The organism is Thiorhodovibrio litoralis (genome assembly GCF_033954455.1).
Lineage (GTDB): Bacteria > Pseudomonadota > Gammaproteobacteria > Chromatiales > Chromatiaceae > Thiorhodovibrio > Thiorhodovibrio litoralis.
Genome location: NZ_CP121473.1, coordinates 3,868,427 through 3,926,097 on the forward strand (window position 1 = coordinate 3,868,427; position 57,671 = coordinate 3,926,097).

Consider the following 57,671-nt stretch of genomic DNA (forward strand, 5'->3'; position numbering starts at 1 on the left):
CGGCAGCCGCGCGTCGGCAGCGGCTGATGCGCGCTTCGAGCTCATCGGCGAGCTGACTGAAAGCCCCGTTGCCGAGGCGGCGCGGCGCGGTATTGAGCTCCAGGTTGAACTGTGCCAGCTCGGGCACCACCAGCGGGTCGTCGATCGCGGCGAGCACTGGCTCGATCGCGTCCGCCGGCGCGGCGTGGCGGTCGATCAGATAGACCTCAAGCTCAATGCCAATTTCTTTGGGGCCATCCGCGAGTGCGCCCTCGGCAAAGAGTTGCGCAAGCAGTTCGGTCTCCCGCTCCAGCCGGCGCTGAAACTCCGCGAAGTCAGCGGGCGTGAATCGGCTGTCGCTGATCTGATGGCCCATGCGCGTTTCTCAATAGCTATACCGGGTGGCGAGCAGTTGCTCAAGCTGCCCGAGGCGTTCGGGCGTGCCAATATCCATCCACTGGCCGCGGTGACGATATCCACCGACGCGCCCGCTGTCCATCGCCTGCCGCAGCAAGGGCGCAAGCGGAAAAGCCCCCGGCTCGCAGTCGGCAAAAAGCGCGGGATGATAGAGCCCAACGCCGGCGAAGGTCAGCCGCCGCTCGCCCTGATTCGACACGCGCTGATGGGCGGTGAGGGCGAAGTCCCCTTGCGGATGCTGCGGAGGATTCTCGACCAGCGCGAGCGTGGCGAGATCCCCCTTGGCGAGGTGCAACGCGCCATAGTCGATATCGGAGAAGATATCGCCATTGGCGACCAGAAAGGGCGCATCACCAAGCAAGGAAAGCGCCTTGAAGATGCCGCCGCCGGTCTCCAACGCCCGGCCCTCCCCCTCCGGCGAGTAGTGAATGCGCACGCCAAAGCGCTCACCGTCACCCAGGGCTTGCTCGATCAGCGCGCCGAGATGCGCGTGATTGATCACCAACTCGCGGAAGCCGGCCGCCGCCAGGCGCTCGATCTGATAAGCGATCAGCGGCTTGCCCGCCACGGGTAGCAGCGGCTTGGGGGTGGTGTCGGTGAGTGGGCGCATGCGCTCGCCGCGCCCGGCGGCCAGAATCATCGCCTTCATGGCAGCACCGCCGGGCCGGCGCCCGCCCCAGCGCGCCGGCTCCCGGAATCTGCATCAAGCAGCGTCGAGATCGTCAGACTGCCGAGCACAAAGCACAGGAACATGAAAAAGCCGATGGCCAGCCGGGTGCCGTTGGTTGTCAGAACATCCAGACTGCTCGCCGCGCCCTGCCCGCCCGCGAGCGCCACAAGCTGGCTGTCGATCAAACCGTCAAAGCCGATAAATGCCATGAAGATCGCCACCACCAGCACATCGGCCATGGACCATTTACCCGATCGCAGCGCGAAGAAGCGCACCAGCGCCCAGCCGCGCCCGCCAGTGGACTGATCGGACTGGCGATAATAGATCAGACTAGCCAGAATTTTGAGCGTCGGGAACACCAGACTGAAGAGCGTGATCAGCACGGCGACCAGCAGCATATCCGGCTTGCCGGTGCGCGCGAGCAGTGCCAGCACGTCCATGATGCTTTTGCTTTGAAAGTAGAGCACCTGATCGGTGAAGCGCACGGGTTGATCAAGCAGCAGAAAGCTGAGCTCGGTGATGCGGGCTTCGATCTCCAGCATGGGCGTGAGCACGCCCGCGGCCAACAGCACGAGGACGGCCGCCGTCAAGATACCCAAGGACTCTGGCAATAGGCGTCCGCTGCGACGCCTAAAGGCAATGGTGAGCGCAAAGAGCGTCGCCACCAGCCCCAGGACCAGCCAGGCGCGCTGCCGGCTTTGGCCTTCCAGCGCGGCGCTGCGCGCGTTGAGCCGATCCACACAGGTCACGCCGGTGTCGCAACCATAACGCATAAGGATGGCGTTGAAGGCGCTGTAATCCACTTCCGCCAGACTGGTGGCCGCCGCCTGATTGAGCAGACGCTGCGAGTAGACTTTCAACTCGGCCTTGGTTTGGGGTTGCTCAAGCTCGTTGAGCAGCTGATCGGCGTAATATGGCACGCGCGCGCGCAAGCTATCGAAGTCGATCAGCCACTCCTGAACCTGTTGCTGCAGCCCGCCCTGTACCCGCTCGAGCCAGTTATCGCCGGATTGATTACGCCGGCGCATATAGCCCTCAACCTCCACCAGCAGGCGATCGAGGATGCGTTCGACGGAGTGCTTCAGGCGTGGGCGGCTTTCCTCGGTGATCTCGAAGGTGTCGATCTTGCGGGCGAGGATGTCGCCCACCTGCTCCACCCAAAGCTCGGCATTGAACAGACCGTATTTGACATCGCGCAGCTCGGCCAGCGCGGATTTGTCGTCTTGCAGCGCGCGCAGATCAAGAATTAGCAAGCCCGCCAGCCACAGCGACAGTCCGAGCAGCAGCATCGACACAACCGCGACGGCCACACGAGGGACGGCGGGCACTGGCGCTCCCGGCGCGGTCACGACGCCCTGCCCAATGTTCGCAACTGGCGTCGCAAATGGCGTCGCAAATGGCGTCGCTCAGCCGCGCATGGAATCGAAGAACTCACCATTGGTCTTGGTGTTCTTGAGCTTGTCGACCAGGAATTCCATGGCTGCCAGTTCATCCATCGGATGCAGGATCTTGCGCAGAATCCACATCTTCTGCAGCTCGGCCTGGGCCATCAGCAGCTCCTCGCGACGGGTGCCGGAGCGATTGATGTGAATTGCCGGGAAGATGCGCTTCTCAGCGATGCGCCGGTCGAGGTGGATTTCCATGTTACCGGTGCCCTTGAACTCCTCGTAGATCACATCGTCCATGCGCGAACCGGTGTCGACCAAGGCGGTGGCGAGGATGGTCAGGCTGCCGCCCTCCTCCACATTACGCGCAGCACCAAAAAAGCGCTTGGGCCGCTGCAGCGCATTGGCATCCACACCACCGGTCAGCACCTTGCCCGAGGATGGCACCACGGTGTTGTAGGCGCGCGCTAAGCGGGTAATGGAGTCGAGCAGAATGACCACATCGCGGTTGTGCTCAACCAGGCGTTTGGCCTTCTCGATGACCATTTCGGCGACCTGCACATGGCGAGTCGCCGGCTCATCGAAGGTGGAGGAAATCACCTCGCCGCGCACCGAGCGGGCCATTTCGGTGACTTCCTCTGGCCGCTCGTCAATCAGCAGCACGATCAGGTCGCAGTCGGGATGATTGTGCCCGATCGACTGGGCGATGTTCTGCAGCATCATGGTCTTACCCGCTTTCGGCGGGGAGACGATCAGGCCACGTTGGCCACGACCGATGGGTGCGACCAGATCGATGATGCGCGCGGTGATGTCCTCGGTGCTGCCATTGCCGATCTCCAACCCGAGCCGCTTCTGCGGGAAGAGCGGCGTGAAGTTCTCGAACAGGATTTTGTTCTTGGCGACCTCGGGTCGGTCGAAATTAATCTCACTGACCTTGAGCAGCGCGAAATAGCGCTCGCCATCCTTGGGCGGGCGAATCTTGCCTGAGATGGTATCCCCGGTGCGCAGCGCAAAACGACGAATCTGGCTTGGCGAGACGTAAATATCATCCGGTCCGGCGAGATAGGACGCATCGTCGGAGCGCAGAAAGCCGAAACCGTCCTGGAGAATCTCCAGCACGCCGTCGCCAGAGATATCCTCTCCGCGCTTGGCCTGCACCTTGAGGATGGAAAAAATCAGGTCTTGCTTGCGCGAGCGCCCAACCCCTTCGATCTCCATGGACTGTGCCAGTTCGACCAAGCCCGGGATGGGCATTTTCTTCAGTTCGGTGAGATTCATTGCAGTGCTCGAAAACCGCATGAAGGAATCCGACACCCGGACGCCCACGACGGGCCGGCGGATGCGGTGCGGGAATTAGGCGGAGGAAAGGGCGGGCGCCCGCAGGGACGGCCGCATCGTGGTGTGGCGCGCTGCCGGGAGAGCCTGGCGCGCGCGATTGATTGTCGCGATCATCGCCCCTGGCCTGCCGGGAGGCAGCGGCTCAGAGGTTGCTGTCGATAAAGGCGGTGAGCTGGGACTTGGAGACGGCCCCGACCTTGATGGCCTCAGCCTCACCGTTTTTGAACAAAATCAGCGTCGGGATGCCGCGCACGTTAAACCGCTCGGTCACGGCGCGATTCTCGTCGATATCAAGCTTGGCGACCTTGATACGCTCGCCGTACTCATCGGCGATCTCTTCCAGGATGGGGGCGATCATCTTGCAGGGGGCGCACCAGTTGGCCCAATAGTCGACAAGGACCGGGGTCGTGGACTGCAGAACATCTTGCTCAAAGCTGTCATCCGTTACATGGAGGATTTTCTCGCTCACAGTGTACAGTCTCCGTTTGTGTGGTAAATCAGCATGGTTGTGGGTGGGATTCTCTCAAGCCGCGAGCCCTTTCCGGCTATTTCGTGGATCGGCGCCGATGGGTGGATCGGCGCCGATGGTTGACGGGAAGCCGTCTTTTGGCTGCAAAGCCTGCGCAGGGGAACTGGAGTCGAAGTGCCTAGAGTCGAACTGCTCAATGCGTATGCCAACAGAGGATGCTTGGGGAATCTCTCGGGGAGAAGCCCTCGGGGGAAATCCCTCGGGGGAATTGGAGGCCGGGAGATCGGGTCTGGAACCTGAAACCGTAAGCCAGAACCTGAACCAGAGCCTGAGTGGGGACCCGTCAACCGAGGGCGCGGGTTCGCGTTGCTTCGTACCCTCGGGTTAAGATGCTATTTCAGCCAAAGATTTCAACTTTTGCAAGTCCTGTCGCCAAAAAGCGGCAAATAATCGGAGCAACAACAGTTTTTCATGTCTGAAACCCATCTGACCGAGACCCGATTCGACAGCTTCGCGCTCGACTCGCGCATTCTCGCCGGGCTGCAGGATGCCGGATTCCAGCATTGCACGCCGATTCAGGCCCAGGCACTCCCCATCGCGCTGACTGGCCGCGATGTCGCCGGGCAGGCGCAAACCGGAACCGGCAAGACCGCCGCCTATCTTGTCGCCGCGCTGCATCATTTGCTGCGCGATGCCCCGGATTCGGGCCAGCGCCCCGAACCGGGCCCGCGGGTTCTGATTCTGGCCCCCACGCGCGAGCTCGCGGTGCAGATTCACAAGGATGCCGAGGTGCTGGCCAAGCATACCGGTTTTCGCCTAGGCCTTGCCTACGGCGGCACCGGCTATCAGCAGCAGCGCGACGAAATCGCCGCCGGGGTGGACATCCTGATCGGCACACCCGGGCGGCTGATCGACTACTTAAAGCAGCGGGTGTTCGATCTCAAATCCATCTCGGTGGTGATCCTCGATGAGGCCGACCGCATGTTCGATCTCGGCTTTATCAAGGACATCCGCTTCCTGCTGCGGCGCATGCCACCGCCGGAAGAGCGTCTCGGCATGCTGTTCTCCGCCACCCTGTCCTACCGGGTCACCGAGCTCGCCTACGAGCACATGAACGACCCGCTGATGGTCGAGATCACCCCGGACAAGGTGACCGCCGATCGCGTCACTCAGTGCTGCTACATGGTCGGCAATGATGAAAAAATCCCGCTGCTGATCGGCTTGCTGCGCCGAATCGACGACGGGCGTGTGATGGTCTTCATCAACACCAAACGCCAGGCCGAACTGGTGTGGGGCTATCTGGAAGGCAATGGCATCGAGTCCGCAGTGCTCTCCGGTGATGTGCCGCAAAAACAGCGCCTGCGCCTGCTGCGCCATTTCCAGGAGGGCAAACTGCCGGTATTGGTGGCCACCGACGTGGCCGCGCGCGGGCTGCACATTCCGGATGTCAGCCACGTGGTCAACTACGATCTACCGGAAGACGCGGAAGATTACGTCCACCGCATCGGGCGCACCGCGCGCGCCGGCGCGGCAGGCGATGCGATCAGCTTTGCCTGCGAGACCTACGCCTTTTGCCTGCCAGAGATCGAGGACTACATCGGCGCGAAAATTCCTGTTGAAGCAGTGAATGCTGAGTTGCTTGCCGAGATCGATCCCTCAAGCCGGGTGCGCCCGCCGCGGCGCGAGACGCGCGACAGGGATGGCAAGGACGGACGTCGGCATGGGGGGCATGGTCATAAGCACAAGCACGACTCAACGCATAAGCACGAGTCAAAGCACAGGCACGAGTCCAAGCATAAGGACGAGTCTGAGCACAAGCATCCGCACAAGGCGGAAGGAAAAGCCGAGACAGACGCGGGGGAGAAGCCGAAAAAGCGCAGACGGCGGCGTTCCAAGCCTAAGTCGGACCGACCACCGCAGGGCGACGGTTCAACATCTCCAACTGCTGCGTCCTGAACTAGACCCCGGTTTGGAACTGACGATTTGGGCTTGTTTTGCGTTTTGGGCTTGTTTGGGGCCGGCTCATGAAACTGCCAGCATCAGCCGAGCAAACTGAGCTCCGCAACCAGCGGCGCGAAACCATGCTCCGCTGGGAATTCCGTGATCTCGGCGGGTGGCGCGGTGGAGTCCGGCTGCAGAATGGCCAGTAGCCAATGGAAGCCATAGGCCCCCGCCGCGCGCAGTACGTCGAGATTGTCATCGACGAACAGCGTGCGCAGCGGGTCGAAGGGCTCAATGGCCTGCACCGCATCCCAGAATCCTTCGGCTTCTTTGGGCTGCTTAAGATCATGGGCGCAGATGACACGGTCGAAATGCCCGGCCAGGCGGGTACGCTCCATTTTCAGCTCCAGCGAGCGCGGATGGGCGTTGGTGACCAGCACCCGACCTTTGCCGCGCGTCGCCAGGAGTTCCAGAAACTCCGGCACATGCGGGTGCACGGCGATCAGGTGATCCACCTCGGCCTTCAGCAGTGCGATGTCCAAGCCAAGCAGCTCGGTCCAATGATCCACGCAATACCAAGCCAGAGTGCCGCGTTTGGCCCGGTATTGCCCGAACAGGAACTCCCGCGCCTTGTCCAAAGCGATACCTTGGGCCTCGGCATAGCGCTTGGGCACGTGCTCAAGCCAGAAATGATTATCGAAGTGTAAATCGAGCAGGGTGCCGTCCATGTCCAGAAACACGGTATCGATGGCGTCCCAGTCCCGCGCTTGCGCATGATGCGCTTCCCGGTCAGGCTCTGCAGTCTGCGTTATCATCAGAAATTTCCAGAATCTTCACTCGTTCAATGCGATGTCAGGAATGCACCATCAGCCTTCATCAATCGCCACGGCCATGCCATTGATTTCTCTCCCGGGAACCGAGTCACGCGGCAAAGGCACCAGCGCGCGTGTAACGACCACCCTTGCCGTCCTGATCAGCCTGCTGGCCATGCTGTTTGGTGCCGCGATGCTGTCCAATACGGCAATGGCTGGTGCGGAGCTGACTGACAAGGCCGCGGCTGACAAGCTAACCTCTGACGCGGCAGCGGCTGAAAAGGCGCCAACTGACACCGCACCAGGTGACACCGCACCAGGTGACACCGCACCAGGTGACACTGCACCAGATGACACCGCAACAGCCGACGCGCAACAGGCCGACCAGACTGATCCGGAGGCCTCCTTCGATGACAGCCCGCGCGCCACGCAACTGACCTATCCAGACTGGTTCAATGATCCTTTCCTTGATCTGCCGGCCGATCTGAAGGCCGCGCGCGAAGCGGGCAAGGGCGGGCTGATTTTGTACTTCGGCCAGAAGCGCTGCGCCTACTGTCACCGACTGATGGATGTGAATTTCGGGCTTGAGGACATCGTCGCCTACACCCGGCGCCATTTCGACGTGGTGCCCATCGATGTTTGGGGCATCGCCGAGGTGACCGACCTCAACGGCAAGACGCTCACCGAGCGCGAGCTTGCGCAGCGCAGCGAGGCGGACTTTACCCCGACACTGGTTTTTTATGACGAAGACGGCGAACTGGCGCTGCGCCTGCGCGGCTATTATCCGCCCTATCAGTTCCGCGCGGCACTCGAATATGTTGCCGATGATCATTTCCAGCAGGAGTCCTTCCGCGACTATCTCGCCCGCGGCGATAACCGCATGGTCTTCGACGAGCAGGATCTCAACGATCAGGCCTTCTTCTCCGCCCCGCCCTATCAGCTCGACCGCAGCCGCATCGCCGCCGAGCGGCCGCTGGTGGTCTTTTTTGAGCAGGGCAATTGCCACGCCTGCGACGTACTCCATGGCGACGTGCTGCAGCAAGCCTCGCTGGCCGAGCGCTTCGAGGAGCTTGATGCCGTGCAGCTTAACATGTGGTCCGATGAGCCCGTGGTCACACCCCAGGGCGAGGCCACCACCGCCAGGGAATGGGCGGAACAGCTCGGCATTTTCTACGCCCCGTCGCTACTGTTTTTCGACACCCAGGGGCGCGAAATCCTGCGCCTGGACTCAGTCACCGGCTTTTATCGCCTGAACAACGTGCTCGACTTCATCCTGAGTGGCGCCTACCGCGACGAGCCAAGCTTTCAGCGCTGGCGCAGTGACCGCGGAACCTAGCTGCTCCTTAAGCTGAATGCACGCTGAGTGATATCATCAGTCGCAGAATTTCTTGACATAATCCTCGTACTCGGCGCGCTTGTGGCGCAGTCGCTGGCCCTCGCTAGCTGTGTAGCCGGCGCGAAGCTTGCGATTGACCTGCTCGATCTGATGTTGTTTTTTCAGGCACTTTTCTTCCCAGCGCCGATCGGCCGCAGCGTCTTTACGCGCATCGCTGCTCGACTCGGCGCTTGAGCTTCGAGGCTTGCGTTCAGGCTCATCCTTGAAGACATCTGCCGGGTCCGGCGGCGTCCAGCCGCTGGGCCGGTCGTCAATCTCCAGCAGTAGACTATCGTCACGGCCATGACAGGGAAACTGGCGAAACTCAATGCTCCCATCTGTTGCCGTGCAACGATAGACGCTTGGTTCCGTCCCCTTGGCCGCTGGCGTGGTCAGGACAAAAACCAGCCCGGTGGCAACAACCGCCAGTGAACACAATAATGACCAAGACTGTCGTAAAGGCCGATGATGGTGCATTCTGGTGTCCTCCTGCTTTGCGAGGGCTCAGAAATTTTAGCGCCCAGACAGGTGATCAAGACAGGTGATCGAGAGAGGGCGCGGATAGAGGGCGCGCTTGGTTGACAGCTATTCTGACACCATCTGGCCCCGGCTGTACATGGCAGCACTGATCAAACAAGACACAGAACGCCGACAACTTTAGATTTGCTCGCATTCCATCGAATTTCCTTCCCAGATTCACAGAGGTTTCAGCATGCAGAGTCTTTACATTGCCGGCGCTGGCTCGGGCAGCGGCAAGTCCGTGGTCGTGCTTGGCTTCATGGAAATGCTGACGGCCATCAAGCAGCGCGTCGGCTTTTTCCGCCCCATCGTCAATCGCGATATCGACGAGGACAATCTGACCACCCTGATCCGCCATCGCTATGACCTGCCCTTCGGCAATGACATGCTCTACGGCTGCTCCGCGCAGCTGGCCAGCGAGCTGGTCGCCAGCGGTCACTACGATGAGCTGCTCAAGCTGATCCTGAACCGCTTCAAGCTGTTGGAGGAGAAATGCGACCTGGTGCTGTGCGCCGGCACGGATTTCGACGGTCTGGTACCGTCACTCGAGTTCGACTTCAACGCCGATCTGGCCAATAACTTCGGCTGCACCATCGTCGCCGTAGTCAAGGGGTTCAGCCGCGGGCAGGAAGAAACGCTCAATTCTGTGCAGCTCGCGCACGAGTCGCTGATCAATCGCGGCGGCGATCTGCTGGCGACCGTGGTTAATGGCGTCCATCCCGATATGGTCGATAGCGTGCGTCGGCGCGCGCAGGCCGCCGTGCCCGATGCCGAAACCGTCTATGTGCTGCCCTACACCAGTGCGCTGGCACAGCCGACCATCGGCGAGATCGCCAAGATGCTTGGCGCCGAGTGGCTCGCTGGAGAAGCCGACGGCCACACCCAGGTGGTGACCAACTACAAGGTCGCGGCGATGGAAGTGCCGGATTTTCTCGGCTATGTCGAGGACGGTTGCCTGATCATCACCCCAGGCGACCGCAGCGACATCATCCTTGCCAGCCTGGCCGCCGACACCTCGACCACCTACCCGCGCGTCGCCGGGCTGTTGCTCAGCGGCGGACTCAAACCCGCCCCGAACGTGCAGCGGCTGATCGATGGCCTGCGCCGCAGCAAGGTGGCCATGCTCAGCGTGCCGATCGACACCTTCAGCACAGCGCTGGGCGTCCACCGGGTGGAATCCAGTATTCTGCCCGGGGATGACCGCAAGATTGCCGCCGCGCTCGGTCTGTTCGAGGACCACGTCGATGTCGCCGACCTGCGCCAGCGCATCTTCAAGCATCATTCGGTGCGGGTGACGCCGCTGATGTTCGAATACGAGCTGATCCATCGCGCCAAGTCCGAGCGCAAGCGCATCGTATTGCCTGAAGGCACCGACGAACGCATCCTGCGCGCGGCTGAGATTCTCACTCTGCGCGGCGTCGCAGATCTGACGCTGCTTGGTGATCCGGAAAAAATTCGCCGACGCATCGGCGAGCTCGGCCTGCATCTCGACGACATCGCCATCATCGACCCGGTCAGCTCGCCGAAGCGCGACGAGTACGCCGCCGTCTACTTTGACCTGCGCAAGCACAAGGGCATCTCCGAGCAGATGGCCCGCGACGCGCTCGAAGACGTGAGTTATTTCGGCACCCTGATGGTGCATGTCGGCGACGCAGATGGCATGGTCTCCGGCGCCGCGCACACCACCCAGCACACCATTCGACCCTCGTTTGAAACCATCAAGACCAAGCCCGATACCAAGCTGGTTTCGAGCGTGTTTTTCATGTGCCTGGCCGATCGGGTGCTGGTCTATGGCGACTGCGCCGTGAACCCCAATCCTGATGCCGAGCAACTCGCTGACATTGCCATCACCTCTGCCGGCACGGCTGCGGCCTTCGGTGTCGAACCACGCGTGGCCATGCTGAGCTATTCCACCGGGGCCTCCGGCAAGGGCGCGGATGTCGAGCGGGTGCGCGAGGCAGTGGCCATCGCTCGCAAGCGCCAGCCGGATTTGAAGCTCGACGGCCCGATTCAGTACGATGCGGCCGTCGATGCCGTGGTGGCGCGCTCGAAGATGCCGGAAAGCGAAGTCGCCGGTCGCGCCACGGTGTTCATCTTCCCGGACCTGAACACCGGCAACAACACCTACAAGGCGGTGCAGCGCAGCGCCGGCGCGGTGGCCATCGGCCCGGTGCTGCAAGGCCTGAACAAACCCATCAATGACCTGAGCCGCGGCTGTACCGTGACCGACATCGTCAACACGGTCGCCATCACGGCCATTCAGGCGCAGCAGGCATCGGCCCTGGCGTTGCAGGCCGCATCCGATAACAGCGTCCCGGCCGCTCCGCCCGAATCCACCACCTCATCCGCCTCACAGGAGGCTTCCGCATGAAAGTTCTGGTTCTGAACGCCGGCAGCTCGTCACTCAAATTCCAGCTGTTCGAGATCGACGGCTGGCCGGTGGTTGCTTCTGGCAACATCAGCCGCATCGGCGAGGATGACGCCCTGCTCAACTTTCGCTGGCAGGACGAAAGTGGCCAGACGCAAACCTTAGACGAACATCACCCGATTGACTCGCATCACACCGCGCTTGAGCGCATCGTCGCGCACCTGCGCGACACGGGCGCCTTGGCCGATCTGGCTGAGCTCAAGGCGATCGGGCACCGAGTTGTTCATGGCGGTGAGGCCTTCCATCTGCCGACCTTGATCGATGACGATGTTATCGTCGCGATTCGCCAGATGATCCCGCTCGCACCCTTGCACAATCCCGCCCATCTCGATGGCATCCTGGTGGCGCGCGAACTCTTCCCCGGGGTGCCGGAGGTCGCGGTCTTCGATACCGCCTTCCATCAGACCATGCCGCGCACAGCCTATCGCTACGCCATTCCGGATTATCTCTACCGCGAGCATCAGGTGCGCCGCTATGGCTTTCATGGCACGTCGCATGCCTATGTCGGCAAACGCGCAGCCACCATGCTCGGGCGCTCGTTCGAGCGCAGCAATCTGATCACCCTGCATCTCGGCAACGGAGCCAGCGCCACCGCCATTCGCAACGGCAGCAGCGTAGACACATCCATGGGCATGACGCCACTGGAAGGCCTGGTGATGGGCAGTCGCTGCGGCGATATCGATCCGGCCGTGGTCTTCTACCTCGCCAAACATCTCGGGCTCGACAATCAGCAGATCGACGACATGCTCAATCGTCAGAGCGGCCTGCTTGGGATTTGCGGCCTGAACGACATGCGCGAGATTCATCGCATGATCGAGAACGGCGACAACAAAGCCGAACTGGCGCTCGGCATGAGCTGCCACCGGCTAAAAAAATACATCGGCGCCTACACCGCCGTCTTGGGTGAGGTGCATGCCGTCGTGTTCACCGGCGGCATCGGCGAGAACGATGCCGAAACCCGCGCGCGCGCCTGCGGCGGCCTCGAGCGCATGGGAATTGTGCTAGATGAGGCCGCGAACCGCAGCAGCGCGCGCGGCGAGCGCATGATCAGCACCGCCGACAGCCCGGTCAAGGTCCTGGTGATCCCAACCAACGAGGAGCTCGAAATCGCCCAGCAAACGGTCGAAGCCGTGGGTTGAGCGCGGCGCGGACGCGAATTGCGTTTCAAGAGAGAGGCATCGCTGAGTATCGTGGGCACATAGCGTACTGCGCCATCTTACATCGAGATTGGAAGTGTCCGAGAATGCTGACCAAAACCGACCAACCGGAGGCTCTGCCATGCCCGATGCTTTGTCGCCGCTGCCGATTAGCGTTCAGACCTTTCGCAAGCTCCGCGAGGGCGGCTGTGCCTATGTCGATAAAACCGCGCACGCAGCCGCCCTCGTGCAAGGTAGCAGCGCCTATTTTCTCTCCCGCCCGCGCCGCTTTGGTAAGAGTCTGTTCGTCGATACCTTAAAAGAGCTGTTCGAGGGCAACGAGCCGCTGTTTCGCGGGCTGCATATCCACCCGCGCTGGGACTGGCAGCAACGCAATCCAGTGATTGTGTTGGACTTTGCGGCAGGGGTCATCGAGAGCCGCGAGGGTCTGGATCGCCGCATCCGGCGACTGATAGAGGACAATGCCGAGCGCCTGGGTATCGACTGCGATTGGCAGAATAATGATATTCCCGGTTGTTTCGGCGATCTGATTCGCCAGGCCCACGAACAATTCGGTCAGCCTGCGGTGGTGCTGGTCGATGAGTACGACAAGCCAATCCTGGACAACATCGACCACCCCGAGCGCGCGGCCGAGCTGCGCGACGGGCTGAAAAATGTCTATTCGGTGCTCAAGGCGCAGGATGCCCATCTGCGCTTTGTCTTCATGACCGGGGTGAGTAAATTCAGCAAAGTGAGTCTGTTCTCGGGGGTGAATCAACTGCGGGACATTACCCTGAGCCCCGATTTTGCGACACTCTGCGGATATACCCAGAACGATCTGGAGACCACCTTTGCGGCCCATCTGGCCGGGGTCGACTGGGAGGCGCTGCGCGCCTGGTACAACGGCTATGGCTTTCTTGGCGAGCCAGTCTACAATCCCTACGATATCCTGCTGTTCATCAGCGAAGGTCACAGCTTCCGTAATTACTGGTTCGAAACCGGCAATCCGAGCTTTCTGATCAAGCTATTCCAGCGCAAACGCTATTTTCTGCCAAATCTTGAGCAGATCGAAGTCAGCGAGGAGATTCTCGACTCCTTCGATGTCGAGCGCATCAATCCCATCACGCTGCTGTTCCAAAGCGGCTATCTGACGGTCGCCAGTGCCGAGCAGAAATGGGGCGAGCTGGTCTTTCGACTGCGAGTGCCAAACCAGGAAGTTCGCACCGCTCTAAACAATCAGTTTATCGACGGCTATGCCGGCATCAGCGACGAACGTCTAACCTACAAAGCCGGACTGGCCGAAGCGCTAACCAGGGCTGATCTGCCAATGCTGAACGCGGCCATTAAACGGCTGTTCGCCGCCATCCCCTGGCGCAACTTCACCGGCAATGACCTGCCTGATTCGGAAGGCTACTATGCCAGCGTGCTCTATGCCTTTTTCGCCAGCCTGAACGCAGAGATCATCCCCGAAGACCTGACCAATCACGGCCAGGTCGATCTGACGGTGCGGCTTGCAGACTACACCTATGTGATGGAGATCAAGCTTGATCGGGGCGCTGCGCGGCCAGAGCCAGAGCCAAAGGTAGAACCAGAGGCAGGCGCAGAGAAGGATGGCGCGGAGACCAACCCGGCACTAGCGCAGATCCGCGCGCGCCGCTATAGCGAGAAGTATCGCGACACGCCAGGTCAGGGCCTATTCGAAGTCGGCTTGGTCTTCGGGAGCGCCGCGCGCAATCTGATCCAGGCCGATTGGCGGCAGGTGGACTGAAACAAGGGCGCTCGGGTGCTATCAGGCAGGATTCACCCGCGATCAAACTGCCGCCGAATGACCGCGAGCAGCGCCTCCACATCGCCCGTTTTGGACTGATAATCGCAAGCGCCGGCCGCCTGCATGGCGGCGGCACGGTCGGCCTCGGCGTGCATCGACAGGCCAATCACCCGCACCTCTGGCCAGCGTTGGCTGATGCGATGTGTCGCCTCGATGCCACCCATGCCCGGCATGGAAGAATCCATGATGACCAGATCCGGCTGCAAGCGTGCAACATCAATCAGCGCTTCCTCGCCGCTGGCAGCCTCGCCAACGACCTCGATATCCGGCTGATCGTTCAACAAGGCGGCAAGCCCATTGCGCACCATAGGATGATCGTCCACCAATAGCACCCGCAAACTTGGCACAGCCACACCCACCACCTGCCGCGCCGCCGGCTGGGCCAGCAAGCCGCCCGCTCGCGGATGCGAAGACGGCGCGACCGAGGTCGCAGAAGAGCCTGGCACGGCCAGGCACACCTCGGTGCCTCGCCCCTGACGGCTGACAATGCTCAAACGCCCGCCAAGCAGGGCGAGGCGCTCGCGAATCCCAATCAGCCCATAGCCTGACATCCCCTGTCCGGCGTTGAGCGCGCGATCGACATCAAAGCCATCGCCGCAATTGCTGATGGTCACCCGCAGCCAATCCCCCTCCTGTTGCACCCGCACCTCGGCGTGGCTGGCATGGGCGTGCTTGACCGCATTGAACAAACACTCGCGCACTCCGTCGAACAAAATATCTCTGACTTCCGGCTGGCGCGGACTCATATCCGTTTCGACATGGATGTCAACCTCCTGCTGGTAACGCTCCAGCATCACCCGTGCCAGCCAATGCAGGGCCGGAGTCAGACCTGCTTCGCGCAGAATCGGTGGTGACAGGTCCGCGACCAGGTCACGCATCACCTGCTGCGCCTCGCGCAACAGACCCATGACCCGATCAAGCGCCTCGCCCGCCCCGGTCTCGCCGCCGGATGTCCCGCTTGAGCGCCGCAACCGGCGTTGCCCCTGCTCAACACCCAAGCGCGCGCCGACCAGAAGCTGCTGCAGGTTGTCGTGCAAAATACCAGCAATGCGAGTGCGTTCACGCTGTTCCGCGCGCGTCAACTCCGCAGTCAGCTTTTCAAGCACCGCGTTGCGTTCTTTTAGCTCCTTGACCGGGTAAGCTTCATCCTCGTCCTGCTCGCTGTTGGGCATCGAGACATGCATCTGCTCGATGCGCCAGGCATCCGCCGGCATACCAGTGTCAGTCAGCGCTTCCATGGGCGCGGCCACCGTCATGGTCAGACGCAGGTGATGCATCACCAGGAGCTTTCCCTGGACGTCGGTCTCGATATCCAGTTCGGCCAGAATCAGCCCCAGATTGGGCGCGAGCGCACGCATCTGGCGATGCCGAAAGACATAATCCACCGGCTGCGGCGCGTCGGCGAGATCCCGCCGATAACTTGCGACCGCCGCCTCGAGATTCTCAGCCAACTCCAGCAGACCCGTGCCGACGACGGAAAAACTCGGACTCAGCCACGCGACCGTGGCGGCGAAATCCCGCTGCGTAAAGTAGGCCTCCAAGTATGAATCGAGAAAGCGCGACAGCGACTCCTCGGTACTCACCGGGCTGGACTGATTCATAGGGGCGTTTGAAATCGCTTTACTCACCGGAACATGACGAGCGCCAGCGAGCTATTTTTCCGGCACAATCACTGATGTCAATATTAACGCTTAACGATGCTGGCAAAGACTGGAGAGCGACGTCAGCAGGATCGCCACGATTAGCACGGGTGACGCACTGCTTGAGCACAGCCGCCAGCATGACACACCAAGAGGAGATTGCTCCATGATTCAGTCCCCAGGCATTTACTCCCAACCAAGGCTCATGGTCCCGACCATTCCGGGCAATACATCCATCAGATTCAGGGTAAGCACTTGCTCTATAGCCGCCCTGTGCGCAGCGGCCGCCCTTTTTCTCTCAGCCTGCTCCACTCCTATGGAAGATGTTCGCGTGACTCTATGCAAAGACCTTGTTCGCATCAAGCGCGGCGATGAGGTCGTTTGGAAGGAAGTAAGAACCGAAACCCCCGGCTACAACGACGCCGTGGTGCGACTCAACTTTTCCGCATCTGGCGATGACGGTAGTGCCGCCTGCTATTATGCCTACAATGCCGTCGACGATACTGCCCTGGCCCTGAGCGATCCACTATCGTCTTACGCCACATCGCCGTCGAAGATGCAGCTCGATGGACGCTCGATGGCTTTAATTTTTTAGCGAGAACCGGAGGAAGCGACTTGGATACGCGAGAACTGCTGCCCCATCAGCGCTAGAAACGCCGCTTACCAAGCAGAATCGTAAGAATCCGCAGCTCGGGAGGACCATGGAAGCAGAAATCCAAGAGTTTCGCGATCACATCAGCCGCTATCCGCCCTTCGACGGACTGAGCGACGAGCTCCTCGACGAGGTGGCCGGTGCAGTGGAGATCGCCTATTTCAAAGCCGGCACAACCATCGCCGAACGGGACGGCCCGGTGCAGGCGCTGTCCTACATCCGCAGCGGCGCGGTCGAGGTGTACCGCCACAACGGCCAGCTCTCCAACCGCCTTGGCGAGGGCGACATCTTCGGGCAGCTCGATCTGCTGCGCAACCGCCAGGTCCGCTACCCGGTGCAGGCCATTGAGGACACCCTGATCTATCGGATCCCGAAGCCCGTTTTCGACCACCTGTGCGCCGAAGACGAGGAGTTCGCGGATTTCGTCGAGCTGTCCGGTTCCTCGCGGCTCAAGAGCACGGTGGAGCAGAGCCAGCGCGACAACGACATGATCGCCACACCGGTGCGTCGGCTCATCTCCCGCCTGCCGGTGATGATCGAAGAATCCGCCACCGTGCAGGAAGCGGCGCGCCTGATGACCGAGCACGATGTCTCTTCGGTGCTGCTGATCAGGCCCGGCGACGAGGAGGATTCGGATCGTGTGTTTGCCGATGCCGACGGGCGGCTGTGGCTGCTCACGGGGATGATTACCGACAAAGACCTGCGCCAGCGCATCGTCGCCGAGGGAGTCTCGGCGCAGACGCCGCTTTCCAGCATCAGCCACGGCTGGCTCATCGCCATCCAGTCCAGCGAGTCGGTCAACGAGGCGATGTTGACCATGCTGCGCAACAATATTCAGCGACTGCCGATCCTGCACCGCCGCCGCCCCGTGGGTGTCGTGTACCTTTCGGACATCGTCCGCTACGAGACCAACAACAGCGTCTATCTGGTCAACAATATCTTCAACCGCACCTCGGTCAAGGCCCTGGCGCGCCTCACGCCCGAGGTGCGGGCCTCTTTCTTGCGAATGGTGGACGAGGGCGCCAACTCGCGCATGATTGGTGCGGCCATGACGAGCGTCGGCCGCAGCCTGATGCGCCGCCTGGTGGAGCTGGCCGAGGCCGAGCTGGGGCCGCCTCCCGTGCCCTACTGCTTCATGGTGCACGGCTCCCTGGCGCGCAATGACCAGTCCATCACCACGGATCAGGACAACGCCATGGTGCTCCACGACGACTTCGAGCCCAAGCGCCACGGTGATTATTTCAAGGAGTTGGCGCGATTCGTCAGCGACGGACTGAATGCCTGTGGCTACCCTTACTGCAAAGGGGGCATCATGGCCACCAACGACAACTGGCGGCAGCCGCTGGCGCGCTGGAAAGCCTACTTCCGTGACTGGATCGCCAAGCCTGATCCGCAGCGGCTGCTGCACAGCTCCATCTTCTTTGATCTGGAAGCGGTTCACGGTGAGGAGCGGTTCGTGGAGGAATTACAAGACCTGATCGCCACCCAGGCCAAGGCCAGCCCCCGGTTCCTCGCCGCCCTGGCGCGCAATGCCCTCGGGCGCACGCCACCGCTGGGCTTTTTCCGCACCTTCGTGCTGGAGCAGGACGGACGGCATAACAACGCCATCAATCTCAAACGCCGCGGCATCGCGCCCCTGAACGATGTCATCCGGGTCCATGCCCTGGGTGTGGGCTCCCGCGCCCAGAACGGCTTCGAGCGGCTCGATGAGATCAGCCGGGCCGGGGCCCTGCCCGCCGGACAGACCGACAAATTGAGCTACACCCTGGAGTTCCTCTCTATCGTGCGCATGCGTCATCAGGCCCAGGAGATCAAGAACGACCATGAGCCGGACAACGCCATCCAGCCGGAGCATGTCGCGGATAGCGAGCGCCACAATCTCAAGGAAGCGTTTCAGATCCTGAGCAACGCCCAAAGCTTCCTGCGCTTCCGCTACCCCAGCCCGGGCCGCTGATCGCCGTGTTGTTAAGGAGAAAAACGCGCCAGGCCGCCCCGAGTTGGGCGGACTATTTCACCCGCCAGGCGCAGGCCTGCAAGACCCCGGCGCTCAAGCACTTGTATGCGGCGGGGCTGCCAACGGAGGATAGCCCGATCGGAGAGGTTCCGCTGGTGGCCTTGGATTTCGAGACCACGGGCCTGAATCCCCGCGAGCACGCCATTGTCAGCATTGGCCTGGTGCCCTTCGACCTGCGGGCCATTCGCCCGGCGGCGGGTCGTTACTGGGTGGTCAAGCCGCCCCGGCCACTGCGGGCGGAGTCCATCGCCATCCATCGCATCACCCACTCGGAGGTCGAGCACGCGCCCCCCATCACCGCGATCCTCGACGAGCTGCTGGACGCGCTCGCCGGCCGCCTGGTGGTGGTTCACTACCGCAACATCGAGCGACCCTTCCTCGAGGCTGCGGTCCTGGTCAATCGCGGTGAGCGCTGCCTGTTTCCCGTCATCGACACCATGGAGCTTGAGGCGCGCTGGGAGCGCCAGGGCCGCCTGTCGGGGCTCAAGCGCCTGTTCGGCCGCCAGCCGCCCTCCATCCGGCTAGCCGCCAGCCGCGCCCGCTACGGCCTGCCCCATTATTCGTCGCATCACGCCAAGGTGGATGCCATCGCCACGGCCGAGCTGTTCCAGGCCCAGATGGCCCGGCACTTTCGGCCGAACACACCGGTTTCAGATCTCTGGATCTAGGCGCTGAATGGTCAAGGAGTGACTATAGCCACCGTCAAGCGGCCGCCGGTTTCACCGGTTTGGCGGGCTTGGCGATGCGGGGCTCGCTCAGCAGTCCTCTGACGATCGCGTAACAACCCGCCAGCAGCAGGAAGGTAAAGGGCAGACCAGCGGACACCGCCACCGCCTGCAGGGCGGCCAGCCCCCCGCCCAAGAGCAGCGCGATGGCGACAGCCCCCTCGGTGATGCCCCAAAACACCCGCTGAGGTTTGGGCGCATCGATCTTGCCGCCGGCGGCGATGGTGTCAATCACCAGGGAGCCAGAGTCTGATGAGGTGATGAAGAATACGAGCACCAGCACAATCCCGATGAACGAGGTGATATCCGTCAGCGGCAGCTCGCTCAGCATCATGAACAACTGCAACGGCAGCTCTGCCGAGACCGCGCCATCAAAGCCGTTGCGCACCTGATCAATGGCCGTGGTGCCGAAGGCGGTAAACCAGAAGATCGATACCGTGGTGGGAATGAGCAGCACGGAGATCAGGAACTCCCGCACCGAGCGCCCCCGGCTCACCCGGGCGATGAACATGCCCACGAAGGGCGACCAGCTGATCCACCAGCCCCAGTAGAAGGTGGTCCAGCCCTGGCTGTAGTTGACATCCTTGCGCGCGAAGGGGTTGGACAGGAAGGGCAGCTCACCCAGGTAGCTAACAATATTCTGGAAAAAGCTTTTAAAAATCATCAGGCTAGGCCCCACTACCACGACAAACATCAGCAGCAGGAACGCAAGGACCATGTTGACCTCGGACAGGCGCTTCACGCCCTTGTCCACACCGGCCACGATGGACCCCAGGGCCACCGCCGTAATGCCGGTGATCAGCAGCACCAGGGTCACATCCCCGTCACCGAACCCGAACAGATAGTGCAGCCCCGAGGCCGCCTGCTCAGCACCGAACCCAAGCGACGTGGCCAGCCCGAACAGGGTGGCGAACACCGCGAGAATATCGACGATATGCCCCGGCCAGCCCCAGACGCGCTCCCCCAGAATCGGGTAGAAGATGGACCGCACCGTCATCGGCAGGCCCTTGTTGTAGGAGAAAATGGCCAAGGCCAAGGCGACGATGGCGTACATCGCCCAGGGGTGCAGGCTCCAGTGCAGCAGGGTCGCGGCCATGCCCAGACGCACGGCGGCGGCCTCATCGCCGCCAGCTCCCCCGAGCGGCGCCCAGTCCGTGCGCACGCCGTCCTCGCCAACGGCGATGCCGTCCAGGGACGTGCCATAGTGAGTCAAGGGCTCGGCCACGCCATAGAACATCAGGCCGATGCCCATCCCCGCCGCGAACAGCATCGCGAACCAGGAGATCCGCGAGAAGTCCGGCGTCGCCTCGGCACCACCAATGCGGATACGCCCCAGAGGCGAGAAAATCAGGCCGAGACAGAGCAACACAAAGACGTTGGCAGACAGCAGGTAGAACCAGGTCGCATTCGCGTTGATCCAGTTCTTGGCCCCGTTAAAGATGGCGGTCGCCTGCTCGGGCAAGGCCAGGGTCAGCACCACGAAGCCAAGGATCATCAGCGCCGACACGGCAAACACTGAGCTGTGGATGTCGATACTCACCCCAAGGGGACTGGCCTGGTAGTTGTCCTGACCGATCTGGTAATCGGTATCGATCAGATTAGCCGCACCTTCCGGGGCCGGTACGCCAACCGACTCCAGCGCTGACTCCGGGGCTGTTGCGGGTTCGTTTTCCACGAGATTCTCCCTTGACTGCTTACTTCTATTTGGGTTTCTAATGCGGGTCTTGTTCGCTGGGATTAAGGCGCGGTCATTCGGCCGAAAAATCCTTCCGCACGAGGAACACGGACGCCTTGGTATGCTGCGCGATCTTGGCCCCATTGGCCGGCATGATGGCGTCGAGATGGGTGGGTAGATGCGTCGCCATGACCACCAGGTCCGCGCCGACGTCTTGGATGGCTTGGACCAGGATATCGTCCAGGTCAGCCGCCGGATCATGACTGTTGTAGACGCGCGCCACGGGCTCGTGACCACTGTCGGGGGCATGCTCGTGGGCGAATGCCCTGAGCTTGGTCTCATATTCCTTTGGCGTGCGTGCCACCGCGTTGGGTTGGGAAGTGGTCACGCCAACGTAGCACAGGGCCGCCCCGTAGTGGCGCGAGAGATCCGCCGCCACGGTCAGAGCCTTCTCCAGCGCACCCAAGTGCGCCAAGTCTACCGGCACCATAATCGTCTTGAACATAACACTGTGCCTCCTAGGATTAGGCGGGGATAAGGCGGGAATTAGGCGATGGGATGGGATGGGCAGCGCCGCCGCGCGGCGAGAGAATTGACGCCCTTGAGCAGATCTTCCGTCGCTTAGTCGTGGAAGAATTTCAATCACCGCGATAGCTTAACATGAGCATGGCGTGCAGTGGCTAGCTGAGAGGAAACCGGGACACCCCAGATTTACCCCCTAAAGCCACGCTGCGTCGACTCTGTTAATCGAGAGCGAAAACGGCTCCGGCTGGCGCGGTTCGCCAGGCAACATTTGTCGGTTCGATTCAACTACCGCGAATTAAATCGACCCTTTAATTTCAGAGCAAGCATGCTCGAGAAATCCAAGTCGTGACTGAGGACGACAAAACCCTTGGCGACTGCCCACTCCATGATTTCGCGGTCAGGCGCCGAGGGATCTCCAACCTGCGTCCAATGCACGGCATCGAATCCCGCTTCCCTAACGGTCACGCCGACCCTACCCGGTTCATTGAGAACGAAAACGGCTTCGGCTGAAGCAGTTCGTCAAGCAATATGTGTCGTTTCGATTCAATTGCCCCGATTAAATCGAACCTAATGGAACCTTTAATTTGTTAGGCAATTTTCTTCGTTAACAAATCGTGATCTAACTCAAGCGTGTAAGATAGAATAGTGTTAATGTTAATTTTTTGCGATGCTTTTAATATTTCAATACCAGCCAGCTTCCCCTCAGCAGTTGTATCAATATTGACTCCCTCTGCAATCTCAATAACTCCATCTGGCTCATCCTCGCCTAGTTTCAAGTATAGTGCATCAACTGATTCATCGTAGTGAACGTTCATCTGTTTTGCCTTTCTTCAGTGGATAATTTGTAACTACAGTAAGTGTGAAGCCTTCGACAGCCACAACTACTTTTATTGGATATCTAAACCCAGGTACATTTTTGATAATTTCATGCTCACCTTCAGATAAATCAATATCCGAAAGAATCTCACGAATAATGTCTTCAGAGATTCTGTAGAGCTTTGCTCTTCTCTTCGCATGTCGTGAGAATTTGATGATCATTTACTTTTTTATTAGTAATTATTTTACCTAACGCCAGCCTCAGCCGCCGCGAGCGTAGCGAGTGGACGGACTGGAGGTATTCGCTAGGTAACTTTTATCTATTTGCAAACCAAACGACATACTCTCTAACCGGCCAGAAATTTTCATTTTTTCGTGAGGTAACCTCCACATCACAAAGAGGAACGTAGCCAGTTTTTCTACTTTCTTTTACTTTTATAAGTATTCCGTAATCATCATATTCATCTTCTAGGCTTATTGCTTTTAAAATATTGCCAACACTAAAAAGTTCATTTTTATTATTTGAAAACGGATTTGAATCAAAGTCTTCTTTCCTTTCTACTTCAAAAGGGAAAGAAAGTCTTTCTAACAACCAATTCCGCCAGTCTCTACTTTGCCATTCTATAAATTTTTGATCCCATAGTTCATCGTTATCTTCGTCCCATGAAGAATCATAAAAGCCATTCTTGATCATTATCTGCTGCTGTATTGTAGTTTTTTAACCTAAAGCCAGCCTCAGCCGCCGCGAGCGCAGCGAGAGGTCGGACCGGAGGCCATCGTTAGGCGGTTGATTCTGCGTTGATTCCCTGTCTGGAAAACAATTCCACCCACGCCCCTTTATTTTAATTCGTCGACGTGCTAGCGACTTCACCGAAAGGGATGGAGCCTCAAGACTTCCAGGAGGCGCTGGCGCCCACGTAACAGCGCAGCGAGGGCAGCCGAAAAATTGAAAAAGCGGTAAAGCGCTATACGTCTCGCTTTCCGCCGGAGACTACGGTCCACCCCGGTTTGGCAGTGTCAACTCTGCTGAATATTTAGCCAATGATTCGCTCCCGGAATATTTCAAACTGATCGTTAATCTTCTCACCGATACCAATGAATGTACCCCATTCCTCCCTGAACCGCCGGTTAGGATTCCCTCGAAAGGACAGCCAGTTGAAGCTAGTGGCAATCATAAAGTCCTCATCTTTGATAAGTACTTTCGCGTGCGTATCACCAAGTCTCTTGATGTGAAGATTGGAAGTCCTTTGTGCCTCGTCCCGAAGATTACGCTCAGCGCAATTTTCGATAGGCGGTTCATCCTCTCGTTCATCCAGACCGTATCCGATAAAAATCTCTACCCCAGCACGTAAACGCTTCCTCATTTTGCGTAAGAACCGTTCATCGACAACAGCGCGGGTGATCCATGGGGAAATAATCAAGATTCTGTTTTGCGCATTTTCAAGAGCATCATTCAGATAGTCTGGGTGTTCATACACACTGACCATGCGAACAGAAAATTCGTCCAGCTTCCTCTGAAGCTTCTCTTTTTCATCGATTAGTCGCTTAATGGCTTTAGCAGCGGTATCCTCTGTTTTTATATTCAGAACCGCTGAGTCTTCGCCGGCTTTCTCTTTAATCTTCCCTCTTATATTCGCGAGCTCTTTACGGATCAGGCCAGTCTTAGACGCAGTCTTCGACGCTTCTTGCAGTATCCGACTTGCCTCAACATCGCCTAGTAGTACTACCTCAGCAACCTCCGTTTTCTCACGCACGGCTCCATCAATACCTAAGCGCTTTGGCCCATTAGTTCTCGCAAAGGCAAATTCATGCTCCTCAGAAAGTCTTCTGTTGATCGCAAAACCAACTTGCACGTCGTTGCCCTGCATGGCTTTGAACACAAGCATAACCGCTTTCTGATAATAGACCCAACGAGAAGTAACCTCTTTGACACGAATCACTGACGTGGAACTGCGGCCCCCACCTGCGGCCTTGAAGTAACTTTCGACCGCATCCCTTTCAAGCTCAGATGCTAGCGGTTTGCGGTTCGGTGAAGGGTTTATTGTACGTATTCCTTCCGACTTAATTTCCCGTGGTGCGGAGAGTTCATAGGGCTGGAATACCCGAGGAGTTCTTATGATCGCGTCGTAGAAAATCGGCAAGTTTGCCTCGGTCGGCTTTGTGAGCACCGCCTTTCTTTTAAGCTCATCCCCTTTCTGAGTTAATTTAAGACGCCCGTTTTCATGTATGATGGCATCCATCCGAACAAGATCACTAGCTGCGCCCATAACAATCTTTTGATCAAGTCCCAGTAGTTCCGCGATGCTATCAATTGAATTAACCCCCTTACTCACGAGTCTAAGCACGAATTCATCGGTCGCCGCGATTGGGTTATCTTCGAGAATCTGAACAAGCAACAGGAGTTTCCAGACTGGCAGACCCACGATTTCATAATCAACCAAGTCAAACCCTTGTCGATTGTCGAAGCGTACTATTAGGTCATCGATTGAGATCATACAGGCTCCCCGACTATTTCGCAGTCTGGCGAGTCTTCTATGTATGAAAGTATTTCTTGAAAAGGATTCTCTGAGACAATGGATCGACAGAACTCGCTATCGCCTACAATACACAGCAGGTCTTTTCCTCGTGATAATGCTACATTAATCCTCTCGGTTTCTTTTAGAAAGCCGATTCGCTTTTCTTTGTTCGATCGCGTAATCGAATAAATAGCGATATCTGCTTCACGACCCTGATATGTGTCAACGGTGTTTACCTCAATCCGGAGCTTAGTTAAATTCGGTGCTAGACCCGCAAATGCGTGCCGCATTGCGTCGACCTGCCCTGAATACCCTGACATTACAGCAACATCAAAGACCTTTTCCTGAGTATCTGCGGCGAACTGAAGCCTATTTAACAAGTCTTTAATTATTTCAACTTCGGCAAGGTTACGATAGGTACCGCCGGAATGATGTTCAAACGAATGTCCCGTATTAGACGTAGAGAACCAAGTCACAGGTTTCGGGACCGCAAGCCCTCTAACAAATCATACCATTACCCATATCTCCCCGCCCCAGCGTCGTCCGGGGCTGGACACAGCTCCCGAGTTCTGCTGAGATGCCCTTTCATCTTCAGCAAGGGGACGGGAGACCATGGACCAAGCGATTCCAAGCCGTTTATGTGGGCGCCCTTTCAACGAGACCGACTTAGCGCGCATTCGCCAGGAGATCGCGCTGGCGCAGCCGCCGCTGCGCGCGGAGATCGCTCGGCGGGTGTGCCGCGCGCTGGAGTGGACCGATATCCAAGGCCGCCCCAAGCTCATGAGTGCCCGGGTGGGACTGCTGCGGTTGCATCGTGCCGGGCTCATTGTGCTGCCGCCACCGACCTGCGGCAATGGCAATGGGCGGCGCTTCGTCCCGCGCCCCGAGTCCCGGCCCGAACCGATCCCAGTGTCCGTCCCGCTGCGCGCGCTCAGCGGCTTGCGCCTGGCGCGCGTTGATGATCGAAGGGCCTCGCAATTATGGAACGGCCTGATCGAGCGCTACCACTACCTCGGCTACAGTCCCCTGCCTGGTGCGCAGCTGCGCTACCTGATCCAGTGGGATGGCGGTCTGCTCGGCGCCATCGGCTTTGGCGCGGCGGCCTGGAAAGTCGCTGCCCGCGACCGCTGGATTGGCTGGACGCCCGCGCAGCGCCAAGCACACCTGGGACGGGTGCTCAACAACGCCCGCTTCCTCATCCTGCCCTGGGTGCAGGTCAAACACCTCGCCTCCAAGGTGCTGTCCTTGGCCGCGCGGCAAGTCAGTGTCGACTTTCCCGCCCGCTATGGCGAGCGTCTGGTGCTGCTGGAGACCTTTGTCGAGACCCCACGCTTTGCCGGGACCTGTTACCGTGCCGCCAACTGGCACGACTTGGGCGAAACCACCGGGCGCGGCAAGTGCGACCGCACCCATCGGGCCGCGCTGCCGCGCAAGGCGATCTATGTCTACCCGCTGGCGGCGGACTTCCGCGCCGCCCTGGGGGTGGTGGCATGATCGCGCTGGCCTCTGAACTGCAGGACATCTCTCTGGGCGACAAGCGCCTGAATCATCGCGCCCAACAGGTGCTTGAAACCCTCGGCGCCAAGCCGACACAAAGTATTCCCGGGGCTTGCAACGGTTGGTATGAGACCCGGGCCGCCTATCGCTTTTTCGATCATCCCACGGTCACCGCCGAGCAGATCCTCGCACCCCATTTTGCTTGTACCGAAGAACGTCTGCGCGAGCATCCGCGGGTGCTGTGTATCCAAGATACCAGCGAGCTGGACTATACAACCAAAAAAGGCATTGTCGGTCTTGGGCCACTGAACTTTGAGAGCCGCTATGGGATGTACATCCATCCCACCTTGGCGGTCACGCCCGAGCGCCTCGCGCTGGGGCTGCTGGATTTGCACACTTTTGTGCGCGAGCCCGGTAGCCTGGGCCAGGACAAAGACTCGCGCCGCCCACTGGAGGAGAAAGAAAGCGTGCGCTGGGTCGATGGCTACGCGCGCGTCAATGCGCTGGCCGAGGAACTGAGCGACACGCGCTTGACCTATGTTGCCGATCGCGAGGGCGACATCTACGACCTGTTTGTTGAAGCGCCCATCCCCGAGAACAGCGCCGATTGGCTGGTACGGGTGCAGCATCGCGACCGCTGCTTGGCCGATGGCAGAAAGCTCAATGAGGCCCTGGACGCCGCCCCGGTGCTCACCGAGATCACCTTCGAGCGTCCCGCCACCAAGGGGGCCAAAGCACGCCAGGTCACGCAGGAGATCAAGGTGGTGCGCGTGACCCTGAAGGCACCCTGGCGCCCGGATCGCACCTTGCCCGATGTCACGGTCACGGCTTTGCTGGCCACCGAGGTCAATCCGCCCGCCGGCGAGGAGCCACTCAACTGGCTGTTGCTGACCAATCTGGCGGTGCAGAGCGCCCAAGAGGCCATCGAGACGCTCTCCTGGTATCTTTGCAGGTGGCAAGTGGAAATTTTTTTCCGGATCTTAAAAAGTGGCTGCCGCATCGAGGAGCTGCAGCTCGAGACGCGCGAGCGCCTGGAGCCGGCGCTCGCTTTGTACATGATCATCGCGTGGCGGGTGCTGTACCTGACCATGCTCGGGCGCGAGTGCCCGGAGTTGCCTTGCGATGCGGTCTTTGCCGAGGAGGAATGGAAGGCGGTCTATCTGGTCACCCAGAAACAAGCGCCACCCGAGCAGCCGCCCTCGCTCGATACCATGGTGCGCATGGTCGCCTCCCTGGGCGGCTTTCTCAACCGCAAATCCGATGGGTTCCCGGGACCGAAGACGCTCTGGATTGGGTTGCAGCGCATCCCCGATTTTGTCATGGCGCTGGAGGCTTACCGCAGCGTCAGGGATAGTTATGGGTAATGGTATGCTAACAAATACCTCTGCTGAAAAAGGCTTGTTACTTCTTAGTTGCCCGTTATAAAAACAGTGGCTAACTAAATCACCGATCGGCTTTGCCATTCGATACTGCTCCACGAGTATACGTTTCGAGTGATCTGGCAACTTTTTAACAAGATGATCAAGAAGCGTTGCTCGGTAATCGTCACGAGTGAAAGAGTACCTTTCACAGATAGACTTGTGCTCCATGAAGTCGCCTAGGTAGGGTGGAAGCTGCTTTGTGTCCCCAACGATTATCCATTTCTTCGCCCGGACCATCGGGACAAGCATTTCGGTGGGTAAGGCCTTAGACGCCTCATCTACAATGCATACGTCGAACTCGATGTTATTCAGCTGAGCCGCCGCAACACCTACGCAAGTTCCAGCAACTACTTGTGCAGACGAAAGATAGGCACTCTGAAATTCTTTACGGCAAATAAGACGCAGATTCCAGTCCTCGATAAGTTCGAGTATCGCTCTGCAACTTTTCGCTGAGTCGTTAGACCCGATGTAATACTCCTCATACTCATCTAATTCGTGCAGGTCGAGTGAGTAAATGCTGTTGCCAAACCCATCGACCTGTGAGAGTTTCTTATAGGCTTCACCCTTTTCCTTTTCATTCACTTTTTGAACTGCTCGCAAAATGCTAAGTTGACGTGTTGCTTCGCCCAAATGGTCACGCAGTGCAGGAACTGACCCTTTCACTGTTGGATCACGTTTCAAAGAATCTATTTCTGAATTAAGATGCTCTTCCTCCTTTTGCAAGCTATCAATCTCTATACGATATCTTTCTGATTCCTCGATCAATCTACGAAGCTTAGCAAAATCAGAAGCAATACGAACCTTATGGAGCTCTACACCATTCTCTTTAGCCCATTTTTCTAGCCCAGTCGCAGATTTAACCTTTACCGAGTCAATCCATTTCGCAACACCAAATTCGAGCAAAAGCTTGCGCGATGTTTGCGCGACCCGTTTGTCGTCTTTATGCCCGATACGGACCATTTGTATATCGAGATTTCTTTCTACGAATATCGCTTGCAATCTTTCTAATGCGTTATCAAGTGCATTATGGGTTTGTGAAGTTAAGAGAACTTTCTGCCCGAGCAAAAAGTGTTGAAGAATTACTTCAGTAATGAATTTGGTTTTTCCAGTGCCTGGCGGCCCTTCCACTACAAGTACGTCATCTGCCCCTACAGCAACCTTCACAGCATCCCTTTTGCTATCATCTAAGTCCGACTGGAAGAATTTAACCTCAGCTAATTTTGGGGCGCTTTGCTTTTCGGGTTCTAAAAGCAACGCTTTCAAATCGGCACGCGCTGACTTAAGCTGCTGAAGCACGTCTAAGGCGTTCTCTTGCTTTCTGATGGCTGCTCGAGATCTATTTGTATCAAAAGTTAGCCGACCTTTTGACGGCACAGCCTCTTGATCAAAAGGGTCTTCACAGAAAAGAATTATGCCATTTTCGTCTATCCACTCAATTTCCCCTGACGCCGATACCTTGTCCTGGTCCTTTATTAGACGAGGCTGCCCAATGCAGTCGTTTTCGATATACTGGTTTTTCTCTGGTTTGAGTATTATGCGCTGCCCATCAAAATCAACGCTGGAAAAATAGATCGGATCTTCCTTTAAGCGCTCAATGTCTTTGCGAATATCCAACGCATCGCGCCATTTGGTCAAGAGCAGATTGCGTTGGTTCTCTATATATTCTCTTTCAATTCGATTAAGCTCTCCGTTTAGGTTCAGGAGCATTGCGTCAATGTTTTCATTTGACTCTTCAGTATTGACATTTGTATGAAGATCAAATCTGTAATTGAGTGCGATTGCTTTTTTTTGTATGATTTCAATCGCAACTGGATTGATCTTCTGGCACTGAAGCAAGGCAAGATAGCTCGGATCCGCTTGATCGCGTCTTGCCAGATAGGAAAAATCGGAACTCACCAAGTTATAAGTGTCTGGTGAAATGCTTTTTTTACCATTTTGCAACCTCGTCATGTGCTGCTTAAAAAGGACACCAGAGTTGAGATCATCAAGAATAAGACGTTGGATCGAGTAGGCATCTCGCTGGAGCGTATATGTACTGACTGACTCAACGACCTTATTTGTAATAATCGTCCCAATAATTCTGCCGGAGTCAAGTGCAGCAGCGACTGAAACCGCTGTCTCGGCCAGCTGCTCGGCTAACTCTAATATATTGGCTGGACGGCGCTCTGGATCAATATCAATAGCTTTATCCAGAACCGTACGTATTGGATCAGGGCAAATCAGGTCGTTTTCCAGGAAATGCCTTGCATGAGCATGATCTTCGATATTTTTACCAAGCAGGACTTCCAAGGAAGTAATAACAAAAGAAAATACATCCCTAACATCAGGGTAATCGAAAGAGTTCTCTGGTGGTGCGTATGGCGCAGTCTTAAAGGTCGCCAGCGTTACACCGCTGCCAAATGAACGTTTAAATTTGGAAATACCGAAATCTGCAATCTTTACTTTTCCGTCGGACGTAACGAGAATGTTATTTGGCGTCACATCGCGGTGCAGAATGCCGCGACTGTATGCAAAACTCAGAGCATTAAGGATTGGCTTACCAAAGCACTCATAGTACTCAGTCCAACTCTCAACTGGGTGTTCCCGAGTGAACCTTTGTAAATCGTAAGGAACCCACTCGACAGCGATATACAGCCTGTCATTTTCTGGATCGCAGCCATGGTCAAGAAGCTTAACGATATTCTCGTCGGTATTAAGATCAAACAGTGATTTAATCTCACGATAATATGATTCTTTTGCAAATGGGTCTTGGTCGCTTGCAAAATCTTTCTTGAACAGCTTAACGGCGGCACTTTGTTTCTGTTGAATATCGTATGTTTCATACACATCAGCAGTACCACCCGAAGCAACTGCTTGATCATCGATGAATAAAAATCGTTCGTTGAGTATTTTTTGCATGCCAGAGGCCTTTAAAAAGGATGAAAATGGCAAGAATGGGTCAGCAAGAATAGGTTACAAATCGGGTTATTTTCTAAACACAAGAATCTTAAATACAACAAAAGTATACCCTTGAAGCACGGTTACTCCTTATCAGCGCCTAACCTTTAAGTTCATTAGCCAGCTTCAGCAAGGTTGACTGTCGCTCCATAGAACGGTGCAAAACGCCCTCTTCGCTCTTTATATACCTATCTGATGGAAGTTTTGGGTCGCGTGACGGGCGCGGGGGTCTCGGCGGCAGGACGCCGCCGTGAAGCCTCCAAGGATGGATTTACGGCGTCCCCCGCGACCGTCACCCGACCCAAAACAGCCCCAAGACTCGAAGCGCCCACCCTCCCCACCAACACGCTGTCCATGCTTACGAAGCTTAGTACAGGCACAGTGGTTTCGTCCACATGAAAGTCGACTCGGGATACGGTTTGCGGATACTGGATATCGCATCAAACCCAACGACCCTTCCTGTGGTTCAGTACCGTCGGCGGTGCGGCGCTGGAAATCGAGATGTTCGGCGCCGACGGACCGCTTGGCCCGGAAATGATCCGGACAGTCCTCCCGTTCGTCGCGATCATGCGGCATAATGACCGGCCGTCGCGGTCTTGATGAGGAGATGACGCCCTTGAGCACCCACGCCACCGTGTCCTTCGACGATGAGCCACTGATTCTGGTGGACTCGGACGACACCGTCACCGGCTACCAGAACAAAGCCCAGGCGCATGAGGGCGAAGGCGTCCTGCATCGCGCCTTCTCGATTTTTCTGTTCAACCCACAGGGCGAGGTGCTGCTGCAACAGCGCAGCGGCGAGAAACCGCTATGGCCCCTGTTCTGGTCCAACAGCTGCTGCAGCCATCCGCGCCGTGGCGAGAGTTATCAGGAGGCCACCCATCGCCGCCTGAGAGAAGAGCTCGCCGTGGATACCGAGCTTGATTTCATTTATCGCTTCGAGTACCACGCACCATTCCAAGACATCGGCTCGGAACGCGAGCTTTGTTCGGTCTATATTGGCCGCCTGGATGACACCCAGGCCATCGACGTCAACCCAAGCGAGATCGCCGACTGGCGCTGGCTGAGCCTGACCGACACCGACGCCCTGGTCGCCACCCACGGGCAGGCCGAGCCACCGGAGCGGATCACCCCCTGGTTTGTAATGGAATGGCAGCGCCTGCGCAGTGATTTCCCCGAGCGCATCGAACAGCTTGCGCTTTAACGACCAATTTTTGACTCCCAATCCACCAAGACACAAAGATGCCTCTACCCGTGCAAGTGAGTTCCTCAGAAAAAACCCCCACCATCCCGCGCCTGTTCACCTGGCCCCTGGGCTTCGTCCCCGCGAAGCTGCAAACCGGCGCACTGACGCAAATCCTCAACCGTGTTTTCGCTCCAGAGTTGAGCGACGGCGAGCTGGATTTTCTCGACGAGAAAGTCATGCGCATTCGCGTTGAGGATGTCGGCCTCGAATACCGCCTGACCCTGACCAACGGCAAGCTGCGGGCCGCCCAACCCGGACAAGCCGAAGACCTGAGCATCGAAGGCAACGCCTATGAGTTCCTGCTGCTCGCCACCCGCCAGGAGGACCCGGACACCCTGTTCTTCAACCGCCGCCTGCGCCTCGGCGGCAGCACCGAGCTGGGCCTTTATGTGAAGAACTTTCTCGACGGGCTGGAACTCGAGCCCCGCCTGGGGCCGCTGCTGCCGGTGATGAAAGGCGCCACCGGTGTACTGGGGCGATTTGGCCGCTGAGGCTCAGGCGTTCGCGACCTGATCCATGCCGGCGGCGCCGTGCCAGTAGCCGTCGCAGGCGCCGGAGGGTGTGAGTGCGTTGACCTTCTTGCTTGCCTCGGCCGGGCTGCACTCACCGCGCAGGGCCTGATCGAACAGACGGACAATCTCGCCGGTGCCCTCGGCCTGCGGGTTGATGCGCAGGATATCGACCTCTAGCTCCCGCAGGCGATCCAGCTCCGGCAGCAGATTGTTGGTGGCCGCCGACTGGGTCTGCACGCCGTTGAGCGCCAGAAAACCCTGCTCGTCTTGGGTGGAGACGACCAGGCCGTCGGGGTAGTCGATGCAGCAATACTGGCAGTCGTCCTTGGGCAGATTGCGCGCCCGCGCCGTAAAGCAGCGCGCCGAGTAGGCCAGCGGCAGGCGGCCGTAGGCATAGACTTCTGTCTCGATTCCGTCCGGGCGCAGGCGCTGCATCTCGGCCAGGGTGTCGGCGGTCAGCTCCACCGGCAGCACCCAGCGTTTGAGGCCGCCGCGCGCGAGCACCTGGAGGCTGCGGTCGTTGTAGACATTGACGCTATGGCCCACCACAAAGGGCCGTCCCTGCAGCAACTGCACCGCGCCCATGTCATTGGCCTCGACCAGAAAGCGGCCGTTGTCGCAGATGGCGCGCAGCCGCATCATCTCAGACTCGGCCTCGAGCAGACTGAGCGTGGAAAGCACCACCTCCTTGCCTGCCTCCGCCAGGCGCTCGCCGATGGCCAGCCAGTCCTCCAGGCGCAGTTCATTGCGCTTACCGCAGATGGTCTCGCCAAGGTAGACGATATCCACCGGCAGGGTCGCGGCCTGGGCGTAGAAGGCGTCGACCTTGTCTTTCGGCCAGTAGTAGCTGATGGGTCCGAGCGACAGGCGCGGTCCGGGCCTGTCACTCGGGCGATGATCGGTTTGGCTCATGGGTAAAGGGTTTGTTGATTGCTGAATTCGTCAGTGCGCTCGCGGGCTGGATTCATTGCCACGGGCGGTGATAGGCGCCGAGCGTGGTCTGCGCCCCTTCGGAAACCTTGCCAAGCTCGGCGGTCCATTCCGGTCGCGGGGTGAAGTTGTCCGGATCGCGCGCGAAAGCATCGAGCGCCTGGCGCCAAACTTTGGTCACCTGCCCGACGTAGACCGGACTGCGCTGGCGCCCCTCGATCTTCACCGCCTTGACGCCGGCGGCCTGCAGCTCAGGCAACAGCTCCATGGCGTTCAGGCTGATGGGTTCTTCAATCGCGTGATAAGTCTGATCGCCCACCCGGAAGGTGCCCTTGCACAGGGTGGGATAACCGACATTCTCACCTTTGGGATGGCGCTGAATCAGCACGCCGCCAAGGCGGGTGTCGAGTCCGTCCGGGGTTTCGATCCACTCCACATGGCTGGCCGGGGAGCAGGCGCCATAGGTGTTGGGCGAGCGACCGGTAGCATAGGACGACAGAATGCAACGCCCCTCCACCATCACGCACAGACTGCCGAAGGCAAAGACCTCAACCTCGACTGGACTGTTGTCGACCACATGGCGAATCTGGCTCATCGACAACACCCGCGGCAGCACCGCACGGCGCACGCCGAAGTTTTCGTGATAAAAGCGCAGCGCCTCGTAGTTGGTGGCCGAGCCCTGCACCGACAGATGCAGCGGCAGGTCCGGATGCTTGGAGCTGGCGTAGTCGAGTACGCCAAGGTCGGCCGCGATCAGCGCATCGACGCCAAGATCGGCGGCGCGATCCACGGCCTCTTGCCAGCGCGTGAAGCCATCCGGGCGCGGATAGGTGTTGAGCGCGATGAACACCCGCACACCGCGCCGGCGCGCATACTCCACACCCTCGGCCATCTTGTTGGGGGTGAAATTCAGCCCGGCAAAATGCCGCGCATTGGTGTCATCGCGAAAACCAAAGTAGACCGCATTCGCGCCATGATCGACGGCGGTCTTAAGCGACGGCAAATTGCCGGCAGGACAAACCAGTTCCATCAGCGATTCCCGAGATTGCAAGATTGAGGGAATTTATCCCGAATTTAAGTGGCCCGATTTGACCCAGGGCCAGACTGATAGTCAGCATCAGGCGGCATCGCAAGTATCCGCCAGTGGCTCGCCGACGCATGCACCCTGTTGGGTGCCTCGCCCGCGCAGAGCATTCTCGATGCCGTTCAGCACCGCCCATTTTCTGGAGCACCATGCCGGGGCCAGCAGAATATCGCGCGAGGCCGTGCCCGTCACCCGGTGAAAAACCACCTCCGGCGGGGTACGCTCGATCAGATCCGCCGCGATCTCGATATAGGCATCCATCGATAGCGGATGATAATCGCCTCGCTGCCACTGTGCGGCCAAAGGCGTATTTCGCACCACATGCAACGGATGCAGCTTGAGCCCTTCAGTCCCACGCGCCACTACGCGCTCCAGCGACGCCAGCGCATGCTCGCGCCCCTCTCCCGGCATGCCGACAATCAAGTGCGTGCAGACCGGCAGACCGCGCTGGTGTGTCTGCTCGATCGCCCGGCAATAATCGCCAAAGCCATGCCCGCGATTGACCCGCGCCAGGGTCGCATCGAAAGACGACTGCAGACCAAGCTCCACCCAGACCTCATGCCCCTGGTCGCGCAGCGCGGCGAGCAGATCGAGCACGGGAGGCGGCAGCGCATCAGGCCGGGTGCCGACCGACAACCCGATGACATCCGGCTCGGCCAGCGCCTCACGATAAAGCGCGCCAAGCCGCTCAACATCCGCGTAAGTATTGGTGTAAGCCTGAAAATAGGCCAAAAACCTGACCGCTCCCGTGCGCCGTCGCACCACTGCGCGACCGGCGGCAATCTGCTCCGCCACGCCTGGATCGCGCTGCGAATGCGGGCTGAAGGACGCATTATTGCAGAAACTGCAACCGCCACGCCCCTTGGTGCCATCCCGATTGGGACAGGTGAAGCCCGCATGAATCGCAAGCTTGTGCACGCGCGCCCCATATCGGCGGAGCAAATCGCTGCCGAAGGTGTGCACAACATCAGATAGCGCCATGCGTCCGCCCAAGGCTCATGGTCCAGCTCCCGCGGAGGATGAAACCGCTAACAATCCCACAGGCGCCCGCCGGCAGCAATGACCCGCGTCAAAGCCCCGGATCATCGCAAACCTTGGCACCGCTGGAGCGCACCGTAGCGCGAAAACCGGTAACCTTTGTGCGCGCCGGTGGTAGTATCCTGAACACCACCCGGCAGCCACTGTAACCAGACAACAATCCGGTGCAGCCAACAGGTGCAACTATTAGGCGCAACCATTAGGCGCAACCATTAGGTGCAACGGGCGGGTGAAACCAGCGCACGCGCGCCAGTGCTCCACGATCTGAATTGTCACGAGGGCGTCATGAGCTCGAATACCTCGTATTCCCTATTGCTGATCGAAGACAACGAAGCCGATTACCTTCAGATCGAGAATCTGCTGTCAAAGATTCCAGGCCATGCCTATCGTCTGCAGCGGGCCCGCACGGCCGAGGAGGCCGAACAGGCAGCGTTAACGTCCGACGCGCATGCTCCGGACCTGTGCCTGATCGGCTCTGATCGCGACGGCACGGACGGTATTGCGTTCATTTCCGCCCATAGCGCGGACCTGGACTTCCCGCCACTGATCTTGCTAACGGATCAGCCGGACCCGCGAGCCGATCAAGACGCGCTGGATGCGGGTGCGATGGACTATTTGCACAAGTCGGAGTTAACGCCCGGCTTACTCGAGCGATCTATCCGTCATTCGGTCGCGCGCCATGCTGCCAAGCGCGAACTGGTCACCCTAGCGACGACAGACCCACTCACCGGCATTTGCAATCGGCGAACACTGTACGATCGCGGTAATCAGGAATTTGATCGTGCCACGCGCTATGGGCATTCGCTCAGCCTGGTCCTCATCGACATCGACCATTTCAAGTATGTGAACGACACCTTTGGCCATGTAGCCGGTGATAAAGTGCTTGACTCACTGGTCTCCACCATTCTTGCCGCCATTCGCGAGACCGACATCTTTGGGCGTTTCGGGGGCGAAGAGTTTCTGTTGATTCTGCCGCATACAGACATCACTGGCGCCACGCAGCTTGCCAACCGCATTCATCAAGGGATGAAAAACCAGCCGGTGATGCACGATAGCGCCATCATTGAGGTTTCGGTCAGTTGCGGTGTCTGCACATCATCGGAGAAAACAGAGTTCTTCGACGAATTGGTGGTTTGCGCGGATAAAGCCCTGTATCAGGCGAAAACAGACGACCAGGAGACGGACGCAGCGCAATTGCCGGTTTGAAATGGCGCCGGAGCATGTCTACAATGGCGGCCACCACTCGGTAAGTGGCGCCGAGCAGACTGCTAGACTCCCAGACGCTCGCGCAGATCGCGCACCGCAAATCCCCGCCATGGCTGATCGAGCTCCCGCGTAAGGCCGATGACCTGAAAGCGCTCGCCCATGGCCGCGGGCAAAACAAGCTGCCTGGCACCGGCGCTGAGCTGCATCTGCTGATGCGGATCGGCGCTGGCGGCGAGTGCTTCCATCATCAGGCGGTCAAGACCGCAGCCAATCAGAAAGTTCGCCTGGGTGCTGTAGCCGGCGAGCCCGAACCCGGCGGCTCGAGCGGCCGCGGCCACGGCGGAGAAATCCACATGGGCACTGATATCCTGCAGGCCGAGGCGCTCGAAAGGGTCAAGGCTGGTGCGATGGCGGTGATGGCTGATCAGGGTGCCGCCGCCGCGCTGCGGGTGGTAGTACTCCCGGCGCGGATAGCCGTAATCGATCAGCAAGGCCAACCCCCGCTCCATGGCGCCGGCCAGCGCGCGCATCCAGGGGCCGAGGCGCAGATTGACCTCGGAGCAATAGCCGGGCTCCAGCGCCAGCCCGCGCGCCTGCAGCCGCAGCACCGCGTCCTGCAGGCCGATGGAGCGCGGCGGCGCGGTTGTCTCGACCAGTTGCCCGTCGCTTTCATCGACGGTCACAAAGACCTCGGCCGGCACGCCCTGGCTGTCGATACAGAACCGATGCACCGGCATGGCGTCAAGCACTTCATTGGCAATGACCACGCCCTGAAATTGTCTCGGCAAGGCGCTTAACCAGCGCACCCGTTCGGCTTGTCGCGGGACCCGTGCGGATATCAGCTCGCCCTGGCGGGCTTGCAGATCCGGGCTCGGCTCGAGGATCAGATACTCTCCGGGCAGCGCATTCTGCCGCGCCAGCGCGGCCAGCAGATCGGCCGCCAGCACCCCGCTGCCGGCGCCGAACTCCAGCACATCGCCGCCACCGAGCGCAGACAGAACCTCACACGCCTGCGCCGCCAGACAGCCCGCGAACAGCGGCGAGATTTCTGGGGCGGTAACAAAATCCCCCTCTGCACCAAGCTTGGGCAGACCGGCAACATAGTAGCCAAGACCGGGCGCATAGAGCGCAAGCTCCATGAAGCGATCGAAGCTCAGGGCACCATCGGCGGCGGCGATCTCTTGCTGAATCAGCGCGAGCAAGCGCTGGTGATGGGCGAGCGCGTCCGGGTCTAGTGCTTGATCAACCACTGGCCTTGTACCATGCTTTCCTGTGTGAAACCTGTTTCGGCCGCCCGGTGATGCGCGCGCGGCCATGCCACGACGGATTCCTGAACGCCCTATGACTAAGAACGCCCAGGTCCCCCCTCCTCCGCTCCAGCACCCAGCCGCTTCCCAATCTGGCTCCCAATCTGGCCACGGGCCTGACTCCCTGTCCGGCCAGGTCGCACTGGTGACCGGCGCAGCCGCGCGCCTCGGCGCGGAAATCGCCCGCACCTTGCATGCCGAGGGCTGCGATCTGCTGCTGCATTATCGCCGCTCGGCCGCGCCCGCGGCGGCATTGAAGGCGGAGCTTGAGCGCGCACGCGCGAATTCCGTGCAACTGGTTGCCTGCGATCTGAACGCCCCTGACGGCATCGCTCAGCTTGAGCAGGCTGCACAGAGCTTTCGCCAACGCCTGGACATTCTGGTCAACAATGCCTCGAGCTTCTACCCCAAGCCGCTGGCGCAGGTCACGCCGGCCGATTGGGACGACCTGCTCGGCAGCAATCTCAGGGCGCCCTTTTTTCTCACCCAAGCACTCGCCCCACTGCTGACGGCTAGCGGCGGCTGCGTGGTCAACCTGGTCGACATCCATGCCGAGCGCCCGCTGAAAGCTTACCCGGTTTACTCCATTGCCAAAGCCGGCAATGCGATGATGGTCAAGTCCCTGGCGCGCGAACTCGGTCCTGCTGTGCGGGTCAACGGCATTGCCCCAGGGGCGATTCTGTGGCCGGAGCAAGGCCAAACCGGCGATCAAAGCCCAGATGGTGACATGGATGAAGCCAACAAGGCGCAGATTCTCGAGCGCACCGCGCTCCAGCGCCCCGGTTGCCCGCAAGATATTGCCCGCGCCGTGCTGTTTCTGGTGCGCGATGCGCCCTATATTACCGGGCAAATCATAGCCGTCGATGGCGGTCGCACCTTGCAACAGTAGCCCCTAGCGTCTATCGACGGCTTGCGACAACGCCAGTCATCGCCGATCATAGCAAGGGTGATGACTGATTCAGCCGCTAAAACCAACCCACAGAACACCGAGGCCGCCGCGAGTGCCGACAACTCAGGCGCACTTGAGGCGCGACCAGCCCACAGCTCCAGCTATCCGGTCAGTCGCCTAGCGCCGGCCTTCCATGCGCCGGATTTGAGCGATCAAATCGGCCGGGTGGAAGCCATGCTAAGCGCGCGCACCAGCGCCAAGCTGGGATTGATCGCCGATCAGATCCGCCATTTGCAGGACAGCGCCAGGGCCATTTTGAAAGATGCCGAGCAGGAGCAGACCCTGCATCAGGCTGAGTGCGCGTTCGAGCGCAAGCCGGGGCATGCCTATCATCTGTACCGCAAGGGCGACGGCCAGACCTTCTGGTCCATGCTCTCACCGCAGGACTGGCGCAGTCAGCCACCGCACCAGTTCGCCGGCAGTTATCGGCTGGAAGCGGATTATTCCTGGACGCGGTTGTCCAACGCACCAGAGGAGTGACGATGACCTCCCCCGATATCAAGATATCGCCTGTCACTGGTCCTGAATTGATCGAGAAACTGCCCGCGGTTGCCGCCCTGCGCATCGCGGTGTTTCGCGAATATCCTTACCTCTACGATGGAGACCAGGAGTACGAGACTCGCTATCTGCGCACCTATGCCGACCATCTCGACAGCGTGATTGTGCTGGCCATGGACGGCGAGAAGGTGATCGGCGCCTCCACCGCCGTGCCGATGCGCTATGAGACGGTCGAGGTGCGCGAGCCCTTCGAGGCCCTCGGCATCGACCCAAACCGGGTGTTCTACCTGGGTGAGTCGGTGCTCCTGCCGGAATATCGCGGCCAGGGGATCGGCAAGCGATTCTTCGAGGAACGCGAGCGCCACGCCGAGCGCCTGGGCGGTTTCGACTACTATGCCTTCTGCGCTGTGGAGCGGCTGCCCGATGACCCGCGCCGCCCCATCGATTATCGCAGCCTGCACGCGTTCTGGAACCGCCGCGGTTATCACCGCGACCCCAGGCTCTATACCCACTTCTCCTGGCGCGAGTTCGGCGAGGCGCAGGAATCGCCCAAGTCCATGGTGTTCTGGCTCAAACAGCTGGCCAGCGAGAATCCCGATCCCGACAACAGCGATTAGCACAATAGCAAAGCCCGCCACGCAAAGCACCGTAGCGCCTCACGCAAGGCTGCGACCGGCAGGAGACCCGCGAGTCCATGAACATCACCCTGATCGTCGCGCTGGCACTGGCGCTGCTGCTATTTGGCTTCGGCGTGCTCATCTACAACAATCTGGTCAGGCTCAAGCACACGGTTGCCAAGGCCTGGTCGAATATCGACGTAGCGCTAAAACAGCGCCATGACGAAATCCCCAAGCTCGTCACCCTGTGCAAGGAGTACATGCGCTATGAGCGCGACACGCTTGAGCGCATCGTGCGCGCCCGCAATCAGGTTCTCAGCGCCACCGACCGCGGCGACGTGCGCGCTCTCGGCCCCGCAGAGAGCGAGCTGCGTGCCGGGCTCGGGCGCCTGCTCGCGCTGGCGGAGAACTACCCCGACCTGAAAGCCGATCGCAGCTTCCGGCAGCTGTCCGAGCGCATTTCACGACTCGAGGACACCATCGCCGACCGCCGCGAGCTCTACAACGAAAGCGTGAACTTGCACAACATCCGCCTCGAGCAATTTCCCGATGCGCTGATCGCGCGACGCTTCGGCTTCCGCCGGCGCGATCTGCTCGAGTTCCGCGACGCGCGCGAGAGTCCGGACCTCGACGCCCTTTTCCGCAGCAGCTAAGCCAGCGCCCGCGGCACCCCAATCGCGACGCATGTTCCCGCCAACAGAAGATTAATCGCGTCGGTTAAGACCAAAAAAAGCGGAATGGCGGCACGCCGAAAACCCGCCTTTGTGGGTGTATAATTCCGCCACGATGACAACGTCTAAGCCCCCCGGAACGCAGCCTGCTAAGCTTTGCGAGAATTAAGTTCTCTGCCAACAATTAAGAAAATCCAGCACATGACTCCCGGACACATCACCAGAACTCCTCGCCCTCGCATGCCGGCCCGCAAGCCGCTCAGCATGATCACCGGCATGGCCAGCAGCATAGCCGCCCGCATGCCGCCCAGCATGGCCAGCAGCTCCGGGCCGGGATCGCCATTGCCGCGGCCGCCGTTGGCCAAGAACCTCCGGCAAAGCCCGCGGCTGCGGGCACTATTGCTTCTGCTTTTGTTAGCATTGCCCCTGCCGGTGACCACGGCTACAGCCTGGGCCCAGCCAGCGCTCCAGATGACGGGCAACTACCCTGGCTATGTCTCCATGGGCCCCTATCTCATCGTCAACCTCGCCAGCGAGGATGCCGCGAAGTTTTTGCGTCTGGATATCGACTTCTATGTGCTCAACGCGCAAGACAATGATGTCATTCAGCAATATGGTATCGCCATCCGCGACCGGCTGATCACCCTCCTCGGCGGCCGCGACATGGAGGTACTGCAGGGTGTCGAGGGACGCGAGGCCCTGCGCAAGGAGACCCTCGAAGCGCTGCGCGAAACCCTGATGCGCTTCGCCGGCAACCCGGCCATTCAGGATCTTTACTTCACCGCCTTCGTCATGCAATAGACCCGCGCCCGGCCGACAGGGACGCAGCAGATCGTCAACTTGAACTCATCGCCGCGGCATACCGCGCCACAACTCGGGCACCGGGCGCGCAAGCGCTTCGGTCAGAATTTTCTGCATGATCCGGGCGTGATCGGCCGTATTCTGGCCACCATCGCTGCGCAACCGGGCGACGCACTGGTCGAGATCGGCCCTGGCCGGGGCGCCCTCACCTGCGGATTACTGGCCGCCGCGGGCGAGCTCGATGCCATCGAGCTTGACCGCGATCTGATCGCGCCTTTGCAGCAAGCATGCGCCAACCTCGGCCAGCTGCGGCTGCATCAGGCCGATGCCTTGCGCTTCGACTTCGCTGCCCTGAACAAAGGCAAGCCGCTGCGCATGGTCGGCAACTTGCCCTACAACATCTCGACGCCGTTGTTGTTTCATCTGCTCGACCACGCCAGCATCATTGCCGACATGTATCTGATGCTGCAAAAAGAAGTGGTTGAGCGCATTGCCGCCGACCCGGGCACTAAGCTGTATGGGCGCCTGTCGGTGATGGTGCAAAGTCGTGGCGAGGTTGAATCGCTGTTTCGCATCGGCCCGGGCGCCTTCCACCCGGCGCCGAGCGTCGACTCGGCCCTGTTGCGCCTGCGCGTGCCGACGCAGCCGCCCGTCGCCATTGGCGACCGGGAGCATCATGCGCGGCTGGTCGCTGCGGCCTTCGCGCAGCGACGCAAGACATTGCGCAACAGTCTGCGCGATCAGATCCCGCCGGCAGCCTTCGAGCAGGCAGAGATCGATCCGGGCGCGCGCGCCGAGACCCTGACGGTCGAGGATTTCGCGCGCCTGTCCAATAACGCTTGTAATCTTGAGGTTAAACCCTGAGATTTGCGGGCTTAACCAAACCGGCCCCCAAGCTGGAGAGACTGCATGCATGATAAGGACAGTGACGGCGAACCGATCTGGGATATTCACCCACCCGAACCGGAGCCATCTGATCGGGCCGAGCCCGACCAGGATGCGCCGCTTCCCTCGGCTTCGAGCGCAGACGCCAAAGACCAGGATGCAGAGGACGATGCATCCGAGCAACTCGCGGACGACCTGGTCCCCCAGGCCCTGGTCGAGGCCCTCGCCGATCGCCTGCCACGGGCACTCCGCGACGAGCTTCTGAAAAGAATGCGGCGGGAAAAACCCGACATCGAGCATTCCGATATCGACGAGCTGAGTGCCTCCTCTGATGACGCAGAAGAGGACGGCGACGAAGACGATGAACATCGCAGCCGCGGCAAGCTGGCGCGAGCCCGCGATGTGATGCCCACGCGCATTCCGCTGCTGCCGGTCGCCTCGCGCCCCTTCTTCCCGGGCCAGGCTGTGCCGCTGCTGATGGATGCGAGCCACTGGGGCCCAACCATCGAGGCCGTGGCAGAATCCGACCACAAAATTCTTGGCATTGTGCTGGTCAACAGCGAAACCTCGGAATCAGCCAAGGTCGAGAATTTCCGCCAAATCGGCACTGCCGCGCGCGTGCACCGCGCCGCCGAGTCCGAAGGCAAGCTCCAGGTTCTGGTCGAGTGCCTGCAGCGCTTCCGGATCAATCGGTTCAGCCGGCGGCGCGCGCCCTTTGCCGCTCAAGTCGACTATCTGCCGGAGCCGGCACCGGTGCCCGAGGACGAGGTCAAGGCTTATGCCATGGCCATTATCAACACCATCAAGGAGCTTTTGCCGCTCAACCCGCTTTATGTGGAAGAGCTACGCATGTTCCTCGACCGTTTTGGCCCCGATGATCCCTCGCACCTGGCGGACTTTGCCGCCAGCCTGACTACCTCCACGAAGGTCCAGCTCCAGGAGGTACTTGAGGCCGTGCCGCTGATGAAGCGCATGGAGAAGGTGCTGGTGCTTCTGAATAAAGAGCTGGAGCTCGCTCACGCCCAGCAGACCATCCGCCAATCGGTCGAGGAGCGGATGCAGAAAACCCAGCGCGAGTTCTTTCTGCGCGAGCAACTCAAAGCCATCCAGAAAGAGCTTGGCATCGCCAAGGATGACCGCACCGCCGAGGTGGACCGTTTCAAGGAACGGCTGAAAAAGCTCACGCTCAGCGAAGAAGCCCAAAAGCGCGTCGATGAGGAAATGGACAAACTGTCCATTCTCGAAACCGGCTCTCCGGAGTATTCGGTCACGCGCAATTATCTCGACTGGATCACCGTGCTGCCCTGGGGCCGGCATTCAAAGGACAAGCTCAACCTCAAGCGCGCCCGCCGGGTGCTCGACCGCGACCACTACGGTCTGGATGACGTCAAGGACCGGATTCTGGAATTTCTCGCCGTTGGCATCATGAAGGGCGAGATCGCCGGCTCCATCATCCTGCTGGTCGGCCCGCCTGGTGTCGGCAAGACTTCGATCGGTCATTCCATCGCCGATGCGCTGGGGCGCAAGTTCTATCGCTTCTCGGTCGGTGGCATCCGCGACGAGGCGGAAATCAAGGGCCACCGCCGCACCTACATCGGTGCCATGCCGGGTAAGTTCTTGCAGGCGATGAAAGAAGCCGGTACCGCCAACCCGGTCATCATGCTCGATGAGATCGACAAAATCGGCGCGTCCTATCACGGCGACCCGGCCTCGGCCCTGCTGGAGGTGCTCGACCCGGAGCAGAACAACGATTTTCTCGACCATTACCTGGACTTGCGCTTCGATCTGTCCAAGGTGCTGTTCGTCTGCACCGCCAACCAGACCGACAGCATTCCCGGCCCATTGCTCGACCGCATGGAGGTGATTCAGCTCTCCGGCTACATCGCGAGCGAAAAGCTGGCCATCGCGCGGAAATACCTGCTACCCCGGCAGATCGGCAAAGCCGGGCTCGAGAAGGACGCCATCAAGCTCGATACCCCGACACTGCGCACGCTGATCGAGGGCTATGCACGAGACGCCGGCGTGCGTCGGCTGGAGAAACAGCTTGGAAAAATCGTGCGCAAATGCACCGTCAAGCTGCTCGAGGATGCCCCGAAGCCCATCACCGTCTCCGCCGCGGATCTGAAAGACTATCTCGGCAGCCCGGTGTTTCGCGACGAGCGCAAGCTCTCCGGCCCCGGCGTAGTCACGGGTCTTGCCTGGACCGCCATGGGCGGCGCCACCCTGTCAGTCGAGGCCCAGCGCACCCACAGTTTCACCCGCGGCTTCAAGCTGACAGGTCAGCTCGGCGATGTGATGAAGGAATCCGCCGATATTGCTTATGGCTATGTGGTCAGCCACGCGAAGGAATTCGGCGCTGATCCGGCCTTTTTCGAAAACGCCTTCATCCACCTGCATGTGCCCGCCGGCGCAACGCCCAAAGACGGGCCCTCTGCGGGCGTCACCATGGCCACGGCCTTGATTTCGCTCGCTCGCGACCAGCCCATCAAGCGCCTCGCCATGACCGGTGAGATCACGCTGACGGGTGAGGTCTTCCCGGTTGGCGGCATTCGCGAAAAGCTGATCGCCGCGCGCCGCGCCGGCATTAAGGAGATTCTGCTGCCCGAGGACAACCGCGGCGAATTCGATGAAGTCCCCGAGCATGTGCGCAAGGGGCTAAGCATTCACTTCATCAACCGCTTCGATGAGGTGCCCCCGCTGGTGTTTCGGCCATCCAAGCAATGACCGCCAGAACCCGGGCGATTTTAGCCTCCCCTGCTCAGGGTGCGGGAGTAAGCCAAACGCCAGGGATCAAGAGCCCGTTGTTAGTCGGGCATCACGCGTTGCAGGTCTCCCAGGCACATGGCCAGCGAATGCCGCCAATCCGGCAGCGCCAGGCCAAAGGTCTCGTGGAAACGATGGGTATCTAACACCGAATAGGCCGGACGCGGCGCCGGTGCCGGGTACTCGGAGGTCGGGATCGGCAGCAGTTTGCATTTTAGGCAGCTGGCCTCGCGAATCGCCTCGGCAAAGCCATACCAAGAGGTCGCGCCGCCGCTGGTGACATGGTAAAGCCCCTGCACCTCGGCCAGGTTCAGCTCGCCACGGAAGGCGCGGTAGAGAATCTGCGCGGTCACCTCGGCCAGCATGCGGCTCCAGGTCGGCGTGCCGATCTGATCATCGACCACCCGCAACTCGGCTCGCTCGCGAAACAGCCGCAGCATGGTGAGCAGGAAGTTGTTCCCGCGCACCCCATAGACCCAGGCGGTGCGCAAAATCAGTGCGGTGGCACCTGACTCCAGCAGGGCGCGCTCCCCGGCGAGTTTGCTCTTGCCATAGACACTGCGCGGCTCGGGCGCATCATCCTCGCGATAGGGGCGATCGGTTTCGCCCGAGAAGACGAAATCCGTCGAGTAATGCACGACGGGAATCCCTGCCTCGGCCGCGAGCTGACCGATCAGTCCGAGCGCATCGCCATTGATCGCCATGGCCACTTCGGTCTCGCTCTCGGCGCGGTCCACCGCCGTGTAGGCGGCGGCATTGATCACCGCATCGGGCCCGGTTTCGGAAAACAGCCGCCGCACCGAGGCGGCATCGGCTAAATCGACAGCCGGCCCACGGGCTCCATCGAGCGAGGCGGCGATGACCTGCCCGAAGGGCGCCAGGGTGCGACACAGCTCCCAGCCGACTTGGCCGTCGGAACCGAGCAGAAGAAGGCGGGGAGTATCTGGTGTGGCCATGAGGGTTCTTCGTCCTTAGCTGTTGGTGTTGTCATGAGCATTGGCTCGTTCATTTGCGATGCAAAATCATACCTGTTCGAGCCTTCGCTGGCAGCCTGCGCGCGCGTTGTGAGGGGTTAGCAGCTAGTCCTGCCTGGCCGGCAAGGGAGTCTTCTTTCCCTGCTCATCGAGACGCACGAAGGTGGCGCAGGTGGAGAAAATCTGCATCTCCTCCCCGGTTATCAGATCGTCGCTGAAGACGGTCACCCGATAGTTGATGGAGGTGGTCCCACGGCGACTTTCGCTGGCGGAGAAGCGCAGCACCATGCCTTGTCGGGCGCTGCAATGGAACACGACATTGTCCATGGCCACGGTCACGAAACGGCAGCCTGGGAAGTCGCGGCTGGCAGCAATCCAGGAAATCTCGTCCACCCATTTGAGCAGAAACCCGCCAAACAGATACCCGTAGTGGTTCAGGTGCTCGGGTCGCACCACTTTGAAACTTTCCATATCGCCCCCTTTTGCTGGCGAAAAACCCGCCAGTGACCCTACACCAATGACGGTTTTATTGCGCCAGGTCCATGAAATCGCCTTGGGTTTTCTGTATTGTTCCGCGCCAGTTTAACAACAACGACATCAAGCGCCGGCTGGCGCGACTGAGGGGGTACGCATGACAGAACAGTCCGGGCTCGGCTGGATCGATATTCTGGTTATTCTTCTCTATCTGATCGCCACCGGCTATCTCGGCTGGCTCGGCTATCGCGGCACGCGCTCGGCGGCGGATTTTCTGGTCGGCGGGCGCTCGGCGCATCCGGTCATCATGGCCATCTCCTACGGGGCTACCTTCATCTCCACGGCTGCCATTGTCGGTTTTGGCGGCGTCGCCGGGCTCTTTGGCATGAGCCTGCTATGGCTGACTTTTCTGAACATCGGCGTGGGTATTTTCATCGCCTTCGTCTTCTTAGGCGAGCCCACCCGGCGCATGGGCCATCGGCTCGGCGCCCATACCTTTGGCGAGCTGCTGGGACTGCGCTATCAGAGCCGGGCGGTGCAGATTTTCGCCGGGACACTGGTGTTTCTGTTCATGCCGCTCTACTCGGCTGCGGTGATGACCGGCGGCAGTATTTTCGCCGCCACCCAGTTTGGTATCGACTTCGAGGTCGCGCTGCTGATCTTCGCGCTCATCACCGCCGCCTACGTGGTACCCGGCGGGCTCAAGGCGGTCATGTACACCGATACCCTGCAGGGCTTTGTGATGATCGCGGCCATGATCTTTCTGCTCTGGTTCACCTACAGCCAGCTCGGCGGCGTCGGCGAGGCCCATCGCTTCCTGACCGACATGGCCGACATGGTGCCAGCCAAGCTGCAAGCCATCGGCCATCAAGGCTGGACCGAGATGCCGGTCTTCGGCTGGGGCTCCAACAGCTATAACCTGTGGTGGATTGTGGTCAGCACCATCATCCTCGGTGTGGGCATCGGCGTGCTGGCACAGCCGCAGCTCGCGGTGCGCTTTATGACGGTCCGCAGCCGGCGCGAACTCGACCGCGCGGTGCCCATTGGCGCTGTCTTCATCATGCTGATGACAGGCACGCCCTTCATCGTCGGCAGCCTGTCGAACGCCTGGTTCGCCCAGCATGGGCCGCTGCTGAATGGCCAAGTGGAGCAGGTAATCGACGCCGACACTGATCGCGCAATGGTCGCGCTGATGCGCCAGAACGACGTCGGTGCCTGGACGCCTATCCTGGGCAAAGACAAGAAGCCCGCCGTGGTGCCCCTGATCATTACCACCCGCGAACAGGCTGCGGATGCCAGCGGCCAGGGATTCGAGCTGGTCTCCGGGCGCTCGTCCATTATCACCTACGTGAAGGGCGAGGCCGATCAGGTCATCCCAACGTTCATCTCCACCGCCCTGCCACGCTGGTTCGGAATTATTTTCTTCCTCGCCATGCTGGCGGCGGCCATGAGTACCATGTCGAGTCAGTTCCATACCATCGGCACTGCGGCCGGGCGCGATCTTTATGAACAGATCAGCCGCAAGCCGCATGGCAGCGAGCCAAGCCTGCTGGCGATGCGCTTGGCGGTGGTTGTCGGCCTACTGGTCGCCGTCACCATCAGCTACACGGTGCGCGAAGGCTATGTGATCGCGCGCTTCACCGCGATCTTTTTCGGGCTGTGCGCAGCAGCCTTTATGCCGGCTTATATTGGCGGGCTTTTCTTCAGAGGCGTCACGCGCGCCGGGGCGCTAGCCTCCATGAGCGTCGGCTTTGGGGTTTCGGCCTTCTGGCTGGTGTTCATCAAGGCCAAGGAGGCGGGGACCATCGGACTGGTGCAACTGGTCACCGGCGGCAAGCCCAGCCTGCTCGCCGACGCGCCCAACTGGCCGGTGGTGGACCCAATCGTGGTGGCGCTGCCGCTGTCGGCGCTGACGCTGATTCTTGTCAGCGCCTTCACCCGCAAGCCCGATGAGGCGCACCTGGCCCAGTGCTTCACCCCCCGCCGTCGCGCGCGCGCAACCGCATCCTGACAGAGGAAACCATCATGCTCGGAATCCCTGACCCCTGGGTCGCCACCGCCTATCTTGGCTGCATTCTAATGGCCATCGTGTCCCTGATCTACGGACTGGTGCGCCGTAACGCCGCGCCCGATGAAATCACACCCGTCGACCGTGACTGGGCGATCGAAGAGAGGAAAGCTGACCATGATCTATAATCCCCGCCAGTCCGGCCTGCTCGCCGCCACGCTGCTATCCACTGCCGCGCTGGCCGCCCCGGAACAAGCCAGCAGCCCTTTCGACTGGGGCGCGGATATGCGCCTGCGCCAGATCTACATCGGCAATGTGGGCCTGAACGACGACAGCCCGATTGCTGATCGCAACTTCGAGCGCCTGCGCCTGCGCCTGTGGGGCAGCTACAAACCCAATGACCAGTTCGGATTTAACACCCGTCTGATCTGGGAAGGTCGCCACTATGTGCAACCCGATGCTGACACCTACCCCCTGCCCGGCTTCCAGGACTGGTACAGCGGTGGGATTCTGTTCGATCAGCTTAATGTCGATCTCAAGCCCATTGCCACACTGCCGCTGACGTTCAAAATCGGCCGTCAGGATCTGATCTTCGGCAACGGCTGGCTGATCCTCGAGGGCACCCCAATCGATGGATCGCGCACTATCTATTTTGATGCCGCGCGCGCCACCTATCAGCTTGAGGCGCTCGACACCACGGTCGATCTGATCTACATCAACCAAGACGCCAATACCGGACGCTTTCCGCAGCCGCTCAATGGCGTCGTCGAAGACCAGACTGAGCAGTATGAGACCGGCGCGATCCTCTATCTGCGCAACAAAAGCCTGCTAAAAGATGGCGCGGTCGATGGCTACTTCATCTACAAGCACAGCCGCGAGAACCTGACCGATTACGTCCCCGGCCTCGACACCGTGCGCGAGAACAACGGCGCACCCTTCCCGTCGCCCTCGGATACCGGCGACGTCTATGGCCTCGGCGCCCGGGTCGACACCAAGTTGACCGACAAATGGAGCCTGCGGGCCGAAACCATCTATGAATGGGGCACGCGCAACGATGCTGATCTCAGTGCCTTTGGCTTCAATAGCCGCATCGGCTACTTTCTCGGCGGGCCGCTCGAGCAGTCAGTGCACTTTGAGTACGAATACCTGTCTGGCGATGATCCAAACAATAGCACCAACCAGGCGTTCGACCCCCTTTGGTCACGCTGGCCGCAATGGAGCGAACTGATGGTTTATCAGTGGCCGCTCGAGAGCCGTGTCGCCGAGGCCACCAACCTGCAGCGCCTCAATCTCGGCTGGGGCGCCAAACCGCACGAAACCACCACGGTCACCCTCAATTACCAAGCGCTCTTCGCGAATGAAAACAGCACGCGCACCGCATCGCAACTGGCCAACATCAGCGAAGACGGCAAATTTCGCGGGCATTTGTTCACTAGCTGGATCAAGACCAAGCTCAACAAGCACCTCTCCGGCCACCTGGTCGCCGAATACCTGCTGCCCGGCGATTACTACGCCAAAGATCGCCGTGACAACAGCTATTTTGTGCGCGCGGAGATCAACCTTGCCTGGTAGTGCCGGGTCAGGTTGCCGCCTTCCCGGGATACGCTGATAATCGCCGGTTGAAACGCTTGCAGACAGAGCTCGACTCCCAATGACTGACTCCCTCACCGAATCCCGCCAACTCCTAAGCGGCGACGATGCCGTGGCCCTGGCGGCCTTGCATGCTGGCACCACGCTCGGCGTCGGCTATCCCGGCACCCCCTCAACCGAGATTCTTGAGACCTTCGACCGCCTAGGCGGGCGGGCGCAGTGGTCGCCAAATGAAAAAACCGCGCTCGAGGTCGGCATCGGCGTGGCCTTCGCCGGCGCGCGCTCGCTGGTGACCATGAAGCATGTCGGGCTCAATGTCGCGGCCGACCCGCTGTTCACCGCCACCTACACCGATGTCGATGGTGGACTTGTCATCGTCTCGGCCGATGACCCGGGCATGGCATCGAGCCAAAACGAGCAGGACAATCGCCGCTATGCGCGGGCGGCTGGCATCCCGATGCTGGAGCCGGTCGATTCCCAACAAGCCTACGACTTCACCTGGCTTGGGTTCGAACTGTCCGAGCGCTGGAAGATTCCAGTCATGCTGCGACTCACCACACGCGTCTGTCATTCCCTAACGCCGGTGCAGCCACGCGCGCCTATCTCCCCCAAAGCGGTCAACTTCCGCCGCGATGTGCCGGCGCGGGTCATGATTCCCGCCTTTGCCAAGCCCGCTCATCACCGACTGCGCACCAAGCTCGCCGAGATCGCGGCCTGGAATGAGGCCGAGGGGCCCATGGAAACCGAGATGGGCAGCCAGGCGCTCGGCATCATTTCCACCGGCATCAGCGCGATGCACGCGCGCGAGGCCGCGCCCGAGGCCAGCCATTTCACCTTCGGCCTGACCTACCCGCTGCCAATCGCGCGCATTCGTGAGTTTGCTCAGCAATTCGAGCGTGTGCTAGTGGTCGAGGAAGGCGATCCGGTGCTGGTTGAGGAACTACGCGCCGCAGGTATTCCAGTCGAGGGCAAGACCGAGCGCTTCCGCTTCGGCGAGCTGGATGTCGCGCGCGTGCACCGCATCGTCACCGGAGATGACAGCGAGGAGCCGGCTCAGCCCAAGGGCAAGCCGCCGGAGCTCTGCCCCGGTTGCTCGCATCGTAATGTCTTTCATGCACTGCGCGAACTCGACTGCATCGTCGCCGGCGACATTGGCTGCTACACCCTCGGCGTGCTGCCACCCTTCTCGGCCATGGATACCTGCGTTTGCATGGGTGCAAGCATTACCACCGGACTCGGCCTGCGTCATGCGCTACCGCAGGAGCAGGCGCGCCGAGTGGTCAGCGTGATTGGTGATTCCACCTTTGTCCACTCGGGGCTGACGGGCCTGGCCGAAATGGCCTACAACCCGCCGGAGACTGGGCATCTGGTGATGATTCTGGACAATGAGACCACCGCCATGACCGGCCAGCAGGAGCACCCAGGCACAGGCCGCTCTCTAAACCACGAGCGCGCCGACCGCATGGACTTCGAGGCCGTCGGGCGGGCATTGGGCATCACCCATGTCGAGTTGATCGACGAGTCGGCCAAGAATGTCGATCTGAAGGCTTGCATCGCCGACTGCCTGGCGCGCAACGAGACCGCACTGATGATTGTGCGCCAGCCGTGCGTGCTGGCCGCACCGAAAATCCGGCTCTATGAAAAAGCCGCCGACCAGCAATGCGCGGCAGCACCGGCGAGCTGACAGGCAATTGGAATTGGACTGGGCAAACCGATTCGCCCTCACGAGTTCTGAGGCAAATCCATTCGCCTCGACATACTGACCACTCAGACACCCATGCATAGCACCACCAACATCGTGATCGCCGGCCTCGGCGGCCAGGGCATCATCACCGCCTCAGACATTCTTGCCGAGGCGGCTTTCCGCGCCGGCTTCGACGTAAAAAAGAGCGAGCTGCACGGCATGAGTCAGCGCGGCGGTTCAGTGACCAGCGACGTGCGCTTCGGCGAGCGGGTATTGAGCCCCATGGTCCCCACCGGCCAAGCTGACGTACTGCTGGTGCTGGAGCCTTCGCAGGTTGAGATCAACCGACCGCTGATGCGTGCCGATGGCGTGCTGTTGACAACGGACGTAATTCCACCCGACGCGCTCAAGAACAAAAAAAGCCTGAATGTCGCCATGCTCGGCGCCCTGTCGAGCGTGCTGGAGATCGCCGAGACCCACTGGCTCGCGGCCGTTCATGCGCACCTGGCTGAGAAGCTGCACCGCCTGAATGACGAGGCATTCGCGATCGGGCGTCGGGCCAGCGCTTCGATGCCTGGCTGAGTTGCTACACGCGGTTTTTTTGCCCGCGCGCTCCAAAATCGACGACGAGACGAAAGAGGAAAACGAATGCTCAACGCGCTCTGGAACGACGATGCTGGCGGTTTCCACCCGGCCAGTGCACCGGATTTTCTGCCCGAAAAGCGCCTGAAGGAGGTCCAGCTCCGTCGCCTGCGCGCGGTCGTCAGCCGCGCTTACGAGCGAGTGGAGCTGTTTCGTACCCGGCTACAAGAACGCAAGCTGACCCCTGAGAGTATTCGCGGCCTCGAGGATATCGAGCAACTGCCCTTCATGGTCAAAACCGACCTGCGCGATACCTATCCCTTCGGGCTCTTCGCCAGCCCCATGTCCGATATCGTGCGGTTGCATGCGTCCTCGGGTACCACGGGCAAACCCATCGTGGTGGCCTATACGCAGGCGGACGTTGAGGTCTGGGCAGAGGTGATGACCCGCACCTTCGCCTCCTGCGGGTTGCACCGCGGCGATATTCTGCAAAATGCCTTCGGCTACGGGCTCTTCACCGGCGGCCTGGGCGCGCACTATGGCGCCGAGACCCTGGGCGCCACCGTGATCCCCATCTCGGGTGGCAATACCGACCGCCAGATCATGGTGATGCGCGACTTTGGCGTCACCGCGCTCTGCTGCACGCCGAGCTACTTTACCTATCTGGTGGAACGCGCCGCAGAACTCGACGCCGATCTGCGCGACATGCCAGTCAAAGTGGGCATCTTCGGCGCTGAGCCTTGGTCGGATGCCATGCGCACGCGCATTGAGGAAGCCGCCAACATCAAGGCCTACGACATCTATGGCCTCTCAGAGATCATCGGCCCCGGCGTGGCGAGCGAATGCGAGGCTCAGAACGGGCTGCATGTGTTCGAGGATCACTTCTACCCCGAGATCATCGACCCGGACAGCGGCCAAGTGTTGCCCGATGGCGAGGAAGGCGAACTGGTCATCACCACGCTGAGCAAAAAGGCCATGCCGGTGATCCGCTATCGCACGCGCGATATCACCCGCATCATCCCCGAGCCCTGTACCTGCGGGCGCAGTATCCGGCGTATTCGCCGCATCGGTCGGCGCTCGGACGACATGATCATTCTGCGCGGGGTGAATGTGTACCCCAGCCAGGTCGAGGCTGCGCTGCTCGCGGTCGAAGGCACCCTGCCGCATTATCAGATCATCCTGACCCGCGAGCAGGGACTGGATCAGATGACGGTTGAGGTCGAGGTCACGCCCGAGGTCTTCAGCGACGAGATCCGCGCCATGGAGCAGGTCCGCTCGCGCCTAGCCCAAGCCATTGAGCGCATCATCGGCATCCGCGTCACCCTGCGCCTGGTCGAGCCGCGCAGTATCGAGCGCAGCCAGGGCAAGGCCAAGCGGGTGATCGACCGACGCGGGGACTGATCGACCTGGGCTTGTTTCACCGCGCAACAGCCCAAACGGGCGAGACATCTTTCACCGCGACCACTTTCGGAATCTCACCATGAAACTGCAACAACTCTCGCTGTTTCTCGAAAACCGCCCCGGACGGCTGGATGCGCCGCTCGAGGCCATTGCCGCCGCCGGCATCAATATCCTCACGCTGTCGCTCGCCGACACCGCACAGTTCGGCATCCTGCGGCTCATCGTGCGCGACTGGGACAAGGCCAAACAGGTGCTGGAAGACGGCGGCTGGGTGGTCAACCTGACCGAAGTCGTCGCCGTGGATGTCGAGGATCGGCCCGGCGGACTGGCCGAAGTGCTCAAGGTGCTGGATCAGGCTGGCGTCAATATCGAGTACATGTACGCCTTCTCCTCCTACCGGCCTGACAAGGCGATTCTGATTTTCCGCTTCGAGGACCCCGATCAAGCGGTGAAGGTGCTGCTCGACCAGGGCATCCGCGCGCTCGACGGCGACGAGCTGATTCATGCCGACGGCTGAGTGCATGCAAGACAGCTCCCCCGCTTCCCACACCGCGATTTGGGACACCAAAGCCGAAACCCTCCCGACCCCGCAGCGCCAAGCGCTGCAGCTCGAGCGCCTGCAAGCGCTCGTCGCGCGCATCGGGCAGGTGCCTTTCTACCGCGGTCATTTACTGCGCCACGACATCAGCCCGGCGCGCATCCGCACCCTTGATGACTTGCAGCGCCTGCCCTTCACCACCAAGGAGGATCTGCGCCGGCAACATCCGTTCGGCTTCCTGACGGTGCCGCGCAGCGACGTTGCGCGCATTCACGGCTCCTCCGGCACCACGGGCACACCAACCTTTGTCGCCTACACCAAGAAGGATCTCGCGCTCTGGGCTGATCTGTGCGCGCGCTTTCTGGTCGCCGGTGGGCTGCAACCACAGCACACGGTGCAGGTCGCCTTCGGCTACGGCCTCTTCACCGGCGGCTTCGGCCTGCACTATGGTATCGAGCGCGTCGGCGCGGCCATTATCCCCGCCGCCGCTGGCAACACCCGCCGCCAGCTCACCATCATGCGCGAGCTTAACCCCGAAGTACTCATCTGCACCCCGAGCTATGCGCTCACCATCGCTGACGGCGCGCGCGAACTCGGCATCGACCCGCGCAGCCTACCGATTCGCTTCGGCCACTTCGGCGGCGAGCCCTGGACCGAAGACCTGCGCCTGGAGATCGAACAACAGCTCGACATCCAGGCGTTTAATAACTATGGCCTGTCGGAAGTCATCGGCCCAGGGGTCAGCGGCGAATGCAGCGCGCGCAACGGCATGCACATCCAGGACGACCACTTCCTGGTCGAGTGCCTGGACCCGGACACGCTGGAGCCCGTGCCCGAGGGCGAGCCTGGCGAACTGGTCATCACCTCCCTGACACGCGAGGCCATGCCGCTGCTGCGCTACCGCACCCGCGACATCGCGCGGCTGTATCGCGACCCCTGCCCCTGCGGCCGCACCAGCCTGCGCATGAGCCGGGTGACCGGGCGCAGCGACGACATGCTGATTATCCGCGGCGTGAATCTCTTCCCGTCGCAAATCGAAGAGGCCCTGCTGCGGGTCGAGGGCACCACGGCACATTATCTAATCGAGGTCGACCGTCCCGGCACCCCAGGCAGATCGATGGACGAGCTGACGGTGAAGGTGGAAATCCACCGCGAGATGTTCTCCGACCGCATGGACCGCATGCAGGCCCTGCGCGAGCGGATCGGCTCGGAAATCCACGCCATCGCCGGCATTCGCGCACGAGTCGAGCTGGTCGAGCCACGCAGCCTGGAGCGCTTCGTCGGCAAGGCCAAGCGGGTCGTTGACAGACGCAACCTCAACGACGGCCAAAAGGCTCCTTAATCCCTTCTGATTTCAGCAGAGACCGACAGCATGGATGAATCCCTTGTGCGCAAGTATTTCAGCGGCGACCGCTTCGCCGAGTATCTCGGCATCGAACTGCTGGAGGTGTCGCCCGGCCGCGCCCGCGCCAAACTTGCGATTGACGAGCGCCACCTGAATGGCGTCGGCATCGTGCACGGCGGCGCAATTTTCGCGCTGGCCGACCTGGCGTTTGCCGTCGCATCCAACTCCCACGGCCAGATCGCGCTCGGCATCAATGTGTCCATCGCATACCACAAGGGCGTCAGCTCCGGCACCTTGTATGCTGACGCCGAGGAGACCGCCTTCAACCCCAAGCTCGCGACCTATCAGATTCGCATCTCCAACGAGCAGGATGACACCCTTGCCAGTTTTCAGGGCACCGTCTATCGCAAGCGCGAGACGCTCGATCAGATTGTCCACTCAAGCGCCCACCAGGCTCAGAATTAGATCCTAAACCAGTTATACATCTTGGCTGATCGAATCGCTTGGTGGGACTAAGTGGATTATGTGTCGGTTAATCGCGAACCAATCGCAGCCCGATGCTCGGTGATTGAACTGTCGGCAACCAACCAGATCGGGAAGTCGATGAGTTTTCGCCGGCAGCTTGGCTCCAAGAACCCCCGCGAACAACTCGATAACCCTGGCTTAGTTGCAAACCACATTCCAATGCGTCGTTCAGATGATCCGGGTATTCCAGGAGATCATCCAAATAATCTGAATTGAAAGTTGAGCAGGTCCACTCCCCAACGTTTCCGCTAAGATCATAAAGGCCAATCAGGTTTGGCGCCAATTGCCCGACATCATGCGGATGACCCTCTGCGTTATCAAGATACCAAGCCAGGGAATTGATATCGTCGCCCCCGCAGAAATCTTGGTCAAGGCCACCACTGCGGCAAGCATATTCCCATTCTGCTTCCGTTGGTAACCGATAAGAACTGGAAGTAACCAGGTTGAGCCTCTCGATAAACAGTTGAGCTTCGTGCCAACTCACATTCTCGACTGGACAATTATCGCACTGGTAAAACCAACGTGATGGATCTTCTCCCATGATTGCCTGCCACAAGGACTGGGTTACCTCAAAGCGGCCCATCTCGAAATCATCAATACACACCCAGGCAATGCCGCCAGGTTGACCGCCAAGATTAAAGCACCCGCCGGTGACCTGCTCCATCGGCACGAGCTCTTCGGATCGATCTGCAGGAAAGGCATACCAAGCAATTCCCTTTTGATTTGCGCCCGGGTAACGTGCAGTGAAATCCTCTACATCTCCGGCATACACGTAGGCAAAACTGCCTTCAGAGGGAAGGTTAAAAGTATAGACAGGGAGCGCGCCATCACGAGGGACGTCATATGCATACCATGCAATCCCCGCGTAAACCCATTCTGGTCTGGTCAGAATGATACGATTCTTCTGCTGTTCGCTAATCGTGTAGTAGAACGCCATTGGCGGCCACTCACGAGACTCACGATAGAAGCGGAAAACAGGTTTAGCGTTAGGATCTGAAACATCTGGGAAAGTGGCCCATGCGGGACCTTCATACCGCCAATTTTCGCTGAAAAATTGCAAGAATTGGTTCATTTCCTCAGTATCTATGGTGTAAAAGTTGGCTTTCAGGTTGTCGCTGCGAAACCAGATAACATTTTCAGTTCCAGATTGGGCAAGAGCTTGATCGGCTCCCACAATGAGGAATGAGATTGAAACCGATAAAAGGAAAAAACGTTTAGTCTTTTTCAGGAACATGGCATTGGGTCCTTAAATACAAATCGCACTTTACGGAAAGCGCCCATCCGTAACTCCGAGCGGCGCTTGTACGGCATCTGCAGCGACTGCCGAA

At 59.9% G+C, this 57,671-nt stretch carries 52 protein-coding genes and 1 pseudogene (1 of these 53 cut by a window edge); 29 read left to right on the forward strand and 24 right to left on the reverse strand.

The window, feature by feature from the left end:
* The 5 genes from Thiosp_RS17490 to trxA form a co-directional block, all read right to left on the reverse strand.
* Nucleotides 1-355, reverse strand: the start of a protein-coding gene (locus Thiosp_RS17490; protein ID WP_201068339.1) for a glutamate--cysteine ligase family protein. 1,067 nt of this gene lie to the left of the window's left edge; only the first 355 of its 1,422 coding nucleotides appear in the window; the start codon lies at nt 353-355; its stop codon lies off the left edge, out of view.
* Nucleotides 356-364: 9 nt separating this feature from the next.
* Nucleotides 365-1,045: an N-acetylmuramate alpha-1-phosphate uridylyltransferase MurU gene (gene murU, locus Thiosp_RS17495; RefSeq protein ID WP_201068338.1), complete on the reverse strand. Its 681-nt coding sequence runs from the start codon at nt 1,043-1,045 to the stop codon at nt 365-367.
* On the reverse strand, nt 1,042-2,394 hold the full coding sequence (locus Thiosp_RS17500) for a paraquat-inducible protein A (protein ID WP_201068337.1): 1,353 nt from the start codon (nt 2,392-2,394) through the stop codon (nt 1,042-1,044). The genes murU and Thiosp_RS17500 overlap by 4 nt, the downstream gene beginning before the upstream one ends.
* 78 nt (nt 2,395-2,472) lie before the next feature.
* Nucleotides 2,473-3,729, reverse strand: a complete 1,257-nt coding sequence (gene rho, locus Thiosp_RS17505; RefSeq protein WP_201068336.1) for a transcription termination factor Rho — start codon at nt 3,727-3,729, stop codon at nt 2,473-2,475.
* 202 nt (nt 3,730-3,931) lie between these two features.
* Nucleotides 3,932-4,258, reverse strand: a complete 327-nt coding sequence (gene trxA, locus Thiosp_RS17510; RefSeq protein WP_201068335.1) for a thioredoxin TrxA — start codon at nt 4,256-4,258, stop codon at nt 3,932-3,934.
* A 471-nt stretch (nt 4,259-4,729) separates the two neighbouring features.
* Here trxA and rhlB point away from each other — a divergent pair, with 471 nt between their 5' ends.
* On the forward strand, nt 4,730-6,214 hold the full coding sequence (gene rhlB / locus Thiosp_RS17515) for an ATP-dependent RNA helicase RhlB (protein ID WP_201068334.1): 1,485 nt from the start codon (nt 4,730-4,732) through the stop codon (nt 6,212-6,214).
* A gap of 83 nt (nt 6,215-6,297) precedes the next feature.
* Here rhlB and yrfG read toward each other — a convergent pair whose 3' ends face one another.
* Entirely contained in the window at nt 6,298-7,014 is a 717-nt protein-coding gene (gene yrfG, locus Thiosp_RS17520) for a GMP/IMP nucleotidase (protein ID WP_201068333.1), read from the reverse strand.
* Nucleotides 7,015-7,090: 76 nt separating this feature from the next.
* On the opposite strand from yrfG, the gene Thiosp_RS17525 reads away from it, so the two are divergent.
* Nucleotides 7,091-8,347, forward strand: coding sequence for a thioredoxin family protein (locus Thiosp_RS17525; RefSeq protein WP_242518832.1), 1,257 nt, complete (start codon nt 7,091-7,093; stop codon nt 8,345-8,347).
* A gap of 36 nt (nt 8,348-8,383) precedes the next feature.
* On the opposite strand, the gene Thiosp_RS17530 is transcribed toward Thiosp_RS17525, so the two are convergent.
* Entirely contained in the window at nt 8,384-8,824 is a 441-nt protein-coding gene (locus Thiosp_RS17530) for a hypothetical protein (protein WP_323696580.1), read from the reverse strand.
* A 274-nt stretch (nt 8,825-9,098) separates the two neighbouring features.
* On the opposite strand from Thiosp_RS17530, the gene pta reads away from it, so the two are divergent.
* The 3 genes from pta (at nt 9,099) to Thiosp_RS17545 (ending at nt 14,237) form a co-directional block, all read left to right on the forward strand.
* Nucleotides 9,099-11,276 (forward strand): phosphate acetyltransferase, encoded by a 2,178-nt coding sequence (pta, locus tag Thiosp_RS17535; RefSeq protein ID WP_201068331.1) that lies wholly within the window; start codon nt 9,099-9,101, stop codon nt 11,274-11,276.
* Nucleotides 11,273-12,472, forward strand: coding sequence for an acetate/propionate family kinase (locus Thiosp_RS17540; protein WP_201068330.1), 1,200 nt, complete (start codon nt 11,273-11,275; stop codon nt 12,470-12,472). Before pta ends, Thiosp_RS17540 begins: the two co-directional genes overlap by 4 nt.
* A gap of 139 nt (nt 12,473-12,611) precedes the next feature.
* Entirely contained in the window at nt 12,612-14,237 is a 1,626-nt protein-coding gene (locus tag Thiosp_RS17545; RefSeq protein ID WP_201068329.1) for an ATP-binding protein, read from the forward strand.
* Between the two features lie 32 nt (nt 14,238-14,269).
* Here the strand turns inward: Thiosp_RS17545 and Thiosp_RS17550 are convergent, their stop codons facing one another.
* On the reverse strand, nt 14,270-15,898 hold the full coding sequence (locus Thiosp_RS17550; RefSeq protein WP_201068328.1) for a response regulator: 1,629 nt from the start codon (nt 15,896-15,898) through the stop codon (nt 14,270-14,272).
* Between the two features lie 205 nt (nt 15,899-16,103).
* Here Thiosp_RS17550 and Thiosp_RS17555 point away from each other — a divergent pair, with 205 nt between their 5' ends.
* From Thiosp_RS17555 to Thiosp_RS17565, 3 genes are all read left to right on the forward strand, one after another.
* A complete protein-coding gene (locus tag Thiosp_RS17555; protein WP_323696581.1) occupies nt 16,104-16,532 on the forward strand; it encodes a hypothetical protein in 429 nt (142 codons plus the stop codon).
* Between the two features lie 106 nt (nt 16,533-16,638).
* On the forward strand, nt 16,639-18,543 hold the full coding sequence (locus tag Thiosp_RS17560; protein WP_201068326.1) for a DUF294 nucleotidyltransferase-like domain-containing protein: 1,905 nt from the start codon (nt 16,639-16,641) through the stop codon (nt 18,541-18,543).
* A 5-nt stretch (nt 18,544-18,548) separates the two neighbouring features.
* Nucleotides 18,549-19,271, forward strand: a complete 723-nt coding sequence (locus Thiosp_RS17565; protein ID WP_201068325.1) for a 3'-5' exonuclease — start codon at nt 18,549-18,551, stop codon at nt 19,269-19,271.
* A 34-nt stretch (nt 19,272-19,305) separates the two neighbouring features.
* Here Thiosp_RS17565 and Thiosp_RS17570 read toward each other — a convergent pair whose 3' ends face one another.
* The 8 genes from Thiosp_RS17570 to Thiosp_RS17600 form a co-directional block, all read right to left on the reverse strand.
* The gene (locus Thiosp_RS17570) at nt 19,306-21,003 is read right to left on the reverse strand and encodes a BCCT family transporter (RefSeq protein ID WP_201068324.1); all 1,698 of its coding nucleotides are present in this window, start codon (nt 21,001-21,003) and stop codon (nt 19,306-19,308) included.
* A gap of 73 nt (nt 21,004-21,076) precedes the next feature.
* Entirely contained in the window at nt 21,077-21,508 is a 432-nt protein-coding gene (locus tag Thiosp_RS17575; RefSeq protein WP_201068323.1) for a universal stress protein, read from the reverse strand.
* 305 nt (nt 21,509-21,813) lie between these two features.
* Nucleotides 21,814-21,993: a DUF5615 family PIN-like protein gene (locus tag Thiosp_RS24800; protein ID WP_201068322.1), complete on the reverse strand. Its 180-nt coding sequence runs from the start codon at nt 21,991-21,993 to the stop codon at nt 21,814-21,816.
* A 122-nt stretch (nt 21,994-22,115) separates the two neighbouring features.
* Nucleotides 22,116-22,343 (reverse strand): DUF2283 domain-containing protein, encoded by a 228-nt coding sequence (locus Thiosp_RS17580; RefSeq protein WP_201068321.1) that lies wholly within the window; start codon nt 22,341-22,343, stop codon nt 22,116-22,118.
* The gene (locus Thiosp_RS17585; protein WP_201068320.1) at nt 22,324-22,566 is read right to left on the reverse strand and encodes a hypothetical protein; all 243 of its coding nucleotides are present in this window, start codon (nt 22,564-22,566) and stop codon (nt 22,324-22,326) included. Before Thiosp_RS17585 ends, Thiosp_RS17580 begins: the two co-directional genes overlap by 20 nt.
* A 94-nt stretch (nt 22,567-22,660) precedes the next feature.
* Entirely contained in the window at nt 22,661-23,038 is a 378-nt protein-coding gene (locus Thiosp_RS17590; protein WP_201068319.1) for a calcium-binding protein, read from the reverse strand.
* A gap of 340 nt (nt 23,039-23,378) precedes the next feature.
* Nucleotides 23,379-24,839 carry a phospholipase D-like domain-containing protein gene (locus Thiosp_RS17595; protein WP_201068318.1) on the reverse strand — a complete coding sequence of 487 codons (1,461 nt, stop codon included), beginning with the start codon at nt 24,837-24,839 and terminating at the stop codon, nt 23,379-23,381.
* Nucleotides 24,836-25,336: an AAA domain-containing protein gene (locus Thiosp_RS17600; RefSeq protein WP_323696582.1), complete on the reverse strand. Its 501-nt coding sequence runs from the start codon at nt 25,334-25,336 to the stop codon at nt 24,836-24,838. Before Thiosp_RS17600 ends, Thiosp_RS17595 begins: the two co-directional genes overlap by 4 nt.
* A gap of 136 nt (nt 25,337-25,472) precedes the next feature.
* Here Thiosp_RS17600 and Thiosp_RS17605 point away from each other — a divergent pair, with 136 nt between their 5' ends.
* Nucleotides 25,473-26,354, forward strand: a complete 882-nt coding sequence (locus tag Thiosp_RS17605; RefSeq protein ID WP_323696489.1) for a DUF4338 domain-containing protein — start codon at nt 25,473-25,475, stop codon at nt 26,352-26,354.
* Nucleotides 26,351-27,721 carry an IS4 family transposase gene (locus tag Thiosp_RS17610; RefSeq protein WP_323696488.1) on the forward strand — a complete coding sequence of 457 codons (1,371 nt, stop codon included), beginning with the start codon at nt 26,351-26,353 and terminating at the stop codon, nt 27,719-27,721. Before Thiosp_RS17605 ends, Thiosp_RS17610 begins: the two co-directional genes overlap by 4 nt.
* Nucleotides 27,722-28,021: 300 nt before the next feature.
* On the opposite strand, the pseudogene Thiosp_RS17615 reads toward Thiosp_RS17610, so the two are convergent.
* Nucleotides 28,022-30,676, reverse strand: a pseudogene (locus Thiosp_RS17615) (AAA domain-containing protein); the annotation flags it as partial.
* Nucleotides 30,677-31,292: 616 nt separating this feature from the next.
* Here Thiosp_RS17615 and idi point away from each other — a divergent pair.
* Nucleotides 31,293-31,919, forward strand: a complete 627-nt coding sequence (idi, locus tag Thiosp_RS17620) for an isopentenyl-diphosphate Delta-isomerase (RefSeq protein WP_242518683.1) — start codon at nt 31,293-31,295, stop codon at nt 31,917-31,919.
* 38 nt (nt 31,920-31,957) lie between these two features.
* Nucleotides 31,958-32,452 carry a ubiquinone anaerobic biosynthesis accessory factor UbiT gene (ubiT, locus tag Thiosp_RS17625; protein WP_201067718.1) on the forward strand — a complete coding sequence of 165 codons (495 nt, stop codon included), beginning with the start codon at nt 31,958-31,960 and terminating at the stop codon, nt 32,450-32,452.
* A gap of 3 nt (nt 32,453-32,455) precedes the next feature.
* Here the strand turns inward: ubiT and ubiV are convergent, their stop codons facing one another.
* The 3 genes from ubiV to Thiosp_RS17640 form a co-directional block, all read right to left on the reverse strand.
* A complete protein-coding gene (gene ubiV / locus Thiosp_RS17630; RefSeq protein WP_201067720.1) occupies nt 32,456-33,385 on the reverse strand; it encodes a ubiquinone anaerobic biosynthesis protein UbiV in 930 nt (309 codons plus the stop codon).
* A gap of 52 nt (nt 33,386-33,437) precedes the next feature.
* On the reverse strand, nt 33,438-34,433 hold the full coding sequence (ubiU, locus tag Thiosp_RS17635) for a ubiquinone anaerobic biosynthesis protein UbiU (RefSeq protein ID WP_201067722.1): 996 nt from the start codon (nt 34,431-34,433) through the stop codon (nt 33,438-33,440).
* Between the two features lie 87 nt (nt 34,434-34,520).
* Nucleotides 34,521-35,468 carry a TIGR01212 family radical SAM protein gene (locus Thiosp_RS17640; protein ID WP_201067724.1) on the reverse strand — a complete coding sequence of 316 codons (948 nt, stop codon included), beginning with the start codon at nt 35,466-35,468 and terminating at the stop codon, nt 34,521-34,523.
* 342 nt (nt 35,469-35,810) lie between these two features.
* Here Thiosp_RS17640 and Thiosp_RS17645 point away from each other — a divergent pair, with 342 nt between their 5' ends.
* On the forward strand, nt 35,811-36,731 hold the full coding sequence (locus Thiosp_RS17645; RefSeq protein WP_201067726.1) for a GGDEF domain-containing response regulator: 921 nt from the start codon (nt 35,811-35,813) through the stop codon (nt 36,729-36,731).
* 62 nt (nt 36,732-36,793) lie between these two features.
* On the opposite strand, the gene Thiosp_RS17650 is transcribed toward Thiosp_RS17645, so the two are convergent.
* Nucleotides 36,794-37,981 carry a class I SAM-dependent methyltransferase gene (locus Thiosp_RS17650; RefSeq protein ID WP_323696583.1) on the reverse strand — a complete coding sequence of 396 codons (1,188 nt, stop codon included), beginning with the start codon at nt 37,979-37,981 and terminating at the stop codon, nt 36,794-36,796.
* 91 nt (nt 37,982-38,072) lie between these two features.
* On the opposite strand from Thiosp_RS17650, the gene Thiosp_RS17655 reads away from it, so the two are divergent.
* From Thiosp_RS17655 to lon, 7 genes are all read left to right on the forward strand, one after another.
* Nucleotides 38,073-38,927: a pteridine reductase gene (locus Thiosp_RS17655; RefSeq protein ID WP_201067730.1), complete on the forward strand. Its 855-nt coding sequence runs from the start codon at nt 38,073-38,075 to the stop codon at nt 38,925-38,927.
* 60 nt (nt 38,928-38,987) lie between these two features.
* The gene (locus Thiosp_RS17660) at nt 38,988-39,467 is read left to right on the forward strand and encodes a DUF2452 domain-containing protein (RefSeq protein WP_201067731.1); all 480 of its coding nucleotides are present in this window, start codon (nt 38,988-38,990) and stop codon (nt 39,465-39,467) included.
* A 2-nt stretch (nt 39,468-39,469) separates the two neighbouring features.
* Nucleotides 39,470-40,102: a GNAT family N-acetyltransferase gene (locus Thiosp_RS17665; RefSeq protein WP_201067732.1), complete on the forward strand. Its 633-nt coding sequence runs from the start codon at nt 39,470-39,472 to the stop codon at nt 40,100-40,102.
* 77 nt (nt 40,103-40,179) lie between these two features.
* Complete coding sequence (locus Thiosp_RS17670; protein ID WP_201067733.1) at nt 40,180-40,755, forward strand: LemA family protein; 576 nt, start codon at nt 40,180-40,182, stop codon at nt 40,753-40,755.
* A gap of 489 nt (nt 40,756-41,244) precedes the next feature.
* Entirely contained in the window at nt 41,245-41,574 is a 330-nt protein-coding gene (locus Thiosp_RS17675) for a flagellar basal body-associated FliL family protein (RefSeq protein WP_323696584.1), read from the forward strand.
* 39 nt (nt 41,575-41,613) lie between these two features.
* On the forward strand, nt 41,614-42,438 hold the full coding sequence (rsmA, locus tag Thiosp_RS17680) for a 16S rRNA (adenine(1518)-N(6)/adenine(1519)-N(6))-dimethyltransferase RsmA (RefSeq protein WP_201067735.1): 825 nt from the start codon (nt 41,614-41,616) through the stop codon (nt 42,436-42,438).
* 291 nt (nt 42,439-42,729) lie between these two features.
* The gene (lon, locus tag Thiosp_RS17685) at nt 42,730-45,183 is read left to right on the forward strand and encodes an endopeptidase La (protein ID WP_201067791.1); all 2,454 of its coding nucleotides are present in this window, start codon (nt 42,730-42,732) and stop codon (nt 45,181-45,183) included.
* Between the two features lie 80 nt (nt 45,184-45,263).
* On the opposite strand, the gene rfbD is transcribed toward lon, so the two are convergent.
* Together rfbD and Thiosp_RS17695 are read right to left on the reverse strand one after the other, a co-directional pair.
* Entirely contained in the window at nt 45,264-46,178 is a 915-nt protein-coding gene (rfbD, locus tag Thiosp_RS17690) for a dTDP-4-dehydrorhamnose reductase (RefSeq protein WP_201067736.1), read from the reverse strand.
* Nucleotides 46,179-46,301: 123 nt separating this feature from the next.
* The gene (locus Thiosp_RS17695) at nt 46,302-46,667 is read right to left on the reverse strand and encodes an acyl-CoA thioesterase (RefSeq protein ID WP_201067737.1); all 366 of its coding nucleotides are present in this window, start codon (nt 46,665-46,667) and stop codon (nt 46,302-46,304) included.
* Nucleotides 46,668-46,827: 160 nt separating this feature from the next.
* On the opposite strand from Thiosp_RS17695, the gene Thiosp_RS17700 reads away from it, so the two are divergent.
* The 9 genes from Thiosp_RS17700 to Thiosp_RS17740 all read left to right on the forward strand — a co-directional run bounded on the left by Thiosp_RS17700 (nt 46,828) and on the right by Thiosp_RS17740 (nt 56,283).
* Nucleotides 46,828-48,681 (forward strand): sodium:solute symporter family protein, encoded by a 1,854-nt coding sequence (locus Thiosp_RS17700; protein WP_201067739.1) that lies wholly within the window; start codon nt 46,828-46,830, stop codon nt 48,679-48,681.
* A gap of 14 nt (nt 48,682-48,695) precedes the next feature.
* Nucleotides 48,696-48,866 carry a symporter small accessory protein gene (locus Thiosp_RS17705; protein ID WP_009147187.1) on the forward strand — a complete coding sequence of 57 codons (171 nt, stop codon included), beginning with the start codon at nt 48,696-48,698 and terminating at the stop codon, nt 48,864-48,866.
* Nucleotides 48,856-50,250, forward strand: a complete 1,395-nt coding sequence (locus tag Thiosp_RS17710) for an alginate export family protein (protein ID WP_201067741.1) — start codon at nt 48,856-48,858, stop codon at nt 50,248-50,250. Before Thiosp_RS17705 ends, Thiosp_RS17710 begins: the two co-directional genes overlap by 11 nt.
* Before the next feature lie 79 nt (nt 50,251-50,329).
* A complete protein-coding gene (locus Thiosp_RS17715) occupies nt 50,330-51,952 on the forward strand; it encodes a thiamine pyrophosphate-dependent enzyme (RefSeq protein ID WP_201067743.1) in 1,623 nt (540 codons plus the stop codon).
* 93 nt (nt 51,953-52,045) lie between these two features.
* Nucleotides 52,046-52,534, forward strand: a complete 489-nt coding sequence (locus Thiosp_RS17720) for an indolepyruvate oxidoreductase subunit beta (RefSeq protein ID WP_201067745.1) — start codon at nt 52,046-52,048, stop codon at nt 52,532-52,534.
* Between the two features lie 66 nt (nt 52,535-52,600).
* Complete coding sequence (locus Thiosp_RS17725) at nt 52,601-53,935, forward strand: phenylacetate--CoA ligase family protein (protein WP_201067746.1); 1,335 nt, start codon at nt 52,601-52,603, stop codon at nt 53,933-53,935.
* Between the two features lie 79 nt (nt 53,936-54,014).
* Entirely contained in the window at nt 54,015-54,452 is a 438-nt protein-coding gene (locus Thiosp_RS17730) for an ACT domain-containing protein (RefSeq protein WP_009147182.1), read from the forward strand.
* A 4-nt stretch (nt 54,453-54,456) separates the two neighbouring features.
* Nucleotides 54,457-55,815 (forward strand): phenylacetate--CoA ligase family protein, encoded by a 1,359-nt coding sequence (locus Thiosp_RS17735; RefSeq protein ID WP_242518685.1) that lies wholly within the window; start codon nt 54,457-54,459, stop codon nt 55,813-55,815.
* 30 nt (nt 55,816-55,845) lie between these two features.
* Entirely contained in the window at nt 55,846-56,283 is a 438-nt protein-coding gene (locus Thiosp_RS17740; RefSeq protein WP_201067748.1) for a PaaI family thioesterase, read from the forward strand.
* Nucleotides 56,284-56,350: 67 nt separating this feature from the next.
* Here the strand turns inward: Thiosp_RS17740 and Thiosp_RS17745 are convergent, their stop codons facing one another.
* Entirely contained in the window at nt 56,351-57,577 is a 1,227-nt protein-coding gene (locus tag Thiosp_RS17745) for a formylglycine-generating enzyme family protein (RefSeq protein ID WP_201067749.1), read from the reverse strand.
* Nucleotides 57,578-57,671: the final 94 nt, after the last annotated feature.

Coding starts and splice junctions, on each gene's coding strand:
- Thiosp_RS17740 (WP_201067748.1), top strand. CDS start 55,846: ATGGATGAATCCCTTGTGCGCAAGTATTTCAGCGGCGACCGCTTCGCC.
- rfbD (WP_201067736.1), bottom strand. CDS start 46,178: ATGGCCACACCAGATACTCCCCGCCTTCTTCTGCTCGGTTCCGACGGC.
- Thiosp_RS17640 (WP_201067724.1), bottom strand. CDS start 35,468: ATGGCGCTATCTGATGTTGTGCACACCTTCGGCAGCGATTTGCTCCGC.
- Thiosp_RS17705 (WP_009147187.1), top strand. CDS start 48,696: ATGCTCGGAATCCCTGACCCCTGGGTCGCCACCGCCTATCTTGGCTGC.
- yrfG (WP_201068333.1), bottom strand. CDS start 7,014: ATGATAACGCAGACTGCAGAGCCTGACCGGGAAGCGCATCATGCGCAA.
- Thiosp_RS17575 (WP_201068323.1), bottom strand. CDS start 21,508: ATGTTCAAGACGATTATGGTGCCGGTAGACTTGGCGCACTTGGGTGCG.
- Thiosp_RS17675 (WP_323696584.1), top strand. CDS start 41,245: ATGACGGGCAACTACCCTGGCTATGTCTCCATGGGCCCCTATCTCATC.
- Thiosp_RS17695 (WP_201067737.1), bottom strand. CDS start 46,667: ATGGAAAGTTTCAAAGTGGTGCGACCCGAGCACCTGAACCACTACGGG.
- ubiT (WP_201067718.1), top strand. CDS start 31,958: ATGCCTCTACCCGTGCAAGTGAGTTCCTCAGAAAAAACCCCCACCATC.
- Thiosp_RS17540 (WP_201068330.1), top strand. CDS start 11,273: ATGAAAGTTCTGGTTCTGAACGCCGGCAGCTCGTCACTCAAATTCCAG.
- Thiosp_RS17735 (WP_242518685.1), top strand. CDS start 54,457: ATGCAAGACAGCTCCCCCGCTTCCCACACCGCGATTTGGGACACCAAA.
- Thiosp_RS17610 (WP_323696488.1), top strand. CDS start 26,351: ATGATCGCGCTGGCCTCTGAACTGCAGGACATCTCTCTGGGCGACAAG.
- rho (WP_201068336.1), bottom strand. CDS start 3,729: ATGAATCTCACCGAACTGAAGAAAATGCCCATCCCGGGCTTGGTCGAA.
- Thiosp_RS17670 (WP_201067733.1), top strand. CDS start 40,180: ATGAACATCACCCTGATCGTCGCGCTGGCACTGGCGCTGCTGCTATTT.
- Thiosp_RS17720 (WP_201067745.1), top strand. CDS start 52,046: ATGCATAGCACCACCAACATCGTGATCGCCGGCCTCGGCGGCCAGGGC.
- Thiosp_RS17555 (WP_323696581.1), top strand. CDS start 16,104: ATGATTCAGTCCCCAGGCATTTACTCCCAACCAAGGCTCATGGTCCCG.
- Thiosp_RS17665 (WP_201067732.1), top strand. CDS start 39,470: ATGACCTCCCCCGATATCAAGATATCGCCTGTCACTGGTCCTGAATTG.
- rhlB (WP_201068334.1), top strand. CDS start 4,730: ATGTCTGAAACCCATCTGACCGAGACCCGATTCGACAGCTTCGCGCTC.
- Thiosp_RS17710 (WP_201067741.1), top strand. CDS start 48,856: ATGATCTATAATCCCCGCCAGTCCGGCCTGCTCGCCGCCACGCTGCTA.
- Thiosp_RS17645 (WP_201067726.1), top strand. CDS start 35,811: ATGAGCTCGAATACCTCGTATTCCCTATTGCTGATCGAAGACAACGAA.
- Thiosp_RS17715 (WP_201067743.1), top strand. CDS start 50,330: ATGACTGACTCCCTCACCGAATCCCGCCAACTCCTAAGCGGCGACGAT.
- Thiosp_RS17605 (WP_323696489.1), top strand. CDS start 25,473: ATGGACCAAGCGATTCCAAGCCGTTTATGTGGGCGCCCTTTCAACGAG.
- Thiosp_RS17590 (WP_201068319.1), bottom strand. CDS start 23,038: ATGATCAAGAATGGCTTTTATGATTCTTCATGGGACGAAGATAACGAT.
- Thiosp_RS17560 (WP_201068326.1), top strand. CDS start 16,639: ATGGAAGCAGAAATCCAAGAGTTTCGCGATCACATCAGCCGCTATCCG.
- pta (WP_201068331.1), top strand. CDS start 9,099: ATGCAGAGTCTTTACATTGCCGGCGCTGGCTCGGGCAGCGGCAAGTCC.
- ubiU (WP_201067722.1), bottom strand. CDS start 34,433: ATGGAACTGGTTTGTCCTGCCGGCAATTTGCCGTCGCTTAAGACCGCC.
- murU (WP_201068338.1), bottom strand. CDS start 1,045: ATGAAGGCGATGATTCTGGCCGCCGGGCGCGGCGAGCGCATGCGCCCA.
- Thiosp_RS17700 (WP_201067739.1), top strand. CDS start 46,828: ATGACAGAACAGTCCGGGCTCGGCTGGATCGATATTCTGGTTATTCTT.
- Thiosp_RS17745 (WP_201067749.1), bottom strand. CDS start 57,577: ATGTTCCTGAAAAAGACTAAACGTTTTTTCCTTTTATCGGTTTCAATC.
- Thiosp_RS17730 (WP_009147182.1), top strand. CDS start 54,015: ATGAAACTGCAACAACTCTCGCTGTTTCTCGAAAACCGCCCCGGACGG.
- ubiV (WP_201067720.1), bottom strand. CDS start 33,385: ATGAGCCAAACCGATCATCGCCCGAGTGACAGGCCCGGACCGCGCCTG.
- Thiosp_RS17595 (WP_201068318.1), bottom strand. CDS start 24,839: ATGATCTCAATCGATGACCTAATAGTACGCTTCGACAATCGACAAGGG.
- Thiosp_RS17660 (WP_201067731.1), top strand. CDS start 38,988: ATGACTGATTCAGCCGCTAAAACCAACCCACAGAACACCGAGGCCGCC.
- Thiosp_RS17545 (WP_201068329.1), top strand. CDS start 12,612: ATGCCCGATGCTTTGTCGCCGCTGCCGATTAGCGTTCAGACCTTTCGC.
- Thiosp_RS17580 (WP_201068321.1), bottom strand. CDS start 22,343: ATGAACGTTCACTACGATGAATCAGTTGATGCACTATACTTGAAACTA.
- idi (WP_242518683.1), top strand. CDS start 31,293: ATGACCGGCCGTCGCGGTCTTGATGAGGAGATGACGCCCTTGAGCACC.
- Thiosp_RS17550 (WP_201068328.1), bottom strand. CDS start 15,898: ATGAATCAGTCCAGCCCGGTGAGTACCGAGGAGTCGCTGTCGCGCTTT.
- Thiosp_RS17655 (WP_201067730.1), top strand. CDS start 38,073: ATGACTAAGAACGCCCAGGTCCCCCCTCCTCCGCTCCAGCACCCAGCC.
- lon (WP_201067791.1), top strand. CDS start 42,730: ATGCGGCGGGAAAAACCCGACATCGAGCATTCCGATATCGACGAGCTG.
- Thiosp_RS17525 (WP_242518832.1), top strand. CDS start 7,091: ATGCCATTGATTTCTCTCCCGGGAACCGAGTCACGCGGCAAAGGCACC.
- Thiosp_RS17585 (WP_201068320.1), bottom strand. CDS start 22,566: ATGATCATCAAATTCTCACGACATGCGAAGAGAAGAGCAAAGCTCTAC.
- Thiosp_RS17725 (WP_201067746.1), top strand. CDS start 52,601: ATGCTCAACGCGCTCTGGAACGACGATGCTGGCGGTTTCCACCCGGCC.